Origin of the sequence: Micromonospora sp. DH14, assembly GCF_029809455.1 — a bacterium.
GTDB classification, from domain to species: domain Bacteria; phylum Actinomycetota; class Actinomycetes; order Mycobacteriales; family Micromonosporaceae; genus Micromonospora; species Micromonospora parva.
This window is the reverse complement of sequence record NZ_JARVKT010000006.1, coordinates 1-57,671: the sequence shown is the minus strand read 5'-3', so window position 1 is coordinate 57,671 and position 57,671 is coordinate 1. Positions and strand designations below refer to the sequence as shown.

Sequence of the window (57,671 nt, the reverse complement as noted above, 5' to 3'; positions counted from 1 at the left end):
AGCCGCGACGGCGTGTGCACCTGAGCGCGTCGCAGCCTCGACCAACTCACCGAGCGCCCACTGTTGAACGGCAAGGTCGTCCTGCTCGGTCGCCCATCGAACGGCGTCCAACGCCGCCGGGTAGTTGCCGAGCCCGTTGAACAGCACCGCCTTGCTGTAACCGGCGACGCTGAGCAACCAACCCATGCCGCCGGCCTCTGCCTCCTTGGTCAAGGCATCGATCAGCTCGATGGCCGGCTCCTCGCGGCCCCGGTGCGCGGCCAGGATCACTGCGGTGGCCGGGTGTGGCGACAGCCCTGCCGCGTACGCGAGAGCCCCGGCCTCGTCGAGCAGATCGGACGCGTCGGCGAACTGTCCGGCGAAGATCAGCGCGGTGGCCCGGAACGTCAACGCGGTGGGCAGCAGTGAGAGCCGCCCGGTCTCCCGGGCGAAGTTCACGGCCTGTCCGGTAAGCGTGTGAAAGGCGACGTCGTTCCACACCTCGTGCAGAACCAGACCGACCAGCCAGGCCAGGTCCACATCGGTCTCCACGGTGACCGCGTGCAGCGCCCGGGAGAAGAGCGGCACTGCTGCGGCCTGCCCATCCAGGCTCCACGCGGTGAAGGCCGCCAGAAGCAGACCGGCCGGGTCCGAACCCTCGGGTACTCGTCGGGCGGCCCGGGCGACGAGCCGCAGGTCGTCGCCGCCGAACCGTCCGGCGTTCAAGGCCGCGCCGACCGCCGAGAGGTACGTCTCCCGGGCTGCGGCCGGGTCCAGCGCCTCGAGCCGGCGGGCGGCCTCGAGGATCGGCGGAACCGCCGCCCGGCCGGAGTTGAGAGCGAACGCGACCCGGGCCCGCAACCGCTCCATCTCGGCGCGCTGCGCCGGGTCCAGGTGACTCAGCTCGGCGGCGGCGAGCAGGCCGGCCACCTGTTCGGTGGCGCCGGCGGCGAATCGGGCCTGCGCCGCGGCCAGGATCCGGCGGGCGCGGGCCGTCGAATCGGCGGTGAGTTCGGCAGCCCGCTCGAGGAAGGCGGCAGCCGCAGCCCGGCCGCCGCGGGCGAACGCTCGACCGGCCGAGCGTTCCAGCTCACCGGCGACCTCCTCGTCCGGCCCCACGGCAGCGTGTGCCCGGTGCCAGGCACGCCGGTCCGGATCCTGCCGTGGGTCGGTGACGTCGGCCAAAGCCCCATGCACCGCGCGCAGTTCGGCGGGTTCGGCCGAGCGGCGGATCGCCGAGCGCACCAGCGGGTGACGCAGTCGTACCCGGGTGCCCAGTTCGACCAGACCGGCCGCCTCCGCCGACACCGCCGCGCCGGGACCCACACCAAGCCGGCTCAGGGCACGCCAGAGCAGCGACACGTCTCCAATCGGCTCTACCGCGGCGGTCAGTAGCAGCCGCCGGCTGTCGGCCGGCAGCGCCGCGATACGGTGCTGGAAGCCTTCCTCGACCCGGCCGGCCAGCGGCGTCGCGGTGTGTCCGCCGAATCCGAACGCCAGCTCCGCCGGGGACAGACCACGGGGCAGCTCGATCAGCGCGAGTGGGTTGCCGCGGGTCTCAGCGATGATCCGATCTCGAACCTGGGTGTCGACCAGTCCCGGTATCGCCCTGTCCAGGAGCGTTCGCGCGTCCGCCTCGGGCAGGCCGTCGATCCGCAGCTCGGGCAGGCCGCCGAGTAGCTGCTCGTCGGTGGCGCTCCGCACAGCGAGGAGCAACGCGACCGATTCCGCGTCGAGGCGGCGGGCGACGAAGGTGAGGATGATCTCGGACATGCGATCCAGCCACTGCGCGTCGTCGACGACGCAGACCAGCGGTTGTTCGGCCGCCGCCTCGGCGAGCAGGCCGAGCACCGCGAGACCGACGAGCAACCCGTCCGGCGGACGACCTACCTGGAGACCGAACGCGGTGGCAAGCGCGTCGCGCTGCGGTTCGGGGAGCCGATCCAGGTGCCTCAGCAGCGGAACGCAGAGCATCTGCAGCGCCGCGTACGCCAGGTCGGTCTCCGCTTCGACGCCCGCGACCCGCACCACGCGATCGGGCTCTGCCCGCTCGGTCACGTAGTCCAGCAGCGCGGTCTTGCCGACGCCGGCCTCGCCGCGCAGCACCAGCACCCGGCTCTGGCCGGCCCGGACGTCACGCATCAGCCGATCGAGCAGGTCGCGCTCACGGTGTCGGCCGAGCAGCTCAGAACCAATGTTGTCACTCGGCACGTTTTCCCCCAGTCGAAACTACTACGCGGCGGTTCGCCCGTCGCGGGCGGGCCGCGAGCCCCGGGTAGGGACTACACCAGCAACAGGCCGGTGATCGTGACGAGCAGCGCACGGCTGAGCCGGTCGGCGAAGATGACGCGGGAGTGGGCGAGCAGCGGGTCCTGCACCGCCTCCGCGACGGCCGGCGACGGATTGGCGAACGGCCAGAGGCCGGCGATCAGCAGGATCGACAGGGCCACGAGTTCCCGGGATGCCGGTACGGTCAACGCGGGGATGCGTTGTCTGAGCAGCCCGGCGAGCCGGACCTGCAGGTCCGTGTGGGTGAGTTTGAACGCCCGGACGGCGTCGGCGGAGATGTTGCGTTCGAGTTCGGTACCGAGCGAACTCCAGAGTTCACAGATCAGCGGGCGGCTGGCTACCGACCGCGCCAGGGCGTCCACCACGGCGGCGGGAGACGGTGGGGTGCCCGTCGCGGGTGGCAGTTCGGCCGGAAGGTCGTCGAGCCACTCGTCGATGGACTGGTTGAGCAGGGCGAAGAAGACCGCCTCGCGGGTCTCGAAGTAGCGGACGACGTTCGTTTTCGACAACCCGACCCGCCGGGCGAGTTCGCGAAGGCTGATGTCGCTGACCGGCATCTCGGTCAAGAGCTGCGCCGCCACCTCGAGGATCGCGCGTCTGCGCGCCTCGCGCTGTTCGGGGTTGCGGGCACGTTGAAAGCTCGGTGGCTGACCGTTGGTACCCATGGCTCTACCCCTGAGGTTCCCCGACACCGCCCGCTACTGGCGGCTACCCTACGCGCCTCCCGATCGCTCCTCGCACGTTGTCCAGCGAGCAGCAGCGGGCCGCGCGACGCCACTCAGCTGTCGTAGCTGACGGACTCGCTCACCGTGCGCCACTTGGCGTCCGAGGCGGCGAGGGCTGTCGCGGCAGCCTGTGCCACTGCCACCGCATCGGCGCCCAGCAGCAGATGGACCGGCGGATCGGGAACCTCGGTGAGGTTCAGGATCACCTGGGAGACCCGCGCCGGGTCGCCCGGCTGATTGCCGTCGGCGGCACGCAGGCGGGCGAGCACCGGCTCGATGACCGGCTTGTAGGGGTCACTGATTGCCAGCATCCTCATCGAGGAGCCGGCCCAGTTGGTGCGCATGCCACCTGGCTCGGCGACGGTGACCTTGATTCCGAACGACGCCACCTCCTTGGCAAGCACCTCGGAGAATCCGCCGACCGCCCACTTCGCCGCCTGGTACGCGCCCAAGCCGGGGCCACCCACCCTGCCGCCGACGGAGGAGATCTGGATGATGTGACCGCTGCCCTGCTCACGCATTGTCGGCAACGCGGCTCGGGTCACGTTGACCACCCCGTGGAAGTTCGCGTCGATCTGCGCCCGGAACTCGTCCTCGGGCATGTCCTCGATCGAGGCCACATCGGCGTACCCGGCGTTGTTCACCACGACATCCAACCGGCCGAACGCTTGCACCGCTGTCGCGACAGCGGCGCGGGCAGCGCCAGGGTCGGTCACGTCCAGCGCGATCGCGCGAACCCGGTCGCCATAGCTGTCGACGAGATCGTCGAGCTGGTCGGGACGCCGGGCGGTGGCCACCAGGTTGTGACCGGCCTCCAGGACGGCTGCGGCGAGGTGCCGGCCCAGCCCGCGCGAACTTCCGGTGATCAACCAGGTCTTGTTCATCTCGACCCCATCCGGTGTGTGGTGGCGGGAGTGACCGATCCGTCCCCGCCGACGTGGCTTGTCGTCAATATTAGAGGCCAGTGGCCTCTTACGAGCCTAGCACGGCAGCGACGTGCCCGTTGTGAGTCGCTGATCGGAACCTCATGGCAGCTCAGGGGCGAGTCGGGCGGGTCACCAGGGAGTCGGGTCGGGGGACCAGGGTGTGCCACGGGGTCGCCAGGGTCCGCGGTCGGAAAGTCTGGGAGGACACCAGCCAGGAGAACCAGAAGGGCCAACTACCCGTGATTCACTTTGTGGAGAAGACCACCGCGACGCCGGAGCAGGTTCTCGCCGCGCTCACCGATTTCGGACCGGGCCGTTCGGAGGTGTTCGGCAACAGCGCCGACGAGTATCTGACGGTGCATGGCCAGGGTGCTGCCTGGGCTGACGTCACGGAAGGCTCGGGCGGCATCTGGGAGCGGCTGCGCTATGACTGGTCGAATCCCCGCCGCGTGGTCATGACGACGACCGATTCCAACATCTGGGGCGGCCGGTCGGGTCACACCTACACCCTGCGGGCGCAGCCGGACGGGACAACGGTCCTGGACGTCGTCGTGGTCCGCGAGGGCAAGAACCTCAAGGGCCGTCTGACCGGCATCGTGCTGGGCTCGGTCGGCAAGAGCGTGCTGCGTAAAGCCTTGAAGAACACGCTCAGAGCCATCGAAGCCCGCAACACCGTCACCGGTTGATCGGACGCTCCAAGTTCGGCGTGTGTCTGCGGACCGCGCCCTTCAGTGCCTAGTGAAAGGACAGACGCGGTGACAACGGCGCAGCACCCTATCGGTTCACAATTCGATGCGGCCTCCACGACGCGTGACGTTCTGGCCACGGTCGACCTGACCGGCAAGACCGCGATCGTGACCGGCGCGAACTCCGGCCTGGGACTACAGACCGCGCTGGCGATGAGCGCCGCGGGCGCCCACGTCGTGGTCCTCGACCGCGACGTGACCAAAGCCCGCAACGCGCTGGTCGGCGCGTCCGCGGAGTACGCGGTCCTGGACCTCAGCGACGCGACCTCGATCGACCGGGTGGCGGCGGAGTTCGTCGACTCCAACCGGCCCGCGCACATCCTGGTCGCATCGGCGGGGATCATGGCCGCCCCGTTCGGACGCGACCCGCGCGGCAACGAACTCCAACTGTCGATCAACTATCTCGGTCACTTCCAGCTCGTGGCCCGGTTGTGGCCGGCTCTACGAGCGGCTGGCGGTGCCCGTGTCGTCACCCTCACGTCGCTCGGGCACCGCCACTCGCCCGTCGTGTTCGACGACCCGAACTTCACACACCGCACATACGACCCCTGGGCCGCGTACGGCCAGTCCAAGACAGCCATGTCGCTGTTCGCGGTCGAGCTCGACCGCCGCGGACAGGCGGATTGTGTACGCGCCTTCGCCGCTCATCCCGGCAGCATCGTCGCCACCGGGCTGAAGCAGTATCTGACGACCGAGCAGCTCGCCGCGGCCGGCATGGCCAACCCGGACGGCAGCCCGATCCTCGACCCGAGCAAGCAGCTCAAGACACCCGAGCAGGGCGCCGCGACTCCGGTGTGGTGCGCCACGAGCCCGCAGCTTGCCGGCCTGGGCGGCGTCTACTGCGAGAACTGCGACATCGCTGAACTCGCCCAGGACACCGATGCCGACACCGCGAACCTCGGCGGTTTCAACGACCTCTCGGGCGTCGCGCCACACGCGGTCGACCCGGACCAGGCCAAGCGCCTGTGGACGCTCAGCGAGGAACTGACCGGCGTCCACCTTCTGTAGAGGGTGACACCCCGGACGTCTCTCGATCGAGCGGTCCGGGTCCTGGCCCCAGGGTGCAGACCAGTGCCTCACCCTGGGGCCAGGCCGCTGCGGCCGGGTGAGGGTAGTGGACATGAAGCAACGCTTGATGATCCTGACGGCCGCGGCAGTCCCGCTGGCGGCCTCCCTCCTGCCCGTGGCCGTCCACGCCGCCACGCGCGACGGCGGCCCGACCGCCGCCACCACCTGCACCGCCGTTCCCGTCTCCACCCCGTCCGGCACTAGGGTGATGTCGGTCACGGCGACCTCCAGAGCCGGAGGCGACTTCACGTTCCCCTCCACCCCGGGGCTTCCGCAGAATCCGCCGATCACGGCAGTGCCGGACTGGTGTGACATCAGCGTCGTCGTGACCCATCCGGGCGCGAACGACACCGTCACCATCAAGATCTCGCTCCCTCAGGATGCGAAGGACTGGAACGGACGCTTCCAGGCCACCGGCGGCAGCGGTTACTCCGCCGGCGACCTCAGTGAGCTGAGCGTTCCGCTGATCAGCGCGGTGAAGGGCGGATACGTCGGCGCGGCCACCGACGCCGGCGTCACGACCGGCCTGGACGCCAGTTGGGGTCTCACCGCCGACGGAAAGACAAACATCGGTTTGCTCACCAACTTCGCCTCCCGCTCGGTGCACGATATGGCGGTCATCGGCAAGGACGTGGCCAAGAGGTTCTACCGGCGCGCGGTGACGTACTCGTACTTCACCGGCTGCTCGACCGGCGGCCGCCAGGGCTACGCGGAGGCGCAGAACCACCCGACGGACTTCCAGGGCATCCTGGCGAACGCGCCGGCGATCGAGTGGAACCGGTTCGAGATCGCTACACTGTGGTCACAGGCGGTCTACAACGAGGAGAAGGTCGCCCCCTCGCAGTGCGAACTGGCCGCCTTCAACACCGCGGCGGTCGCGGCCTGCGACACCCTCGATGGCGTCCGGGACGGCGTCATCGACAACCCGCAGGACTGCACGTGGGACGCCCGTCGGCTGGTCGGCAGGAAAGTCGCCTGCGAAGGCAAGGAGATCACTATCACCAGGGCGGTCGCCGACGCGGTGAACAAGATCTGGGCCGGCCCGGTCTCGCCGATCGGCAAGAAGCTCTGGTACGGCCAGAACAAGGGTTCCGCGTTCAATTTCATCGCCAATCCTGGCGCACCTTTCCAGGTACCCGACCAGTGGGCCAAGTACTTCGTGACGAAAGACCCGTCATTCGACAGCACCAAGCTGACCTACCAGACGTTCACGCGACTCTTCACCTCAGCGACCAGGCAGTACGACGACATCATCGGCAACAATGACCCGAACCTGTCGGCGTTCGCCAAGGCCGGCGGCAAGCTGCTCACGTGGCACGGTCAGTCGGACCAGCTGATCCCGACCCAGGGCACAGTCGACTACCGCAAGCACGTCAACGCTTTCTTCGGCGGGAACAAGCGAGTCGACGACTTCTACCGCCTCTTCCTGCTGCCCGGCGTGGACCACTGCGGAACGCCGCTGTTCAGCACCGGCCCGCTGGTCAACCCGGGCGCCGACCTCGACGCCCTGGTCAACTGGGTGGAGAAGGGGAAGGCCCCGGCGACTCTCCCCGCCACGTCGGTGGACGGCAAGTTCACCGGCAACATCCCCCGCTACCCGCGGTGACCCACCAGAGCAGTCTCATCGCTGCCTGACCCGAGCCCCAGCTACAGCGACGGCCCCGGATTGGTATCCGGGGCCGTCGTTTTGCCACATTGTGGATGTTGCGGCTTCATCAGCCACCGCAGCGGGTCATCCCTCGGCGGTGGGTCGGGCCCACGTCCTGAACCACCGACTGCCCGGCCGCCGCATCCGCGTCAAACCCCGCTAGATCAAACGCTCCAACAGGAGGGACCATCGACGCAGCCGCCCCTCCTCCTCAGGTCGTAGGCGCAGTGCCGTCCTGCGCCAGATGGCGGGGGCCGATCCCTCGAACAGGCTTGTTCCATGGCCTCGGGTGACGCCGTACGGACCTGCTCCGGACACCCGTTCGCCAGGAAAGGCACTGGCAGACGATGCGATCACTTCCTCTTCCCGCCCCCGGCTCACCCCGGTCGGGGCGATCTTTCGTCCGGCTCGGCGCGGTGGTGGCGGCCACCGTCGTCATCGCCGTGAGCGTCGCCGGCTGCGGCGCACCGCAGCACAACCCCGCACCGCCCATCGCCGCTCCGGCGGCACCCGCGGCCGGCGGCGGGGCGGGTTCGGCTCTGACCGACACCGACGTCAACGCCTGGCTCGACGGCCTGCTGCCGGCGGCGCTGGACCGTACCGGCATCGCCGGCGCCACGGTCGCCGTCGTACACGACGGCAGGATCGTCACAACCCGGGGGTACGGGTACGCCGACACCGGTGCCGACGGTGACCCGGCCGTGCCGGTGGACCCGGGCCGGCACCTGTTCCGGATGGGATCGGTGTCGAAGCTGGTCACCGCCACCGCCGTGCTGCAACTCGTACAGGGCGGGAAGCTCGACCTCGACGCCGACGTCGAGACGTACCTCGATTTCGACCTGCCGCGCCACTACGAGCGGGCCGTCACCCTGCGGCACCTGCTGACGCACACCGCCGGCTTCGAGGAGCGGATCGCCGGCCTCATCGGCACCGAGGGCGGCACCGTCGACCTGCGCAGGGCCCTGGTGACCGACCCACCCGAGCAGATCTACCAGCCGGGCACCGTCCCCGCCTACTCCAACTACAGCAACGCCCTCGCCGGCTACATCGTCGAACGGGTCAGCGGGACGCGCTTCGAGGAGTACGTCCAGCGCAACATCCTGGACCGCGCGGGCATGCCGTCGTCGACCTTCGAGCAGCCCCTCCCGGCAGCGCTGCGCGACCGGATGTCCAACGGGTACGACACCTCCGCCGGGCCGGCAGCGCCGTTCGAGATCGTCGGCACGCCCCCGCCCGGTGCGCTGAGCGCCCCGGCGACGGACATGGCGCGATTCATGATCGCCCAGCTCGGCGAGCCGGTGGGCTTCGCGCCCCTGCTGGACAAACCCACCCGCGACCTGATGCAGCGGCCGGCACTCGACTCGACCTCGCTGGGCACGCTGGCCGACGGACCCCGGATGACCCTCGGCTTCTTCACCGAGGACCGCAACGGCCACCGGATCCTCGGCCACGGCGGCGACACCAAGTACTTCCACTCCCACCTGCAGATCTACCCCGACGACCGGGCCGGCATCTTCCTCTCCCTCAACAGCAACGGCTCCGGCGCGCTCGACAGCCAGGAGCTTCGCGAGTCGATCGTGAACGGCTTCGCCGACCGCTACTTCCCCGCCGGTGACGACCAGCCGGGCACCACTGTGGACCCGCCGACCACCGCCGCGCACGCCGCGCTGGCGGCCGGCACGTACGAGTCCTCACGAGCGATCCGGAGCAACTTCCTGACGGTGATCGGCCTGGTCGGTCGGACGACGGTCAGCGTCACCGACGGTAACCGGTTGCTGATGGTGCCGGGTCCACTCTCCGACTCCCCCGCCCACTACGAGGAGGTGGCGCCCTGGGTCTGGCGTGAGGTCGGTGGGCAGCGCACGATCGCCATGCGGGCGAGCGACGACCGGGTCGAGGCGATCAGTTTCGACTCCGCGTTCACGTTGCTGCCCGTCGAGCCCGCCCGCGCCTCCGCGTTGGCTGTCCCGGTGCTGGCCGTGTCGACAGTCGTGCTCCTGCTCACCGTGCTGTCCTGGCCGGTCGGCGCGATCGTCCGCCGTCGACTGGGTCGCGCGCCCCGGGACCGGGCGGGGCGTACCGCGCGGATCCTGAGCCGCCTCGCCGTCGCCGGCACGCTGCTCGCGTTTGCCGGCTGGGTGCTGAGCATCATCACCATCATGAGCCTGCAGGACGTCCCCGGGGCCGTCCTGCGCGCCATCCAGGTGCTGCAGCTGATCGGCCTGCTCGGAGTGCTGCCCGCCACGGTCCGGCTGGTCGACGACGTGCGACGCCACGTCGGCTGGCGGCGGATCGCCGGTAGCGGCCTGACAGTGCTCGCTCTCGCCGGCGCGGGCTGGTTCGCCGTGGAGTTCCACCTGCTCGCGCCTAGCATCTCCTACTGACCCGCCCGACCCGGGACGATCCGGAGCAAGGATGCGCACCGCATGAGGGATCACACCGACACCGAACCCGGCACCCGACTGACGAAATGGCTCGACGGACGGCTCAACCGGCTCGGGTTGACCGGAGTGTTCCCCCGCGACTGCCTGCTGGCGGCGACGCTGACCGTCTCGACGTTCGTCCTGCTGACGGTGCTGTTCCGGTTCGTCGCACCGGCGGAGGGGGTGACGTTCGACCCGGCGCGGGCCTGGCTGCTCATCGCCGTGTGCAGCGCGCAGGCGATGCTGCTGTGCCTGCGTCGGGTCCGACCACTGCTCTGCCTCGGGCTCATCGTCGGCCTTCAACTGCCCATCATCGGCGTATCCCTGCCCGAGGAGGCGACGATCCGGGGCATCGCCCCGTTCATCGCGGCGTACACCGTCGGGTCGTTGCTGCCGGTTCGGCGTGCGCTGCTGGCCGTCGGGGCGGCCGTGGCGGTGGAGTCGGTCGGGGCGGCGGTCGTGCTGATCCCGGATGGGCTGACGGCACTCGCGTACGTCTCGGCGAGCGCCCTGACCTACGCCAGCGCGACCTTCGTCGGCGGTTACGTGGCCACCCACCGGCGCTACGTCGAGCTGGTCCGGGTACGCGCGGACGAGGCGATCCGGGAGCAGCACACGAAGGTCCAGGCGGCGATCGGCGCGGAGCGCTCCCGGATGGCCCGGGAGTTGCACGACGTGGCGGCCCACCACCTCTCCGGCATGGTCGTGCAGGCCGCCGCAGTCGAGCGGCTGATCGACCGGGACCCGGCGGCCGCGAAGGCCGGCGTGGCCTGGATCCGCAGTCAGGGCAAGGAGACCCTGGACAACCTGCGGCTGGTCGTCGGTGTGCTGCGCGGCAGACCGGGGCACGAGGGCGCCGACGGTGCCGCGCCGGTCCCGGGGCTGGGCATGCTCGACGACCTGGTACGCACCGCTGGCAACCTCGCCGGCGCGGTGGAGTTCGTCCGGGAGGGCGAACACCGCGAGGTGCCGCCGATCGCCGACGTCGCGCTCTACCGGATCGCGCAGGAGTCGCTCAGCAACGCCCGCCAGCACGCTCCGGGCGCCGCGGCACGGGTGGTGCTCCGCTTCGCGCCCCGCTCGGTGTCGCTGGAGGTGGTGAACGACCCGGCCGCGCCGCGGCGCGTGCCGGCGGCGCGAGCCGGTGGTGTCGGCCTGGTGGGCATGCGCGAACGCGCCCAGCTGATCGGGGCGACGTTCACCGCCGGGCCGACGGCTGCCGGTGGCTGGTCAGTCACCGCGACACTCCCGACGAACGGTGCCGCCACCTCACGGCCGACGGAAGAGGCCCCAGCATGATCAGAGTGATGCTCGTCGACGACCAGGCCGTCGTCCGCGCCGGCTTCCGCGTCATCCTGGAACAGGACGGTGGGATCGAGGTCGTGGCGGAGGCGTCGAACGGGTCCGCCGCTGTGGAACTGGCCCGCCGGCTGCAACCGGACGTCATCTGCATGGACGTCCGGATGCCGCACGGCGACGGGCTCACCGCTACCCGGCGGATCGTCGCCGAGGCGACCGGGACGCCACCGGCGGTGCTCGTCGTGACGACCTTCGACCTCGACGAGTACGTCTTCGGCGCGTTGGAGTCCGGTGCCAGCGGATTCATCCTCAAGGACTGTGAGCCCGAGGACCTGATCGAGGCGATCCGTCGCCTGGCCAGCGGCTACGGACTCGTCGACCAGGCCGTCACCCGTCGGGTGATCTCGGAGTTCGCCAGGCGCACGCCCGCTCCCCGCTCCGACGCCGCGGCGGCGCACCAGTTGACCGCGCGGGAGACCGAGATCGTGGAGTTGCTGGCGCAGGGCCTGTCGAACGTCGAGATCGCCGAGCAGCTCTTCATCGAGACCAGCACCGTCAAGTCACACCTCGGGCGGGCGATGGCGAAGATCGGCGCCCGGGACCGGCTGCAGACCGTCGTGTGGGCGTACGAGAACGGGGTGGTCCACCGGTGACAGCGGCCCCGATTCGCAGGCCGGCGGTGCGTCCACCGCCGGTCGAGTGTGGACACCCCCGGAGTACGATCCCGGTCGTACCGCCGTGGTGACCTCCAGCTGACGACCCCTCGATAGGAGCCAGGCATGGCCGGCCCGGACCCCGAACTCGCCGCGAAACTTCAGCCCGACGTGCCGCACGCGGCACGGATCTGGAACTACTGGATGGGTGGCAAGGACAACTTCCAGTCCGACCGGGCGGCCGGCGACGCCGTCGCCGAGGTCTACCCGGAGATCGTCCTCATGGCACAGCAGTCCCGCGTGTTCCTGGTGCGGGCGGTCCACCACCTCGCGGCCGAGGCGGGCATCCGGCAGTTCCTGGACATCGGCACCGGCCTGCCCACCATGCAGAACACGCACGCGGTCGCCCAGGCCGTCGCGCCCGACTCGCGCATCGTCTACGTGGACAACGACCCGATGGTGCTGGTGCACGCGCGGGCGCTGCTGGCCAGCACGACGTCGGAGGGGGTCACCACCTACGTTCCGGCCGACTACCACGACCCGGAGAAGATCCTCGCCGAGGCGGCGCAGACGCTCGACTTCAACCAGCCCATCGCCGTGATGTACATGGGTGTGATGGGCTACGAGCCCGACCTGGACGTGGTGCGCTCGATCGTCGGGCGCACGATGGACGCGGTGCCGTCCGGCTCGCACCTGGTGCTCTGGGACGGCACCAACACCAGCCCGGCGGTGGTCTCCGGTGCCGAGCGGCTGGCGCAGAGCGGCGGGGTCCCGTACATCCTGCGCAGCCCGGAGGAGCTCGAAAGCTGCTTCGACGGGTTGATGATGGTGGAGCCGGGCCTGGTGCCGATCCCGCTGTGGCGGCCGGAGACTCCCGACGCCGTGGGGATCGACGCCTACGGCGCGGTGGCCCGCAAGCCCTGACCGGCACGACGTCCGCCCCGCTCCCGCCGTCGACGCGGAGCGGGGCGGACGTCGTTCACCGCTCACACGTCAGGGTCAGGCCGTCGGGCACCGCACTGGTCGCCACGAGCAGACCGAAGGTCGTCGCCGCGTCCAGCGCCAACGCCCCGTTGTACGACGCGTTGCGCACCATGACGTCGATGCCGGCCGTCTCGGCCACCCCGCCCCAGGCCGCCTGGACCCGCTCGTCACCGGACCACCGCCAGGAGACGCGCCACCGGTCCAGCGGCAGCGTCCCGGTGTTGCGGACGGTGACCGTCGCGACGAAACCGCCGCCCCAGTGGGTGTCGATCGTGGCCGTCGCACGGCACGAGGTCAGCGCGGCGGTGCGCCCCGAGGCGACCACGTACGGGTCCCGCCGGCCCTCCACGTCGGTGAACCGGTACCAGTACTCGGTGCCGGGCGTCAGCCGGTCGATGGTCACCGAGCCGTTGCGCTCCGGCCCGGAGACACTCTCGGCGACGACGGCCCGCCACTGTTGGGCGTCCTCGCGACTGGTGAAGAGGCTGACGGTCATCGGCGGGTCGTAGCCGCAGGGTGGGCGGAAGAAGATGGAGTACGAGATGGTCAGGCTCGTGGTGGTGGCCCCGGCCACGCTCGCGCTGATCGGCAACGCCGGTGGGCAGGTCGGCGTCGGTGTCGCCGACGGTGTCGGGGTGGAAGACGGCGTGGGTGTCGCCTCGGCGGCGGTGGTCGTTCCGGTCCAGGCGGCCAGCGCCATGGTCGTGACAGCGAGGAACATGCGGAGCATCGGTACCTCCGTGGTTGCCGGGCACCGATGACCGAGGGGGTGGCCGGTGCCGCGCTCGGGCTTCCGGTCGCCGACGAGGCTGCCCGGCACGGGTGACGTGGCCACCTCGTGCGCCCTGTGGACCGGAGGAGAACTGGTGCGCGCTGGCTCCCCGAGCACTACCGAACCACAGCATGGCAGTCGACAGGCATCGATACAACCCGATCCCGCCGTCCGTCGTCAGGGAGACGGATCGACCCGGACCCGGTCGCTCTCGTGCTCGGAGAGGAAGGACGCGAGTGCCTGCCCCTGCTCCCCCACGGCCTCCCGCTCGGCCGGGGAGAGCCCCCGCAGTGGGCTGACGGTCACCGTGCCCGACTCGACGGTCCAGGTCGCCGCGACCCGGCCGTCGACGAGCACCACGCGCTCGCCGGCCACCGAGAGGAGACGGTGCGCGTCGTCGATGATCCGGCTGCGGTCGTCGTAGCCGAGGATCGCGTTGTCGAACGCCGGCAGGAACCGCACCGGTGCGGGCGTCTCCGGGTCGGGGCGCGGCGCGTCGGGGAGGTCGATCAGCTTCCGGCCGCGCTCGTCGCGGAAGGTGACCAGCTCGTCGCGCATCGCGGTCACCGCAGCCGGCAGCCCGGCGAGACCGCACCAGGCGCGCAGGTCGGCCGAGGCAGCCGGGCCGAAGGCGGCCAGATAGCGGCGTACGAGCACCTGACCGACCGGATCGGCGCTCTGCGCGCTCGACGGGTCGAGCTCCCGGTCGAGCCACGCGGTGAGCAGGGCGTAGCGCACGCCCGCCTTCGCCCGCCACACCCCGCGCGGCGGCAGCTGTGCCATCGGGAGCAGTGCGACAGCCATCTCGCCCAACGCCCGTGGCTCCGACGTCGGCCAGTGCTCGCCGAGCGCCCGCCCGATCTCCGGCATCGAGCGCGGCTCGCCGTCGGCCATCAACGCCCGGGCGGCAGCGGTGAGGTCGTCGAGATCCACCCCGTCGAGCGCGCCGCGATAGACAGCGAGCACCCGCTGTCTCAGCATGGTGTCGTGGCGGGGGCGCCAGGCCACGGCGTCGTCGGCGGTGAGCAGGTGGACGGTGCGGCGCATGAGGTGCGTCCGCACCACGTGGCGCTCGGTCAGCAGCGTCGACAGCACCGTCGGGTCGAACGCGCGCAGCCGCGACCAGAGCCCGATGAACGGCTCCTGCGGCTCCTGGGCCTGGAGACCACCGAGGTGGGCGACGGCGTCGAGGGCCGGCAGGTCGGCGCGGTCGAGCAGCAGCTGCCGGGCGAGCGTCGCGCGGTTGAGCGCCCGGGTGTCGAGAACTGTCATCGGGTCCCTTCGGTCGACCTGATTGTCCGACCGGGGGTGACAGTTCCAGGTGCGCCGCCGGCGCGTGGCCGCCGCTGCGCCCATGGCGGGTACCGTGGCGGTCCCGGCCGGGGTGGGTCGGTGGAGGTCGACGCCCTCCCCGGGGACGCCAAAAAGTTTTGTGCACTTCCTACAACTGAGCGACTGTCGGTTCGGTGGTTGCGCCATAGCGCTGGCCGCCGCCACGCGGAAAGGTGATCACTGCGGGGAGCCGTCGTCTCGCTGCATGCAGGTCGAGGTCTAGCTAAGGGGTCTTTCGGGTGTTCAACCGTGTCGCCATCGTCAACCGTGGTGAAGCCGCCATGCGGCTCATCCACGCGGTCCGCGAGTTGGCCGCGGAGACCGGCATCCAGCTCGAAACGGTGGCTCTCTACACCGACGTCGACCGCAACGCCACATTCGTCCGCGAAGCGGACATCGCCTACGATCTCGGCCCGGCGTCAGCCCGTCCGTACCTCAACCTGGCGGTGCTGGAGCGCGCCCTGACCGAGACCGGGGCCGACGCCGCCTGGGTCGGCTGGGGCTTCGTCGCCGAGGACCCGGCGTTCGCCGAGCTGTGCGAGAAGATCGGCGTCACCTTCGTCGGGCCGAGCGCGGACGCCATGCGCCAGCTCGGCGACAAGATCGGCTCGAAGCTGATCGCCGAGAAGGTCGGCGTGCCGGTCGCGCCCTGGAGCCGTGGCGCTGTCGAGACCCTTGCCGCCGCCCGGTCCGCGGCGGCCGAGATCGGCTACCCGCTGATGCTGAAGGCGACCGCCGGGGGTGGTGGGCGCGGCATCCGCGTGATCAGGAACGAGGCCGAGCTGGTCGACGCGTACGAGCGCACCAGCCAGGAGGCGGCACGGGCGTTCGGCAGCGGCATCGTCTTCCTGGAGCGCCTGGTCACCGGGGCCCGGCACGTCGAGGTCCAGGTGATCGCCGACGGGCAGGGCACCGCGTGGGCGCTCGGTGTCCGCGACTGCTCGGTGCAGCGACGCAACCAGAAGGTCATCGAGGAGTCGGCGTCGCCGGTGCTCGACCCGGCGCAGGCCGCCGAGCTGAAGACGTCGGCCGAGCGGCTGGCCGTGGCGGTCGGTTACCGCGGCGCGGCGACCGTCGAGTTCCTCTACCACCCCGGTGACCGGCTGTTCGCGTTCCTCGAGGTCAACACCCGCCTGCAGGTCGAACACCCGATCACCGAGCTGACCACCGGGTTCGACCTGGTCAAGGCACAGCTGCACGTCGCTACCGGTGGACGCCTCGTCGGTGCGCCGCCGGCCGAGCGCGGGCACGCCATCGAGGCGCGGCTCAACGCCGAGGACCCCGACCGTGACTTCGCGCCGTCGCCCGGCCGCATCGCCCGGTTGGACCTGCCCAGCGGCCCCGGCATCCGGGTGGACACCGGTGTCAGCGAGGGCGACACCATCCCGGCCGACTTCGACTCGATGATCGCGAAGATCATCGCGTACGGCCGCGACCGTGACGAGGCGCTCGGCAAGCTGCGCCGGGCCATGGCGAACACCACGGTGATCATCGAAGGTGGGGCGACGAACAAGAGCTTCGTGCTCGACCTGCTCGACCAGCCCGAGGTGATCGACGCCAGCGCGGACACCGGCTGGATCGACCGGGTCCGCGGCGAGGGCCGGCTCGTCACGCACCGGCACTCCGCTGTCGCCCTGGCGGCCGCCGCCATCGAGGCGTACGAGGAGGAGGAGCGCGTCGAGCGGCAGCGGCTGCTGTCGACGGCGGCCGGTGGACGTCCGCAGGTGCAGCACGCCAGCGGCCGACCGTTGGACCTCAAGCTGCGCGGCGTCTCCTACCGCACCCGGGTGGCCCGCGTCGGCGCGCACCGCTTCCGGGTCGGCATCGAGACCGGTCCGGTCGTGCGGACCGCCGACGTCGAACTCGACCGCTTCGACCGGCACACCGGTCAGATCGTCGTCAACGGCGTCCGCTACCGGCTGCTCACCGGCACGTACGGGCCGACCCACCTGGTCGAGGTGGACGGCGTGACGCACCGGGTCAGCCGGGACGAGGGCGGTGTCCTGCGCTCCCCGATGCCCGCGCTGGTCGTCGCCACGCCACTGGAGATCGGCGCCGAGGTCGAGGCGGGCGCGCCGGTGCTGGTGCTGGAAGCGATGAAGATGGAGACGGTGCTGCGGGCGCCGTTCAAGGCGCGGCTGAAGGAGTGCGCCGTCTCGGTGGGCAGCCAGGTGGAGGCGGGCGCGCCGCTGCTGCGCCTGGAGCCGCTCGCGGACGACGCCGAGGAGACCGCCGGCGACCCGACCGCCGACACCGTCGAACTGGACCTGCCCAGCGCCGCCACGGACGTTCCGGCGTCCGAGCGCAGCAGGCGCGGTCAGGAGGACCTGCGCGGTCTGCTGCTCGGCTTCGACGTCGACCCGCACGACGACAGCCGGGTGCTCGACGGCTACCTCACCGCGCGGCGGACGGCCATCGAGGCCGGCCAGTCCACGTTGGCCGCCGAACTCGACCTCATCGAGGTGTTCGCCGATCTCGCCGAGCTGAGCCGCAACCGGCCGACGGGCGAGGACGGCGGCGCCGCGCACGTCCACTCCGCCCGGGAGTACTTCCACACCTACCTGCAGAGCCTCGACGTCGAGCGGGCCGGGCTGCCGGACGCCTTCCAGACCAGGCTCGGCAAGGCGCTCAGCCGCTACGGCGTCACCGACCTGGACCGCACCCCCGCCCTTGAGGCCGCCGTCTTCCGGATCTTCCTCGCCCAGCAACGCGCGTCCGCGGACGCGCGGGTCATCGCGGCGCTGCTGCGCGCCTGGCTGCGGGAGACTCCGCCGGACGAGACGCTGCGCGAGCCGGCGGGCCTCGCCCTGGAGCGGCTGATCGCCGCGACGCAGGTCCGTTTCCCGGTGGTCGCGGACCTCGCGCGTGGCGTGGTGTTCGCCTGGTTCGCCCAGCCGCTGCTGCGCCGCAACCGCGCCCGCGTCTACGCCGAGGTCCGTGGCCACCTGCGGCACCTGGACGCGCAGCCGGACGCGCCGGACCGCGCCGAGCGCATCGCCGAGATGGTACGCAGCACCGAGCCGCTGGTCCGGTTGCTCGGCCAGCGACTCGTCCGGGACCACCTCGACAATGCGGTCATGTTGGAGGTGCTGACCCGGCGGTACTACGGCAACCGGTCGCTCACCAGCGTGCGTACCCGCGCCGTCGCGGACTGCACGTTCGTCGTCGCCGAACGCGCCGACTCGAGCGTGGTCTCCGCCGCGGTGCGCTTCGACGCGCTGGGCAGCGCCCTGCGCGGGCTGGCCGAGCTGGCCGCCGGCGAGGACGCCGTGGACGCCGACATCTACCTCGGCTGGGAGAACCAGCCGGAGGACTTCGACGCGATGGCGGCGGCGCTGGCCGAGGTCGTCGCCGCGCACCCGCTGCCGCCCCAGGTCCGGCGGGTGACCACCACCGTCGCGGGTCGCGGCGGTGCGGTGATGCACCACCACTTCACCTTCCGCCCGTCGGGTGACCAGCTGACCGAGGACCGGCTGATCCGTGGGCTGCACCCGTACATCGCGCAGCGGATGCAGTTGGAGCGGCTGCACAAGTTCGACCTGACCCGCCTGCCGTCGTCGGACGAGGAGGTCTACCTCTTCCAGTGCGTGGCGCGGGAGAACCGGGCCGACGAGCGCCTCGTCGCGTTCGCGCAGGTGCGCGACCTCACCGAGCTGCGGGAGCAGGACGGCCGCCTGGTCGCGCTGCCGACCACCGAGGACGCGATCGCCGCCTGCCTCGACTCGATCCGCCGCGCCCAGTCGCGTCGGCCGTCGAAGACGCGCTTCAACACCAACCGCATCGTGGTCTACGTGTGGCCGCCGAGCGAGCTGACCCGCGAGGAGATGGAGATGATCGCCGGGCGGGTCCGCCCGACGACAGCGGGCGCCGGCCTGGAGGAGATCCTGTTCATCGCGCGGCAGCGCGACCGCCGCACCGGCGAGCTGACCAGGATCGCCGTACGGATCTCGTTCGACGCCGCGGGCGGGGCCGAGCTGGCCGTCGGGGAGCCGCCGGTCGAGCCGATCGAGCCGCTCGACGAGTACCGGCTCAAGGTGCTGCGGGCCAGCAGCCGCAACACCGTGTACCCGTACGAGCTGACCGGCCGGCTCGGTGACTTCGTCGAGTACGACCTCGACGATGACCACGTGCTGACGCCGGTGGACCGGCCGAAGGGGCGCAACGCCGCCGCCATCGTGGCCGGGGTGGTCACCACGCCGACCGAGCGGCACCCACAGGGCGTCACCCGGGTGGTGCTGCTGGGCGACCCGACGAAGTCGCTGGGCGCCCTGTCGGAGCCGGAGTGCCGGCGCGTGATCGCCGCACTCGACCTGGCCGAGCGGATGCGGGTGCCACTGGAGTGGTGGGCGCTGTCCGCCGGGGCGCGGATCTCGATGACCTCCGGTACGGAGAACATGGACTGGGTGGCGGCCGCCCTCAAGCGGATCGTCGAGTTCACCCAGGCCGGCGGTGAGATCAACATCGTGGTCGCGGGCATCAACGTCGGCGCGCAGCCGTACTGGAACGCCGAGGCGACGATGCTCATGCACACCAAGGGCATCCTGGTGATGACGCCCGACTCGGCGATGGTGCTCACCGGCAAGCAGTCGCTCGACTTCTCCGGTGGGGTGTCGGCCGAAGACAACTTCGGCATCGGCGGCTACGACCGGGTGATGGGGCCGAACGGGCAGGCGCAGTACTGGGCGCCGAACCTGACCGCCGCACGGGACGTGGTGATGGCGCACTACGACCACACGTACGTCGCGCCCGGCGAGGACGCGCCCCGGCGGGCGGTCACCGCCGACCCGGCCGACCGGGACATCTCCGACTTCCCGCACGACGTGCCCGGCAGCGCCTTCGCCACCGTCGGGGAGATCTTCTCCGCCGAGGCCAACCCGGACCGCAAGAAGCCGTTCGACATCCGGACGGTGATGCGGGCCCTCGCCGACCAGGACCACCCGGTGCTGGAGCGCTGGGCCGGCATGGCCGACGCGGACACCGCCGTCGTGCAGGACGTCCACCTCGGCGGTATCCCGGTCTGCCTGCTCGGCATCGAGTCCCGGTCGGTGCCACGGCACGGCTTCCCGCCCACCGACGGCCCGGACACCTACACGGCGGGCACGCTGTTCCCGCGCTCGTCGAAGAAGGCCGCACGGGCGATCAACGCGGCCAGCGGCAACCGGCCGCTCGTCGTGCTGGCGAACCTGTCCGGCTTCGACGGCTCACCGGAGTCGATGCGCAAGCTGCAACTGGAGTACGGCGCCGAGATCGGCAGGGCGATCGTGAACTTCCGGGGTCCCATCGTCTTCTGCGTGATCTCGCGCTACCACGGCGGCGCGTTCGTGGTGTTCTCGAAGGCGTTGAACCCGAACATGACGGTGCTGGCGCTGGAGGGCTCGTTCGCCTCCGTGCTCGGTGGCGCACCCGCCGCCGCGGTGGTGTTCTCCGCCGACGTCAACGCCCGTACGTCGGCCGACCCGCGGGTGCGGGACCTGGAGGCCCGCGCCGGCGCCGCGGCCGGCACCGAACGCGCCGCGCTGACCGCGGAACTCGACGAGCTGCGTTCGTCGGTACGCGCGGAGAAGCTCAGCGAGGTGGCCGCCGAGTTCGATCGGGTGCACAACATCCACCGCGCCGTCGAGGTCGGCTCGGTGGACGCCGTCATCCGCGCCGCCGAGCTGCGGCCACGCATCATCGAGGCCATCGAGGTTCGCCTGGGGTGACCCAGCGAGACCGGGCGGGGCGGGTCCGGTTCCTGGTCGACCAGGAACCGGGCCCGCCCCGTTTCAGCTGGCGTGGCGCAGCAGGTCGTGGAGGAACCCGACGACCTCGTCGGGGGTGAGGTCCAGGGCGTTCTCGCCGACGCTGACCTCGAACGAGCACCGGTCCGGTGCCGGCGCCGAGCGTACGCGGCCGAACAACTCCACCCCGTCGGCGGCGAGCAGCGCGTCGGCGGCCCGCGTCGCGGCGTCCGGCCCGACCGGGAGATGGACGTGGAACAGGGGCGTCTGCGGTGGGTCCGGGTAGGCGCGGGCCGCCCCGTCGGCGTTGATGGCCGCCGCGATCGCCACCGCGTGCTCCCGGTGCGCCGGTAGCCGGGGCAGCAGGGTGTCCAGGCCGTGCAGCGCGGTGAGGGCCAGCGGCCACGCGTCGTAGACGTCGCCGCCGAGGCGGCGACGCCACACCCGGGCCTCGGCCACCAGTGCGGTGTCCCCGGCGAGCGCGGCGCCGCCGACACCCTGAAGTCCCTTGTAGAACGAGACGTAAGCGGTGTCGAACAGCGCGGCGATCTCGGCGAACGGCCGCTGGTAGTACGTCTGCGCCTCCCACAGGCGGGCGCCGTCAAGATGGATGGCGGCTCCGCGCGCACGCATCGCCTCGGTCTGCGCGACGAGGTCGTCCCACTGCGGCAGCACTCCGCCGATGTCGCGTTGCGGCAGCTCCCAGAGCACCGCCGCGAGTGGTTCGGCGACGGCGGTGAGATCGGCCAGTGTCATCAGTCGGTTGCGGTCGCCGACCGGCTGGAAGCGCAGCCCGTGCACGACGGCGTACCCCTGCTGTTTCCAGACCTCCAGGTGACACTGCGGGTGGGCGGCGAAGGCCCGCCTGCCGCGCCGGTCGGCGTGGATGCGCAGGGCCACCTGCTGGGCCATCGTCCCGGTGGGGAAGAACAGGGCTTCGTCGGTGCCGAGCAGGGAGGCCACCCGCCGTTCGAGGGTGGCCACCGGCCCGTCCGGTCCGTGCGGCGGCGTGGCCGGGTCGACCTGGGCCAGCATCGACCGCAGGATGTCGTGCGGTCGACGGCGCAGCTCCGAGTGCAGAAACAGGGAACGCCGAACAGTCATCGCGGCAGTATCCATCCACCCTCAGCCGGTTCGTCGCTCCGGGCCCGGGTCGGTGTCGGCTTGCCAGGCCGCGACGAGGTCCTCGCGGGCGCGGGCGACCCGGGAGCGGATCGTGCCGACCGGGCACTGGCAGACGTCCGCGGCCTCGGCGTAGGACAGGCCGAGCACCTGGGTGGCGACGAACGCCTCACGCCGCTCCCGGGTCAGGCCGGCGATCAGCTGGTGCAGCGTCACTTCCTCGTCGGCGCCGGTGGTGATCGCACCGGCGGCCTCGGCCGCCGCCTGCCAGTCCGGCACCGACGCCGTCCTCGGTCGGGCCACCGCCGTCCGGACGTGATCCACGGCGACGCGCCGGGCGATGGTGAACACCCAGGTGCGGGCCGACGAGCGGCCGGCGAAGCCGGGCAGGTTGCGAAATGCCCGCAGGAACGTCTCCTGGGTCAGGTCGTCGGCCTCCCCCGGCCCGGCCAGGTGCGACAGGAACCGCCAGACCTGGTCCTGCAGTGCCCGGATGAACGCCGTGGCGGCCTGCCCGTCGCCCTGACCCGCCTGCCGCGCCCACCTGGTCACCTGGTCGTCGTCAACGACACCGTTGCGCACCGACCACCGTCCTGTGTGCCACCGGGCGCTCCTTCATGCCGAGATGCCGTCGTCGGAACGCCGCCGGTCGGCCGCGCACTCTGGTGGTCGCCGCCGGGGCCGGAAAAGTTCCCGGGCGTCCCACCTTCGACTGATCTGGCGGATGTCCGACGCGACGAGCGCCAGCGGGCCGCTCAGCGCGGAACGGGCTGGTCCGCGCTCTCGCGTTCTCTCGGCACCGCGAGGTCGGGCATGCGCCACGACCGCCACAGCTGGCTGTATCCGCCCCCGGCGCTGAGCAGCTCGCCGTGCGTCCCGTGCTCCGCGACGCGCCCGTGGTCCAGGACGACGATGCGGTCCGCGGTGGCCGCCTGGCTGAGACGGTGGGCGACGACCAGCGTGGTACGGCCCTCGGTGGCGGCCACCGCGGCGCGGTCGAGGTCGCGGGCGCCCGCGCTGCCCGCCTCGGCGGTGGCCTCGTCGAGGACCGCCACCGCCGGATCGGCGAGGACGAGGCGGGCCAGCGCGAGCTGCTGGGCCTGGGCCGAGGTGAGCTGTCTGCCGCCCTCCCCCACCGGGGTGTTGAGGCCGTCCGGCAGGCCCCGCACCCACTCGGTGGCGCCGACCCGGTCGAGCGCGGTGGCGATCTCGGCGTCGGTGGCGTCCGGGGCGGCCAGGCGCAGGTCGTCGGCGAGCGGACCGGCGAAGACGTGCACCTCCTGGCTGATCAGGGCGATCTCGCGACGGAGGTGGTGCTCGTCGAGCTCAGCCAGCGGCACGCCGCGCAGGGTGACCGCACCGTGGGTGGGCGCGATGATGCCGGCGATGATGCCGGCCAGGGTGCTCTTGCCCGCGCCGCTCGCGCCGACGAGAGCGACGCGCTCCCCGGGGTTGAGCCGCAGGGTGATGTCACGCAGCACGACCGGCCCGTCGTCGTAGCGGTGCTCCGCGACGGTCACCTCCAGTGCCGCCGGTTCGGCCCGATCGCGGCGGGTGGGCTCGGCGTCGCTGGGGGCCGCGGTGTCCGGCAGGGTGGTGACCCCGACGAGTCGGGCCAGGCTGGCCCCGGCCTGCAACACCGAGTCCGACTCGAACAGCAGCAGGCCGATGGGGTTGAAGAGGCGGTGGAAGTAGAGCGCGGCGGTGGTGGCGGCACCGACGGTGGCCAGGTCGCCGCGGACCAGCAGGAAGCCGGCGAGCAGCACGGCGGCGAGCCCCACGAACTCCGAGCGGTTGATGCGCAGCCCGAAGCGGGTGTAGAGGCCGAAGATCTCCAGGGACAGGTCGCGGGCGACGCCGGAGCGGTCCGCGATCCGGGCGACGTGGGCGTCCTCCATCCGGTAGGCGCGCACTGTCGCCGCGCCCCGCAGCGCCTCGGCGGTCGCCTGCGCCCGCTCGCCCGTCGCCACCCGCTCCCGGGCGTAGTACGGCACGGAACGCCGGAGGTACCAGCGCAGCGCCAGCGCGTACGCCGGGGCCGCGACCAACCCGGCGATGCCCAGCCGCCAGTCGAGGGCGAAGAGCCCGGCCGCGGTCAGCACCACGGACAGCAGCGCGCCGAGGAAGGCGGGGCCGCTGGTGGCGATCACGTTCGTCACCACTGCCACGTCGTCGCCGGCACGGGCCACCAGGTCCCCGGTGCCGGCCCGTTCCAGGGTGGCCGACGGCAGGTGCAGGGCGCGGTCGAGGACCCGTTCCCGGAGTCGGGCCAGCACGGTCTCGCCGAGGCGCGCGGCGACCGCGGCGCCGGCCGCGGTGAGGAGCCCCGCGAGCACTGCGGCGCCCGCGATCACACCGGCCCAGGCCAGCACCGTCGGCGTGTCGGTGCCGGCGATGACGTCGTCGACGAGGCGGCCGAGCACCCAGGGGGCGACGAGCCCGGTCGCGGCTGCGGCGACCAGCAACGTGCCGGCGACGGCGCTGAGCCCCGGCAGGAGGGCCAGCTCGGTACGCAGGGCGGCCCAGGTCTGCCGGCCGGTGGCCGTCGGCAGCAGGTGCCGGCTGGTCGGCTCGGCCGTCATCGCAGGGTCTCCTCGCGGTAGCGGGCGTCGCTGGCGAGCAACAGCTCGTGCGGGCCCTCGGCGACGACCCGTCCCCGGTCGATCACCGCGACCCGGTCGGTGATCCGTAGCAGCGCCGGACTGGTGGTGATCAGCACCGTGCCCCGGGTTCCCGTCCCCCGAGCCGTGGCCAGTCGCGCGGCGAGCAGCCCTTCGGTCACCGCGTCGACCGCCGTGGTGGGGTTGTGCAGCACCAGCACCGGCGGGTCGGCGACGAGGGCCCGGGCCAGCCCGATCCGCTGCCGCTGCCCGCCGGAGAGGTTCGCGCCGCGTTCGGTGAGCAGGCGGTCCAGTCCGTGCGGGTGCGCGGCGAGCACGTCCTCGGCGGCGGCGGCGCGGACGGCGGCACGCAGGACCTCGTCGTCGACGGAGGTCCCGGCGCACAGGTTGGCGCGCAGCGTCCCCTCGAACAGCGCCACGTCGTGCTGCTCGACGAGGACCGTGGCGCGCGCGGCGTCGATGTGCAGCTCGTCGGCGGGCATGCCGTCGACGCGGAGCGTGCCCCGGTGCTCTGCGCGGGGCACCCGGCCGGCCAGCAACGCGACCAGCGCCTCGGCGTCGCTCGGGTCGTAGGCGAGCACGCCCAGGATCTCGCCGGCCCGGACGTGCAGGGTGACGTCGTCGAGGCCCGCGTAGCTGACCGCGTCGAGGGCGAGCCGAGACGGGCCCGGGGCGGGCGGTCCGGCGTCACCCGGCTGGACGACCGGCGGGGCACCGAGGACCCGGGCGACCCGCCCCGCGGAGGCGCGGGCCATGGCGAACAGCTGGACGCAGTACCCGAGCGTCTGCACCGGCTCGGCGATGAACTGGGCCAGCCCGACCACCGCCACCAGCTCGCCGATGGTGAGTCGGCCCTGCAACGCGAGCCAGCCCGCGACTGCGGCGACCGTCGCGAGGAAGAGGCCGTTGACGGTGGTGGTGAGCCCGAGGTGCAGGCCCTTGGTGGTGGCGGCGCGCAGGGTGACGTCGAGCGCGTGGCGGCTGGCCCCCGCGTACCGGCGGGCGGCGTGGTCCTGTGCGCCGATGCCGCGCAGCACGCGCAGGCCGGTGACGAGGTCGACGGCGAGGGCGGTGGTGGCGGCGAGCGCCTCCTGCTGCGACGTGCTGCGCCGGGTGAGCAGCGGCGCCATCCGCTGCAGGGCGACGACGAGCAGAGGTACGCCGATGAGCACCCCGAGGCCGAGCGGGACGTCGACGACGAGCAGGGCGACGGCGGCGACCACGATGGCGGTGAGCGCGGCGGCGGTGAGCCCGGCGACACGCACGACGAGCGCGGACAGCTCCGCGTCGGAGGCCGTCACGGACAGCAGTTCGCCGTCGCGCAGGCCCGAGCGGCGTCCCCGCGGATCGAGGGCGCTGCGGACGATCTCGACCCGGGTGGCGTGCGCCTCGTGTTCGACGGCGGCGAACGCCAGTCGCGCGCCGGCCCGGTACGCGAAGGCGAGCACCGTGAACAGGGCGGCCAGCCCGGCCAGCGAGAGCAGCAGGGCGCGGACGTCCCCGGTGGCCACCGCGCGGTCGATGACCACGCCGATGGCCACCGGGACGAGGGCTTCGGTGGCCTGGTGGGTGCAGAGCAGCGCGATGCCCGCTGCCACCCGGGCGCGCTGTCGACGCAGCGCGCGACGCAGCACCGCACCGCCGGTGGTCTCGGCGACTGTCATGCGCGAATCGATGAGGGCACGGCGGCGGACTCCACAGATGATTAGGGCAGGCTAACCTAACATCTCGGGCGTGGGGTCGGAGGCGCGGGCCCGGTGCTCACCACCCGACACCGGACCGGGCAGGCCGAGACCCTTGACGGCCGCCGCGACCAGGACCTCCGGGGCCGACGAGAGATCGAGGACGAGCACCGACTCGTCCGGCCCAGCCGGTTCCAACGTGGCCAGCTGCGACTCCAGCAGACTGGCCGGCATGTAGTGCCCCTCGCGCCGGGTCAGCCGCGCCCTGATGACCTCCGCCGGCCCGTCCAGGTGCACGAAGTCCACAGGGAGCGGGCCCTGACGGAGCACGTCGCGGTACGACCGCTTCAACGCCGAGCAGGCGAGCACCGTCGAACGACCCTCCGCGCCACGGTCGGCGATCCACGCGGCGATGTCCCGCAGCCAGGGCGCCCGGGTGGCGTCGTCCAGCGGCACGCCGGACCGCATCCGCGCCACGTTCTCCGGGGAGTGGAACTCGTCCGCCTCGGCGAACGTCAGCCCGGTCACCGCGCTGATCCCGCGTGCCACGGTGGTCTTGCCGGCTCCGGAGACGCCCATCACCACGACGTGCCGGGTGGGCCGGGCGCCGCGCAGCTCACCAGTCATGGACCGTGCCGTCCTTGAGCCGGTTGAACGGCAGGTACGCCGGCTCGTACGGGAACCGGGCCGCCGCCTCCTCGTCGAGCTCCACCCCGAGCCCCGGTTGGTCGCCCGGGTGCAGGTAGCCGTCGGTGAAGGTGAACGACTGCCGGAACACCTCGTTGGCCAGCGGGGTGTGCTTCATGTACTCCTGGATCCCGAAGTTGTGGATGGCCAGGTCCAGGTGCAGCGCCGCCGCCATACCCACCGGGGAGATGTCGGTGGGGCCGTGGATGCCGGACTTGATCTGGTACTGGGCGGCGAAGTCGAGCAGCTTGCGCATGGCGGTGATGCCACCGGTGTGGGTGACGGCGGACCGGACGTAGTCGATCAGCTGCTCGCGGATCAGGGTCTGGTAGTCCCACACCGTGTTGAAGACCTCGCCGATGGCCAGCGGGGTGGTGGTGTGCTGGCGGACCAACCGCAGCGCCTCCTGGTTCTCGGCCGGGGTGCAGTCCTCCAGCCAGAACAGGTCGTACGGTTCGAGGGCCTTGCCGAGCTTGGCGGCCTGGATCGGCGTCATCCGGTGGTGCCCGTCGTGCAGCAGCGGCAACTCCGGGCCGAACTCGTTGCGTACCGCCTCGAAGACCGACGGCAGGTGGCGCAGGTACGCGCGGGTGTCCCAGTCCTCCTCGGCGGGCAGCGGGGTGCGCTGGGCGGGTTCGTAGTCGTAGCGCTGGCCGGTGGCGCTGGGCTGCGCGGCCACGCCGTAGACCGCGTTGATGCCCGGCACCGAGGTCTGCACCCGGATCGACCGGAAACCCTCGTCGAGGTGGCGGCGGATCGAGTCGAACAGCTCGGGAAGGTCGCGACCCGAGGCGTGCCCGTACGCCATGATGCCGGTGCGGGACGCGCCGCCCAGCAGCTGGTACAGCGGCATGCCGGCGGCCTTGGCCAAGATGTCCCAGAGCGCGACGTCCACCGCGGCGATGGCGGCCATGGTGACCGGGCCCCGCCGCCAGTACGCCGACCGGTACAGGAACTGCCAGGTGTCCTCGATGCGGTGCGCGTCGCGCCCCATCAGCAGCGGGGCGACGTGGTCGCGCAGGTACGAGGCGACGGAGAGTTCACGGCCGTTGAGCGTGGCGTCGCCCAGACCGGTGATCCCCTCGTCGGTGGTGATCTTCAGGGTGACGAAGTTCCGGTCGGGGCTGGACACGATGACGTCTGCTGCGACGATCTTCACTGGGGGCCTTTCCGTTAGTGCCGGTCGGGGTCTCACCACTCCGCGTAGGAGCCGTCGGGGTGCCGCCAGGTGGGGCTGCGCCAGGCGTGCCCGCGCTTGTCCGCGGTCCGCACCGCGTGTTCGTCGATCTCGATGCCGAGGCCGGGGGCGGTCAGTCGGGACACGTACCCGTCGACGAAGGTCAGCGGAGTCTGGTCGAGGCAGTAGTCGAGCACCTCGGCGCCCTGGTTGTAGTGGATGCCGATGCTCTGTTCCTGAATGAGGAAGTTGGGGGTGGCGAAGCCGACCTGCAGGCAGGCGGCGAGGGCGATCGGCCCGAGCGGGCAGTGCGGGGCGAGCTGCACGTCGTACGCCTCGGCCAGCGTGGCGATCTTGCGAACCTCGGTGATGCCGCCGGCGTGCGCGAGGTCCGGCTGGGCCACGGCGATGCCGGCCTGCAACACGGGCAGGAACTCCTGCCGGCTGTAGAGCCGCTCCCCCGTCGAAATGGGGGTGGTGGTGCAGCGGACGACCTCACCGATCAGGTGCGAGTTCTCCGGCACCACCGGCTCTTCCAGGAAGAACGGCCGGTACGGCTCCAGCAGCGGAGCCACCCGCCGGACGTTGGCGAGGGTGAACCGGCCGTGGAAGTCGACGGCGACGTCGCGGTCGTCGCCGAGAACCTCACGGGCGACGGCCACCCGCCGCACCACCGCGTCGAGGTCGGCGACCGAGGCGAGCGCGCCCATCGGCCCGGACGCGTTCATCTTCACCGCGGTCAGGCCCGCCTCGACCCGGGCGCTGACCTGGTCCCGGATCTCGGCGGGCTCGTCGCCGCCGATCCAGCCGTAGACCCGGATCCGGTCCCGGACCGGCCCGCCGAGCAGTTGGTGCACCGGGGCGCCGTAGTGCTTGCCGGCGATGTCCCAGAGCGCCTGGTCCAGACCGGACACCGCGCTGGCCAGGATCGGGCCGCCGCGGTAGAAGGACCCCTTGGTCAACACCTGCCAGTGGTCCTCGATACGCAGCGCGTCGCGACCCGTGAGCAGTTCGCTGAGCTGGTCGACGGCCGTGCGTACGGTCTCGGACCGGCCCTCGCAGGTCGCCTCACCCCAGCCGACGATGCCGGACTCGGTCTCGATCCGGACGAACAGCCAACGCGGCGCGACCAGGAAGGTCTCCACCTTCGCGATCCTCGTCATGACCCGGTCAGCCCTTCGTGGCACCGGCGGTCAGGCCGGAGACGACGTACTTCTGCACGAACAGGGCGATCAGCATGATCGGCAGGGTGACCACCGTCGCGGCGGCCATCAGGCCGCCCCAGTCGATGCTGGCGTAACCGACGAAGTCGAAGATCGCGACGGGGAGCGTCTTCGTGTCGGAGCCGGAGAGCACCAGGGCGAACATGAAGTTGTTCCAGGAGAAGATGAAGGAGAGGATGCCGGCGGTCGCGACGCCGGGCACCGACAACGGGAGGGTGATCCGCCGGAACGCGCCGATGTGGGTCAGCCCGTCGACCAGGGCGGCCTCTTCCAACTCGGCCGGCAGCCCGTCGAAGTAGCCCATCATGATGTAGACGATCAGCGGCAGCGACACGAACATGTGGCTCAGGATCAGCACGCTGAACCCGCCGACCATCTTCAGGTTCGAGAAGACGTAGTACCAGGGCACCAGCAGCGAGACGCCGGGGATCACCCGGGCCATGAGCACGACGAGCGCGGACTTCTTCATGGTGAACCGGCTCATCGAGTACGCGGCGGGCACGCCGAGCAGGAGCGAGAGCGCGGTGGCCGCGAACGCCACCCAGAGGCTGTTGCCGATGAACTGGAGATAGTTGGCCTGCTGAAGAACTGTCTCGTAGTTCTTCAGGCTGGGCGAGAAGACGAACGCCTTGGCGGTGTCGTAGATGTCCACGTTGGTCTTGAACGACGCGGCGATCATCCAGAGCAGCGGCGCCATCAGCGCGAACACCACGACCACCAGCGCCGAGGTGCGGAACACCCGGTACGGCTTGCTCGGCTTCATCGGCCCAGCCCCTTCTTGCGATAGGTGAGGGCCCACATCACCCCGATGATGATCAGGAAGAAGATGATGAGGACTGTCGACGAGACGCCGTAGTCGTTGTAGTCGAAGCTGAGGCCGTACGCGTACACGTTGAGGGTCTCGACCTCGTGGAACGACCCGCCGCCGCGGCCCTTGGTGGCGTAGAGGATGTCGAAGGTCTTCAGCGCGTCGATGCCGCGCAGCAGGATGGCGACGATCACCGTCGGCATCAGCAGCGGGAGGGTGACGTGCCGGAACCGCTGCCAACTGCTGGCACCGTCGATCCGGGCCGCCTCCTGGGGCTCGTCGGAGAGCGAGGTGAGCCCGGCGAGGAGAATCAGCACGACCATCGGGGTCCACTGCCAGATGTCGATGAACATCGTGGTCGGCAGGGCCGAGTGCTGCCCGGCCAGCCAGGGCTGCGGGCCGATCCCGATCCAGCCGAGCAGTTGGTTCGCCATCCCGATGTTGGGATCGAAGATCAGCCGCCACATCATGCCGACCGCCACCGGGGTGGCCACCAGTGGCAGGAGGATCGCGACCCGGACCCACTTCTCACCGCGGAAGGGTCGCCACAGCAGCAGGGCGATCGCCATGCCGAGGATGACCTCGAAGAACAGCACGACGCCGGTGAACAGGACGGTACGCCAGACCGCCGGCCAGAACCGGTCGGTGTCGGTGAGCACGTCGAGGTAGTTCTGGACGCCGATGAACTCCGACTCGGCGCGCACCGAGCCCTCGGCGTCGGTCAGGCTCAGGTACCCGGTCCACGCCACCGGGAAGATGATCAGCACGGCGACGAACGTCATGGCGGGCGCCGCGAAGAGCCACTTGCGGTGCTCGTTCGTCCACCGTGACCAGGCGGAGTCTTCCTGGACCGCCGCAGGGGCCTCGGGCGTGTCGGTGCGGGGGGTGATGACGGCTGACATGAGGGGTCTCCGGGTTCGCGGGTCAGGTCCCGGCGGGGCGGCGGAGCCCGTCGGCTCCGCCGCCCGGCGGTCGGGCTACTTCGCCTCGTCGTCGAGGAACTTCTGGAACGCCGCGTTGGCCGTCTCCGCCGAGGCGGCGGCGTCCTTGCCGGTGATCGCGTCCACGATCGGCTGGCCGACGATCTCCCGCGCCTCGGCCACCTTGACCACCAGCGGACGGTCGTGGCCGACACCGTTGGCGGTGCTCGCGGTGTTCGCCTCGGCCAGGTCCTTCGGGTAGGAGGCGGTACCCGCCGGGTTCGCCCAGACCGAGGTGCGGGCACCGGGTACGCCGGCGGTCTGCTGTGCCAGCGCCTGCTCCTTGCCGGCGGCCCACTGGATGAACTTCCAGGCGTTGTCCTTGTTCTCCGAGCTGTCGTTCACCCCGAGCGCCCAGGACGGAATGTTGTACGGCTTCGAGCCGGCCGGGCCGGCCGGGAAGGCCGCGAAGCCGACCGTGTCGACGACCTTGGACTTGGTCGGGTCGGTGGCGTTCTTGTAGAGCGAGTTGGCCTCGGTGTAGAAGGCGGCCTTGCCCTGCGTGAAGATGGCCATCGCCTCGGACCAGCTCATGTCGGTGCTGATGTTCTCCGGGCCGTGGTCGCGCAGCAGCCCGCCGTAGTACGCGTAGGCCTGCTTGGCCTGCTCGGTGTTGACGGTGGCCTTCCCGCTGGAGTCCACGAAGTCGCCGCCGAAGCTGAAGAGGAAGCTGGAGAACTGGGTGACAGCCGCGGCCTTGCCGGTACGCGCGACGAAGCCGGCGACGCCCGGGTTGTCGGCCTCGATCTTCGCGGCCTGCGCCTTGAGCTCGTCGAGAGTCTTCGGTGGCGCGGTGAAGCCGGACTTCGTCAGGAGGTCCTTGCGGTAGTAGAGGACCTCCTGCTCGGTGATGATCGGCAGCCCGACCACCTTGTCCTCGTAGGTCGTCGCCTGCATCGGCCCGGCCTGGAAGTCGCCGACCTCGAAGGCGCTGTCGGACTTGACCCTCTCGCTCAGGTCGGCGAGGTACTTGTTCTTGGCGAACAGCTTCCCCTCCTGCAGGGGCCGGTACATCATCACGTCGATGTCGTCGGAGCCGGCGTTCAGCTTGACGTTGTACTGGTCGGAGAGCTGGTCCTCACCGAGCTGGGTGACGTCGACAGTGAGGCCGGACTGCTTCTCGAACTCCGGCAGGGCCTTCCTGATGTTCTCCGTCCACACGTGGTTGACGAGTGTCACGCGAACGGTCTTGGAGTCTTCGCCGCCGCCGTCGCCACCGCAGGCGGTCAGGCTCATGGCGGCGACCACGGCCAGAGAAGTGCCGATTACCAGTCGACGTCGCACGCTGTCTCTCTTTCTGTCGTGGCCGCCGCCCCGAGAGAGCCGCTACCTCGGCGTTACATCCGCTTAACATCGGGATGCTAGGCCGAAAAAGCTGATTACCTCAAGAGGTAGATGCAAATGATATGATCTTTGGGTGGAACCGTCCTCACCAGAGGTTGCAGCCGCTCCGCCCCTCCCCGCCGAGTCCGGGCTGCACGCGCGCGTCCTCGACCACCTCGGCACCGCCATCTGCGGCGGTGAACTGCCCCCCGGGTCGGTCCTCAACATCGACGAGCTGGTCGAGCGGTACGCGGTGTCCCGCTCGGTCGTCCGCGAGGTGCTGCGGGTGCTGGCCTCGATCGGCTTCATCGAGGCGCGTCGACGGGTGGGCGTGCTGATCCGGCCGGCGAGCGCGTGGAACGTCTTCGACCCGCAGGTGATCCGCTGGCGTCTCGCCTCGGCGGGTCGGATGGCCCAGCTCCGGTCGATCACCGAACTGCGCACCGCCGTCGAGCCGCACGCGGCGTTCCTGGCCGCCAGCCGGATCGGCCGTGACGAGGCGAGCGACCTGGTCGGGTTGGCGGCGAAGATGTGGGCGGCCGGCGAGGCCGGCGACGAGGAACGCTTCCTGCACCTCGACATCGAGTTTCACCGGCGGGTCCTGCTCGCCTCCGGCAACGAGATGTTCGTCCGGCTCCAGGAGCTGGTCGCGGAGGTGCTCACCGGCCGGCACAAGCACCACCTCATGCCGCACCACCCGCACGAGCAGGCCCTCCAGATGCACGCCGATGTCGCCCAGGCGATCCAGCGGCGCGACGGTGAGCGCGCCCGGCAGGCGATGGTGCAGCTGATGGAGCAGGCCTTCGACGAGATGAAGTCGCTGTGGGAGCAGACCGGCAGGCCCGAGCACGGCACCGGGTAGCGACCAGCGCGTGCGTCAGTCGGTACGGAGGCTGCGGGTCAGGACCGGGATCATCACCGTCGCGGCGACGAGGTGCAGCCCGAGCAGAGCGGCGATGGTGGCCGCGTTCGCCCCCGAGACGAACGGTGGGATCAGCGAGAGCGCGGTCAGCGACACCGCCGTCCACACGAAACGGTCGGCGGGGCGCGCACTCCACCACAGGAGAGCGCCGGCGATGACGACGCCCACCACCGAGAAGAAGACCGTCACCACGGCGAACCCGGCCAACGGGATCGCCTCGCCGCCGCCATCGGGGATCGCGAAGTCGACGCCGACGGCCCGGGCCAGCGCGGCGGCGAGGGTGGTGGCCACCATCGCCGCGAGCGTGGCGACCAGGCCGGTGCCGGCAAGCCGCCGCAGCCGGTGACCCCGGCGGGATTGGCCCGGTGCCGCGGCGATCTGGGTGTCCTCTGTGCTGGTCATGGCGTCTCCATCGACGGTGAGCTGGCGTACCGGACCGGTTGACTGGCGTGGGACGTCCCGTGGCGTACAGACGCGCACCGTCGCCGTGCGGCGGCCGGGGTTGCGCAGGGCGCGGACGCCGGTGCCGCGCAGCCAGAACCCGGCGTCGCGTCCGAGGACCGGCCCCGGTTGGCCGTCGCGCAGCTCCAACTGGATCCGGCCGCTGGTGACGACGGCGAACGCGTCGGACCACTGCGCCCCGACCACCGCCGCGCGGGCGCCACCGGGCAGGGTCAGCGTCCGCATCGGGACTACTCCGTGCCGTCGGCCGGCAGTCGCGGCGGCAGACCGAGCCGCGGGAACTGGTCGGCGTGGAAGATGAAGACCTCGGTGATCGCGCCGCCGGTGACGCGCAGGACGTCGATCGTCAGCGGCAGGTACGCGCCCTCCTGCTCGCGCCAGTGGTAGAAGGCGACAGCGGGTTGCCGGTTCACCGAGGTGGGCACCGCGCGCAGGCCCGTCATGGCGTCGAAGCCGTCCTCGACCCAGCTGCTCAGCACCGCGTCGCGGCCGACGGACAGGCCCGGCGTGGGCGGCATCGAGGAGCGGACGTCGTCGCGCAGCATGGTGGCGAGCGCGTCGACGTCGGTGGCCACGCTGGCGTCGGTGAAGCGGCGCACCAGCTCGCGTGTCCCGGCGTCCTCGTCGCCGCCGACCCAGTCCTGCCGCTCGGCGGGCAGGTGCTCCCGCATGCCGGCACGGGCCCGCTGCAGCGCGCTGTTCACCGAGTTGACCGAGTCCCCGAGCAGCTCCGCGACGTCCTTCGCCGGCCAGCCGAGCACGTCGCGCAGGATCAGCACGGCCCGTGGACGCGGCGCCAGGTGCTGGACCGCGACCAGGTACGCCAGCTCGATCGTCTCCCGCGCGACGGCGACGCTCTCCGGCTCGTCCCCGTCGCCAGCGGGCAGCTCGTCGAGCAACCGGTCCGGGTAGGGCTGCAACCACAGCACCTCACCGCCGGTCGCCGGCTCCGGGCGGCGCTTGGCGAGCAGGTCCAGGCAGGCGTTGGTGGCGATCCGGTACAGCCACGCCCGGAACGTCGACCGCCCCTCGAAGGTCTCCCGCCGCCGCCAGGCCCGCAGGAACGTTTCCTGCACCGTGTCCTCGGCGTCCTCGAACGAGCCGAGCATCCGGTAGCAGTGCACGTGCAGCTCCCGCCGGTGCCGCTGCGCCAGCCCCGAGAACGCCGGCTCGTCGACCTCGCCCAGACCGCTCACGCCCCGCTCCTCCAGCCGCGTGTCCGCACTCATCACGTCATCCTTCCGCCTCGTCATGTCCTGTCGGAGGTATGACGGGCGCGGACCCGACAACTCATCACCGGGGTGCGCCCCCGAAAACAGACCAGGGCCCGGTCAGGGGCCCTGGTCTGCTCGGATTGGCTGAGTCGGCGGGTCACCGGACCGGCGGCCCTCGATATGGAGTACGCCTCAGCGAACCAGCCGAGGCCGGTGACGGACCTGTGGTACTCGGTGAACGACTGCTTGGTGTGCGGGGCGTAGGTCCAGGTGCGCAGCGAGTTGGCGGCGGTGTCGTCGATGTAGCCGTGGGTGACGACGATGACGCTGTGCCGGGGGTTGGTGGCGACGACGCTCCTGGCCCAGTTCACGGCCTCGACCCGGGGCCAGAGTGCCAGGGTGAGGACCAGCCGCCGGACCCCACCGGCCTCGAACATCGAGTACGAGTTGTCGACCTTGCCGGCCTCGAACTGTCCCTGCACCGCGCCGTACTGGCCGGCGGTGAAGTACCGGTTGAAGACGGTGGTGTCACGGACGAGTTCCCGGGTGTGGGCGGGGTCCCGGGCGGAGCCGCCCTCGCCGTTCGCCTGGGTGCGCTCCGGCGACGCCGTGCTCCTGCGGACCGGAGGCGTGCACGGCAACGGCCGCCGAACTCGGCCAGTGGGACTTCCGGCTGGCGGTCGCGCCGGTCCGCTTCGCCGGCACGTCCGGCAGCCCCCGGTCAACCCGATCGCCACTTTCCGATACTTCAACGTCACTTAGTGTCAGCGTTGGACGTGGCGTGGGCATGAAGACGGCCACCGCGTGTCCTCCGCGCTCAGCACCTCCCGATGCTTCCGGAGGGCGTCAATTCAGCCGGAACCACGGGGTTGGTTCTCAAGCGGAGTATTCCAGACTGGCGGAAATCGTCTCGAACGGTGTCTTGGTCGATCGCTCCACGATTGTCCTTCGGGTCAGCACCGAGATCACCGCTGCACTATGGTCAGCCCACCCCGGCCACGAGCGACGGCGATTGCCTTCGGTTCCGCACCGCGGCAACAGCAGTTGACCTGCCCAATGGCCAGTAGCCAGTGCGCGCAGCCGAGGGGCGAGTGTTCGTCAGCAATGAACCGTTCCTGAGATTCCCGCCTGTATCGAGGAGCCGTAATGCCCGAAGTGCCCTCCGCTTATCCCGGGGAGAGTCCGGTTAGCCTGCATCCCGGGCGCTCTGGTCGTGGCAGGGCCCGCCGGTCCATCTGGCGGCAGATGGCCAGCCTTGGTCTGGGGGTCCTGCTCGCGGTGACGGTGGGACCGCCGACCCTCGCCGAGGCAGCCTCCCTTCAGGCGGTCGGCCAGATGTCAGCAACCGACCTCAACACCATGTGGACCGGGTACGGAAATGCGGGTGGCCACTGGACAGGCGGTGATCGCACGGTCTCGGTTCCTCTGCCGGACGGGCGGATGGCGTGGCTCTTCTCAGATACTTTTCTTGGTACCGTCAACAGTGATGGCTCACGCCCGGCAAGCAGCCCGATGGTCCACAACACAATGGTTATTCAGGACCAAAACGGTCTGCGAGAAACACTGCATGGCGGCACAGCCTCCGCGCCTAAGTCGTTCATGTGCGACGACAGCGTCGGGCTGGGGTGCTGGGTCGCCGGCGCCATCGTGGACGGTTCGACGCTGAGGGTCGTCGTCAACAAGTACGAGGCGACCGGCCCCGGGTCCCTGGATGTCAAGCCGACCGGGAATGCACTGGTGTCGCTGACTCTGCCCGACCTCGCCGTTGCAGAGGTGCGAGACCTTCCGCTCGGCAGGACGATTACCTGGGGCCAGGAGTTGCTCAACGAGGCCGGATACACCTACATCTATGGATCCGAGCACACCTCCGACATGAAGTTCGCGCACCTCGCGCGCGTCCCGCAGGGCGGCTTGGCTGGGCCGTGGCAGTTCTGGACGGGAAGCGGCTGGTCGGCTCAGGAGGGGGATTCGTCTCGCATCGCCAGCGGTGTGGGTACGGCTTTCGCCGTGCAGAAGATCGATGGGCGATATGTGCTCGTGACGGTTGAGGGTCACCTAGTCTTCAACTCCGCCATAGTGGCTTACACGGCGGCTTCATTGACTGGGCCCTTCGGTGATCCGATCGAACTGGCCCGTGTGCCGGAGGGCACAGGCGGCCGGCAGATGATCGTCTATGACACGTCACTCCATCAACATATGGCGGCGGATGGCAAGCTTCTTCTCTCCTATAACGTCAACAGTCTGAACAGGCAGGTCACGCTGGATGACGTGACCGTGTATCGCCCGCGATTCGTCGAGGTCGCCTGGCCGCAACCGCAACCGGACCCCTCCTTGGTGCCGGGCAGTCCCACCAACCTCACGGCAAGTGCGGACACCGACGGAGGCGTCCACCTCTCGTGGACCGCGCCGCCCGGCGAGAATCTGCGGTACTGGGTGTACCAGAAGGACATGACGGCTGGGCAGATCGAATGGGTGCGGCTGCCTCAGTCCATCGAGCAGACGTCAACGGTTCTGGCATTCCTGAAGGATGGGCACACCTACCAGTACCACGTCCGGGCAGCGAACACGGCCGGCGAAGGGCCGCCCTCGACGACGGCTTCGGCGGAGGTGTCCGTGCGGCCGCCGACGGCCCCGGCCGCCCTCGTCGCGGCTGCCGGGCCGGACGGCAGCATCTTGCTCAATTGGGGCACCTCCGACCGGGCCTGGTACTACGAGGTCGAAAAGCGGGACGCCACCGCTGAGGAGAGCGAGTTTTCCCCGGTCACGCACCCGGATGGGAGCGCGACGACGCTCGTGGTGAACGGGCTTGAACACCATCACGAGTACGAGTTTCGGGTACGGGGCGTGGGGGGCTCAGGTGCGGGCCAGTATTCGAACCCGGCTCGGGCAACGGCCTCCTACAGGCCGCCGGCGGCGCCCTCGGCGCTGACCGCCGCAGCCCAAAGTGACGGCACGATAAAGCTGTCGTGGACCGCCCCGCCTGGCGAGAGTTGGCACTCGATCTACCAACGAGATGTCACGGCCGGGGAGACCACATTCACAGCGTGGCCCATCCCAGTCATTGAAGGAACCACTGCGACAGCACAGTATCTGGCTCACGGGCACGAGTACGAGTTCAAGGTTGTCGCCACCAACAGGGGTGGCGAATCCGCGCCGTCCAACCTGGCCCGTGCCGTCTCCTCATTCGCCCTGCCCGCCGCGCCGGTTGGGCTTACGGCCGACGCGCAGGCCGATGGCGCGATCAAGTTGGCTTGGACCGCGTCGCCAGGTGACGTGTGGTACCGCATCTACCAGCGAGATGTCACCGCCGGGGAGACCGAGCTGACGGCCTGGCCGCTACCGGTCGCCAACGGCACCACCGCTACCGCTCAGTACCTGAGCCACGATCACGAATACGAGTTCGTGATCGCAAGCACCAATCAGGCAGGCGAGTCCGGTCGATCAAGCCCTGCCCGCGCGACCGCCAAATATCCATCGCCTGCAGCGCCGTCGGAGCTGATAGCGGTGGCCGGCGACGGCAAGGCCGAGCTCAGCTGGACGGCTACTCAACCCGACGTCTGGTACAACGTCTACCAGCGGGACGTTACGGCTGGCGAGTCCCAGTTCACGAAGTGGCCGTTGCCGGTTTCCGAGGGCACCACCGCAATCGCCCAGTACCTGACGAACGGGCACGTCTACGAGTTCAAAGTCGCGGGGACCAGCGCCGCGGGTGAGGGTCCTGCGGGCAATATTGTCCGCGTCACGCCCCAGCCGCCACTGCCTGCCACGCCCACCGGGCTCACCGCGTCCGCGCAACCGAACGGCACTGTCACCCTCGCCTGGCAGGCTCCCGCTCCGAACCTGTGGTACGACGTCTACCAGCGGGACGTTACGGCTGGCGAATCCCAGTTCACCAAGTGGCCGTTGCCGGTTTCCGAGGGCACCACCGCAATCGCCCAGTACCTGACGAACGGGCACGTCTACGAGTTCAAAGTCGCCGCGACAAACACCGCTGGTCCGAGCCCAGCGACAACACCGGTTCAAGTCACCGCGCGCTACGCCGCGCCTCCCGCACCGACCAACCTCCGCGGCTCGACGGCGGGCGACGGCAAGATCCAGCTGACCTGGGACGCCTCGGCTGACGATGCCTACTCCGTGATCTACTGGCGCGACGTCACCGCTGGCCAGAGCAACTTCACGCGGCTCGAGTACCTGACAAGTCAGACCTCGATCACGATGGAGTACCTGCAGAACACGCACGTCTACGAGTACAAGGTCGCGGCGACCACCGCGGGAGGTGAAGGTCCCAGCTCCACGACGATCCAGGTGACCGCCCGGTACAGCCTTCCGTCTCCGCCAAGTAACCTCACCGCAACGGCTGGTGATGGCAAGGTCAGTCTTACGTGGGTCGCGAGTTCCACGGCCAATGCTGACTACCTCGTGTATTTCCGTGACAGCACCGCCGGCCAGTCCTGGCAGCGTCTCATCTATCCGACCAAGGCCACGTCTCAAGTAGTGGATCTGCTTGTCAACAATCACACCTACGATTTCCGGGTTACGGCGAGCAACTCCGCCGGTCAGAGCGCTCCCACGAACACCGTCTCCGTTAAGCCGATGCCGCCTATACCTCAGCCACCGTCGGGGCTGACCGGCACCCCTGCCGACGGCAAGGTCAGCCTCAGGTGGACTCCCAGTTCCACGGCGAACGTGTGGTACTGGATCGAGATGCGTGACATCAGCACGGGGCAGGCGTGGATCAGGTTGAAGGACCCGGTCGACGCCACCGCCATCACCCTCGACTACCTCACCAACGGGCACGTGTACGAGTTTCGTGTCCGCGCCAACAACGTGACGGGTGACAGCACGCCTTCCAACGTGGTCTCGGCAAAGCCCATGCCACCCGTGCCGCAGGCGCCCAGTGGCCTGACTGCCGTGGCGGGCGACGGCAAAGTGAGCCTGCGCTGGACCGCCAGCCCCACCCCGAATGCTTGGTACTGGATCGAATCTCGCGACACGACCACCGGTGGCACGTGGACCAGAGCCAAGTATCCGATCGACGGCACCTCGATCACGATGAACTTCCTGACGAATGGTCACGTATACGAGTTCCGGGTCCGTGCCTACAACCTCAGTGGCGAGGCGGTCTCGAATGTGGCCAGTGTGCGGCCGATGCCCCCGTTCCCGTCAAACGCCTCTGGTCTTCGAGCTACCGCCGGCGACGTGAAGGTGACCCTGAACTGGGTGGCGAGCCCGACGACCGGCGCGTGGTACTACATCGAAATGCGCTCCAACGGCGGCAGCTGGCAACGGCTGCCATACGCGGTCGAATGCTGCTCCTTCACCCTCAATCTTCTCCAGAACGGCACGACCTACGAGTTTCGGGTCCGTGCCACGAATCTTGCCGGCACCGCTTCGGGGAGTAACATCGCTTCTGCCAAGCCGATGCCGCCGATACCAAAGCCGCCGTCCAAACTGGTGGCAGATGGCTGGGAAAGCGAAGCGTATATCGCTTGGACGGACTCGCCGACCCCGTACGTCGCCTATAACGCGTACCTGAGGAACCTTACTCGCGGCAGCGGGTCCTGGCAGCAGGTGACCTTGTACGGGACGCTCAATCCCGTGCATCTTGAGTATTTGATTCCAGGCGACGAGTATGAGTTCAAGGTCACGGCATGGAATGCCTCCGGGGAAAGTATCCCTTCCAACATTGTTCGCCTGCGCATGGGCTACATCAGGGCGAATATGCAATGCTTTGACAACTACGTGAAACGCACCTGGCCGATTCCGATCATCTGGGGCGGGACCGCTCTCATGGGCTCAACCTGGGGTGTAGTGCCGGAAAGCAGCACGGTGGTGCGCCTCGACTATGTGCTGAACTTCGACGGCAAGCTGTTCAAGAACTTGGATAATCAGCCTGTCTGGGCGGACAGTTCCGGCTATTGGCAGTTTTTCCGGCAGACGGACGTGATTGCCGACCCTCTCGGTGCCAAAACCACGTGGGAACTTCGTACCACCATAAGAGGGACTAGTGGCAGGAATTGGGCCTCGGCCTCCGACAGTTGCATCTCCGAGATGTGGTGACCGGAACGGTTGGGTCGGAGAGCAACTCAGACAGCTGAGGTGTCACTGGTTCGTTCTCGTGTCGCCCACTGCAGGAATGCGATGACTACTCGTGGTGAAGGCCTGGCTCGTCGAGCCGGGCCTTCCCCCGGGCTCCGCGGGTCATCTCTGCGGCGCATGCGGACCCAATCGAGGCAGCGCCTCGACATCGCAGGGTGAGGGCCACTGCGCGCGCCGCGTCCTCAGCTGTGCTGCTGCCAGTTGCGGGTGGGGATCCGGTCGGTGAGGTTGTCGACGCGGTGGAACCGGGCTTCACCAAGACCGATCTGAACGGCAACACGGGTGTGCAGACCGTGGAGCAGGGGGCCGAGATCATCGTTCGGATGGCGAAGGTGTGCCCGGACGGCCCGGCCGGTGGTTACTTCGACCGCAACGGCCCGCTCCCCTGGTGATGCCGTCGCGGCCTCGTCCTACTTGGAGGTTCCTCCGCCCGATCGGCCCGCGCCGGCCTTCGAGGGCCGGTGCGCGATGCGGGGCGCCCGCACGGCGGAGGCGTTGCCGGCTCCGGGGCGGTGGTCGCGCGCCGCGCTGGCCACCATCTCGTCGGCGTCGCGACTGAGCGCCTGCCGGATGTGCGGCGGAACGACGTCGGACGTGGCCATCGCCAGTCGGACCTGCACCGCGCGGTCGTCGACCAGCCGCGCCAGATCCGCCTCGCTCAGCTCGACGGCCCGCACCAGCGCGGCACGGACGTCGGCCACCGGGTCCGCGGCGAGCGCGCTGCGCTGCTCGGCGGTGGTCCGTGGATTGCGGGCGACCCCCTTGCGTACGCGTGCGGTGCGGTCGGCCAACAGGGCGGTGATCACGTCGGGGTCGTGGGTGTGGGTGGCGAGTCGTTCCCGTACCTCGGGTGACACGTCGTCGATCAACCTGGCGGCCAGGGCCGGCTCCAGCTCCCGACTCTCCGCAAGCAGACCGCGAAGCTCCTTGTCCGAGGTCTGCGCCATGACCTGGCGGATCGACTCGTCGCACGCCGGGTTGCCGGCGACCGCCCAGCGGACCCACCGGTCGGCGTCCTTGACCAGGCGCATGAGGTTGGCGATCGAGGTGGAGGGGTTCCTCGCCACCGCCTCCCGGACCTGACGATCATGGTCGCGGGTGAGCGGTCGCAGGGCCTGTGCGGGAGCGTCGGCCCGAGCGGCGACCGCCTTGCGGACCACTACCGACGGGTCGGACGCCAGGTCGATAAGAGTCATTTGTGGCGTTGTGGGGTCCTGGGCGAGCGCGAGTCGAGCGTCAGCGCTCCCACCGATCGGACGGTGGGCGGTGGTGCCGGACCCGCTGTGACGGTCGGGCTCGCCGACGTCCTGCTGTTTCCCCATCGCGCAATCATGTCACGCGCCCGATCTGGCCATCGGCAGCCGCAGGCCCGACACACGCGCGAACGACACCTACTCTCTTCGGTTGTGATCTCGACTGTGTGGCGGCTGCTCACCCGCCAGATCGACACCAACCCGGCTCAGGACGATGCTGTGCTGCGCGAGGCATGCACGCAGGCGCGGTACGGCTCTGACATCGAGCCGGCCCGCAAGGCCATGGCTGCCACCCGTGGTGATCACGATCGTCGGGCGCGATACGTCCGCGTGCTGGCCGAATCGACCGCTGGTGGGCTGGGATCCCGAGTCGACCGTACGACCGGCCGGGTCGACACGGCGGCCGCTTGGACCGACAAGTGGGCGGCACGCTCGCCCACCTGTCCGGACGCTCAGCTCGTACGTGCTCATTCCCTGATGGCACGAGCCTGGGAGGTACGCGGCGGGGACTGGGCCGCTGCCGTCCGTCCAGAGCAGTGGGTTGAGTTCAGCCGCCTACAGCGACTGGCCGCAGAGGTGAACGACCTGGCCAGGCAACTGGCACCCGAGGACCCCACGCCGTGGGCGAACCAGTTGAAGCTCATGATCGACCAGAGCGCGTCGACGGAGGACGTCGAGGAGACGTGGCGTGAGCTGACCCGGCTGGACCCCCGGCATCAGCGAGGGCACACCCTCAAGCTGACCTACCACTGCAGGAAGTGGAGCGGCTCCCACGAGGCCATGTTCGACTTCGCCAGGTCAGTCGCCGCCGCAGCGCCCGCCGGCTCGCCGTTGCACGTGCTGCCCGTGCGGGCCGCCGCCGAGTGGGCACTGTGGGAGCAGGATCGCGAGTCGCCGGGCAGCACCGCCGACGAGATCGGCCAGCGATGGCGGCAGGATCCGATCATGCGATCCGATCTCGACAACGCGTTGTCCCTGTGGTTCCACCAGCCAGCCACCCGGCACGCCGACTGGCTCAACGACGTGAATTTCTTGGCGTACGGGCTGGCGCGCACCGGCCGCGACGCCGACGCCGCGCCGGTCTTCGCGTCGATCGGCCGGTACGTGACAAGCGTTCCGTGGTCCTGGTGGGGTGACCGTACGCGCGGCGACGTCGCCTTCATCCGCGCACGCCGCCGCGCCCGCCGCGCTGCCTGACGCGCAGCGCCACGATCACCGCTGGGCCGGCAGTCGCAGGCCGGACATGCCTCCGTCGACAGGCAGCGAGGAACCGGTCACCGACCCGGTCGCGGGCGACGCCAGGTAGACGACGGCGGCGGCGACCTCGTCGGCGGTCACCAGGCGGCCGGTCGGCTGCCGGGAGGCCAGCTGCCGCTTCTCCGCCGTCGGGTCGGCGGCGCCGGCGAGCAGGCGGGCCACCCAGGGCGTGTCGACGGTGCCGGGGGCGACACAGTTGACCCGGACGCCCTCCGTCACCAGGTCGGCGGCCATGGCGAGGGTGAGGGCGTGCACGGCACCCTTCGACGCCGAGTACAGGGCGCGGCGGGGCAGGCCGACGGTCGCCGCGATCGAGGAGATGTTGACGATCGCCGCGGACGACGACCGGCGCAGGTACGGCAGGGCGACGGCGCTGGTGCGGGCCACGCCGGAGACGTTGACGTCGAGCACCCGACTCCACCGCTCGTCGTCGTCGTCCTCGACAGTGCCCACCGCCGAGATGCCGGCGTTGTTCACCAGGATGTCGACGCCGCCGAACGCCGCCGCGACCGCTGCGACGGCCGTGCTCAGCGAGTCGCGGTCGGCCACGTCCGCCCGGACGCCGAGGACGCCGGGATCCTCCGGCAGACCGGACAGCTCCAGGTCCAGGACACCCACCCGGGCGCCGGCGGCGGTGAACGCCCGCACACACGCGAGCCCGATCCCCGAGCCGCCTCCGGTCACCACTGCCACCAGACCGTCACACCGCATACTGCTCTCTCCTACCGGGTCGTCCGCTGAGGTGACGCATCGCCATCAGGCGTCCCGGAGCGGGTTGCGCTGCCGGCCGAGGCCGTCGATCTCGACCTCCATCACGTCGCCGGCGGCCAGGTACGGGAACCGGCCGGAGAGCGCCACTCCCTGCGGGGTGCCGGTGTTGATGACGTCGCCCGGCTCCAGCACCGTGTACTGGGACAGGTGCCAGACCAGGTATGCCACATCAAAGATCATGTCCTTGGTGCTGGAGTCCTGGCGGGGCTCACCGTTGACCCAGGAGCGCAGCCGCAGCGTCTGCGGGTCGCCGACCTCGTCGGCGGTGACCAGCCACGGGCCGAGCGGTTGGAACGTCTCACAGGACTTGCCCTTCGACCACTGGCCTCCGGAGACGGCGAGCTGGAAGTCCCGCTCGGAGACGTCGTTGGAGAGCACGTAGCCGGCGATGTGCCCGAGCGCGTCGGCGGGCGAGGCGAGGTAACGGGCCGGTCGGCCGACCACCACCGCCAGCTCCACCTCCCAGTCGGTCTTCGTCGATCCGCGCGGGATCAGGACCTCGTCGTACGGGCCGACGACGGTGTTGGGAGCCTTGTAGAAGATGATCGGGTCGGTCGGTGGCGCGGCACCCGATTCGGCGGCGTGCGCGGCGTAGTTCTGCCCCACGCACAGCACCACCCCGGGCCGGGCGATCGGCGCGCCGACCCGCTGACCGGTGATGTCGATCTCGGGCAGGTCGGTGGCCTCGCGGACCCGGCGCACGCCGTCGCTGGCGAAAAACTCGCCGTCGATGTCGGCGGTGACCGACGAGAGGTCGAGGTGCCGCCCGTCGACGTGCAGCACGGGACGTTCCCGCCCCACCGGCCCGACACGCATGAATCTCACGAACCAACCTCCAGCCGCGCCGAAAACGCCCTATTTCCTATAGGATGTTGCCTTGCTAGTGTGTACTCGCTCACACCGGAACAGTCAAGGGGTTGTTGAGGAGACGAGATGGCCCAGCAGGAACCTCGCGAGGGTCGACTCCGTCCCGCCCGTCGACTCACCCTCGCCGAGGACGTCTACGAGACGATCAAGACGCTGGTCATGGACCACATCCTGCCCCCCGGCGAGCGGGTCAACATCGACGCGCTGGCCCGGGAGCTGGACGTCTCCCCCACCCCCGTGCGGGAGGCACTCGCCCGGCTGGAGGCCGACGGCCTGGTCCGGAAACGCCCCCTCTCCGGCTACACCACCACCCCGCTGTTGAGCCGCGCCGAGTTCGACGACCTGTTCGACGTCCGCCAACTGCTGGAGGGTGCCACCGCCGGGCGGGCCGCCACGCACGCCTCCGCCGAAGCCCGCGAACGGATCAGCGTCGAGGCGGCCGCGAGCATCGACGTGGAGGCCGGCGACGGATATCGCCGGCACGCCGCCTTCACCGCGCTGGACGCGAAGTTCCACGACCTGATCGCCGAGGTCTCCGGCAGCCCACTGCTGCGCGACATCATCACCCGGCTGCACTCACACCTGCACCTGCACCGGCTCTACTTCCCGGTCACCGGCGCACCGGACACCAACACCGAGCACCAGCGCATCGCCGCCGCCATCGTCGCCGGCGACGCGGCAGCCGCCACCGAGGCGATGCGCGCCCACCTCAGCGCCGCCCGCGAACGCCACCTGCCCGCCTTCGACCGGCTTCCCGCCCCCGGGTCACCGGGCGACCCGGCGTGACCCACCCCCACCCACCCGAGGAGCCGCCATGCGGATCGCCCTCTTCATCACCTGCGTCAACGACCTCGCGTTCCCGGCCACCGGCATCGCGGTCACCCGCATCCTGCGGCGGCTCGGCCACACCGTCGACTTCCCCACCGACCAGACCTGTTGCGGGCAGATGCACGCCAACACGGGTTACCGGGCCGGGGCCCTGCCGATGGCGCGTTCCTACGTCGACGTCTTCGACTCCTACGACGCCATCGTCGCGCCGTCCGGGTCGTGCACCGCGATGATCCGCGACCAGTACCCACGCCTGCACCCGCCCGCCACCTCGGTGGCCGCGCGCACCTACGAGCTGTCCGAGCTGCTCGTCGACGTTCTCGGCGTCACCGACGTCGGCGCCGAGTTCCCGGAGACGGTCACCTACCACCCGACCTGTCACGGCCTGCGGATGCTGCGCCTGGGCGACCGGCCGTTGACCCTGCTCCGCCAGGTCCGCGCGATCACGCTGGTCGAGCTGGGCGACGCCGAGGAGTGCTGCGGTTTCGGCGGCACCTTCGCCCTGAAGAACCCGGACGTCTCCACCGCGATGCTCACCGACAAGTGCGCCCGGATCCGTGACACCGGCGCACGGGTGCTGGCCGCCGCCGACAACTCCTGCCTGGCGCACATCGGCGGCGGCCTCGACCGCCACCGCTCGGGCGTACGGGCCATGCACTACGCCGAGATTCTCGCCGGGGCCAGCTCATGAGCCAGCCGGTCGCACCCGCCACCGGGAGCGGACGGATCCGCACGCCGCTCCCCTTCCCCACCGCCGCCAAACCGGCCGTCGCCGACCCGCAACTGCGGGCCAACCTGCACCGGGCCACCCGCACCATCCGCGCCAAGCGCGCCCGGGTCGTCGACGAGGTACCCGACTGGGAGGCGCTACGGGCCGCCGGTGCCGCGATCAAGGCGGACGTCCAACGCCGGTTGCCGGAGCTGCTGGAGCAGTTCGAGGCGTCCGTCACCGCCGCCGGCGCCACCGTGCACTGGGCCCGCGACGCGGCCGAGGCCTGCCGGATAGTGGTCGCGTTGACCCGGGCCGCCGGGGCCGACGAGGTCGTGAAGGTCAAGTCGATGGCGACCCAGGAGATCGAGCTCAACGAGGCGCTGGAGGCCGCCGGGATCGCCGCGTACGAGACCGACCTCGCCGAGTTGATCGTGCAGCTCGGCGAGGACACCCCCTCACACATCCTGGTGCCGGCGATCCACTACAACCGGGCGCAGATCCGGGAGATCTTCCAGCGCCGCATGCCCGACGTGCCGGCCGACCTGAGCGACGAACCGGCCGCGCTGGCCGAGGCGGCCCGCGCCCACCTGCGACGACGGTTCCTCTCGGCCCGGGTCGCCGTCTCCGGTGCCAACTTCGCCGTGGCGGACACCGGCACCCTCGTGGTGGTGGAGTCCGAGGGCAACGGGCGGATGTGCCTCACCCTCCCCGAGACGCTGATCAGCGTCGTCGGCGTCGAGAAGCTGCTGCCGACCTTCACCGACCTTGAGGTCTTCCTGCAACTGCTGCCCCGGTCCTCGACCGGCGAGCGGATGAACCCGTACACCTCGATGTGGACCGGCGTCACCCCCGGCGACGGCCCGCAGGACGTGCACGTCGTCCTTGTCGACAATGGCCGCTCCGCGGTGCTCGCCGACCCGGTGGGGCGGCCGGCGCTGTCCTGCATCCGCTGCTCCGCCTGCCTCAACGTCTGCCCGGTGTACGAGCGGGCCGGCGGGCACGCGTACGGCTCGGTGTATCCGGGGCCGATCGGGGCGATCCTGTCGCCGCAGCTGACCGGGGTGGCCGACAACGCCTCGCTGCCGTACGCGTCGACCCTCTGCGGCGCCTGCTACGACGTCTGCCCGGTGAAGATCAACATCCCGGAGATCCTGATCCACCTCCGCCAGCAGGCGCCGCATCCGCCGGCCGAACGGGCCGCCATGGGTGTCCTGTCCTGGGTGATGCGCATCCCTCGGCGCTGGGCCGCCGCCCTGCGCCTGGCCCGGGCGGGTGCGGGGCCGCTCGGGGCGTACCGGATGCGCCGCACCGGCGCCCGTACGCTGCGCCGACTACCCTGGCCCGGGTCGGCGTGGACCCGGTCGCGCGACCTGCCGCTGCCCGGGCCGCAGACCTTCCGGGAATGGTGGGGGAAGCAGTGAGCGCACGTGACGAGATCCTGGCGCGGCTGCGGACGGCCCTGGCCGACAGCCCGCCGCCGGTGCAGGTGCCCCGCCGCTACCGTCGGGTCGCTGACCGCCCGGACCTGATCGCCACCCTGGTCGACCGCCTGGAGGACTACCGGGCGGTGGTCCACCACGGCATCGACGCCCTACCCCGGCTGCTCAGCGAGGTCGACCGGCTCGCCGTCCCCGCCGACCTGCCCGCCGACTGGCTGGCCGGTTACGCCGGGCAGCTGCACCGCGACGCGCCCGCGCTGTCACCGGCCGCACTCGACGACCTGGACGCGGTGCTGACCGGCTGCGCGGTCGCGATCGCCGACACGGGCACCATCATCCTCGACGCCGGCCCGACGCAGGGGCGGCGGGCGCTCACCCTGGTGCCCGATCGGCACATCTGCGTCGTCCGCGCCGACCAGGTGGTCGGCCTGCTGCCCGAGGCGCTCACCCGGCTGAACCCGCACGCGCCGCAGACCTGGATCTCCGGCCCGTCCGCCACCAGCGACATCGAGCTGAACCGGGTCGAGGGAGTGCACGGCCCGCGCCGGCTGGAGGTCGTCCTGGTCGGCTCAGGAGTCTGACGACACCTGCTCGCGGGCCTCGCCCGCCGGCGCCCGCAGCGGAATGCCGCGCACGTTGAGCAGCATCACGATGCCCACGCCGACCACCAGGGCGATGTCGGCGACGTTGCCGACGAAGAACCCGGCGTAGTCGATGAAGTCCACGACGTGCCCGCGAGCGAACCCCGGCTCGCGGAAGAGGCGGTCGAGCAGGTGCGTCGTCGCGCCGCCGAGCACCAGGCCCAACGCCACCGCCCAGGCCCGCGAGGTGACCCGCAGCGCCACGACCGTCACCGCGACCACCGCCGCCGCCGCGAACACCGCGAAGATCCAGGTGTACGCGGAGCCGATCGAGAAGGCGGCACCCGGGTTGTACACGAGTCGCAGTTGCAGCAGGTCACCGAGAACGGTGATGGTCTGCCCGCCGGACAGCGCGGACTCGGCCCAGTACTTGCTGAGTTGATCCGCGGCGAGCACCACGGCAGCGATCAACACGACGACGCGGAACACCCCGGAACCCTAGCCGGTCGGCGGCGACAGTCACCACCGGCGGTGAACGCGAGCCCGTACGCCGGCGGCCTCGTTGATCAACAGCATGACGCACAGCCTTGGTAATTGCCAAAGACTGGCAATTATGCCACCGTGATGATCAACGGTTGCGGCGTTGCGCCCACCCGACCAACGACTCCCCCACACCACAGGAGCCCTCCGTGACCCGGATGCGTCCGACCGTCCGACGCCTCGCGGCGTCGACCGCGGCGGCGGGAATGCTCGTCCTCGCCGGCTGTTCGGCCCCGGCCACGCCCGACGGCGCAGCGGGCGGGACCACGCTGGTCGTGGCCACCTCCGACGAACCGGACGCGTTGAACCCGGTGCTCAACTACGGCGTCGACGGCGCCGCGCTGATCTTCGACGGCCTCGTCGCCCGCGACGCTGACAACCGCCTCGTCGCCGCTCTGGCCACCGCATTGCCGGAGCTGTCGCCCGACGGGCGCACCGTGACCGCGAAGCTCCGCGACGGCGTGCGCTTCCACGACGGGAGCACGCTGACCGCCACGGACGTCGCCTTCACCTACCAGGCGGTGCTGGACCCGAAAGTGGACTCCACGCTCCGCTCCGACCTGGACATGGTGGAGTCGGTGACCGCGCCCGACGCGGCCACCGTCGTGTTCCGGCTGCGCTACCCGTACGCGCCGTTCCTGCAACGGCTCACCCTCGGCATCGTGCCGTCGAAGCTGCTCAGCGGGCAGGACATCAACACCGCCGGGTTCAACCGCAAGCCGGTCGGGACCGGGCCGTACAAGGTCGAGTCGTGGACGCCGGGCGACCGCCTGGTGCTCACCGCGAACGAGAGCTACTTCGCGGGCCGACCGACGAACAACCGGGTGGTGGTCGCGTTCGTCGCCGACGACAACGTCCGCGCCCAGCGGATGCGCGCCGGCGAATTCGACGCCGCCGAGCTGCCACCCAAGCTGGCCTCCGGGTTCGACGCCGACAGCGCGTACCGGGTGCAGCGGGTGCCGACCGCCGACTACCGGGGCGTGATGCTGCCGACGGGCAACCCGGTCCTCGCCGACCCGGCGGTCCGCCGGGCGCTCAACCTCGCCGTCGACCGGGCCGCGATGGTCTCCGGAATCCTCGGTGGCGCCGGCGAACCGGCGTTCGGCCCGATCCCGCCGACCTCCGAGTTCGCCGACCCCTCGATCGTCGGGCCGACCGTCGACCCGACGGCGGCGGGCGCGCTGCTCGACGCGGCCGGCTGGACCCCCGGCCCCGGCGGGGTCCGCGTCAAGGACGGTCAACCGGCCCGGTTCACGCTGATGTACCCGGCCAGCGACACGCTGCGCAAGGACCTGGCGCTCGCCGTCACCGCCGACGCGAAGAAGATCGGCATCCAGGTGACCCCGGCCGGGCTCACCTGGGACGCCATCGACCCACGGATGAAATCCGACGCGCTGCTGATGGGCTACGGCACGCCCTACGACCCGGATTTCGTCTCATACAAGCTGTTCAGCTCCCAGTTCGCCGGGCAGGGCTACTTCAACCCCGGCTTCTACCGCTCCGAGGTGACCGACCGGGCCCTCCAGCAGGGCCGCGACCAGATCGACCCGACCCTGCGCAGGGCCGCGTACGCGCAGTTCCAGAAGCAGTTGGCCGCCGACGTGCCGTGGCTGTTCCTCACCTACCTACGGCACACCTACGTGCTGAAGTCCTCGGTACGCGGGGTCGCTCCTCGGGTCGAGGCGCACGAGCACGGGGTGGCGAACAGCCTCTGGTGGAACATCGACACCTGGACCCGGTCGTGACCCGCTCCGGTCGACTGGCCGGGGCGAGGGCGGTGCTCCGGCGTCGGCTGCTCGTCGCCGTACCGGTGCTCACCGCGACCAGCGTCGGGATGTTCGCCCTCGGCGCCGCCTCGCCGGTCGACCCCGCGAAGCAGTACGCGGGCGCGGCGGCCTTCACCGCCAGCGAGGAGAACCTGGCCCAGCTGCGCGCGAACTGGGGCGTCGACGACCCGGTGTCGGTGCAGTACCTGCGCTGGATCGGCAACCTCGTGCGGGGCGACCTGGGCTGGTCGACCAGCCGGCACGAGCCGGTCGCCTCGGTGCTCGCCGCCCGGGCCGGCTGGACGCTGCTGCTGATCGGCGTGGCCCTGGCCCTGGCCCTGGTCGGGAGCCTGCTGCTGGGCTCGTTGGCCGCGTACCGCCGGGGTGGGCTGTTCGACCGCGCACTGCGCACCAGCGCGTACGCGGTGCAGTCGATGCCGGTCTTCTGGCTGGGCCTGGCCGCGATCGCCGTGTTCGCGCTGACCCTGGGCTGGTTGCCGGCCGGCGGGCTCACCGACGTCACGGCGACCGGCACGTCCTGGGGCGACGTGGCGCACCACCTGATCCTGCCGGTCGGGGTGTTGGCCGTGTCCCAGGCGCCGTGGTTCGTGCTGTTCGTCCGGGACGCCGTCGCGGAGAGCATGCGCGACGACCACGTGCTCGCGGCGCGGGCGCGCGGGTTGCCCGGCCGGACGGTGCTGTTCGGGCACGCGCTGCGAACCGCGCTGCTGCCGTTCCTCACCCTGGTCGGCACCCACCTGCCCGAGCTGGTCGGCGGGGCGGTGCTGGTCGAGACGGTCTTCTCCCTGCCGGGCCTCGGCGCGGTCACCGTCGCCGCCGCGCTGGGCAGCGACTTCCCGCTGCTGGCGGCGATCACGCTGGCCACCACCGCGGTGGTGCTGGCCGCGAACCTCGCGACCGACCTGGCCTACGCCGCCGCCGACCCGAGGGTACGACTCGATGGCTGACCTTGCTACCCGACCGCCACTGCTCCACGTGGCCCGGTCCCGGCTGCGGCTGCGCCCCGGCCAGACCGGTGTCGTCATCGCCGGTCTGGTCCTGCTGACGACCGTCGCCGGTTCGCTGCTCGCACCGCTCCTCTGGCCCCTCGACCAGAGCGCTGTCGCGCTGGAGCAGACCCGGTTGGCACCGTCCTGGGCCCACCTCGCCGGCACCGACGACCTGGGCCGCGACGTGGCGCACCGGGCCGTCTACGGGCTGCGGGTCTCGCTGCTCGTCGGGGCGGTCGCCGCGCTCGTCGCCACGGTCCTCGGGGGCGTGATCGGCGGGATCGCCGGCACGCTCGGCGGCCGGGTCGACCGGATCCTGATGCGGATCGTGGACACCATCGCCGCGATGCCGCACCTGCTGCTGGGCATCTTCATCGTGGCCATGCTGCGTCCGAGCCTGGGTGCCGTGATCGCCTCCGTCGGGCTCACCCACTGGCTGTCCACCGCCCGCATCGTGCGATCCGAGGTGCTCAGTCTGCGGACCCGACCGTTCATCGACGCCGCGATCAGTGGCGGAGCCGGCCGGTTCCGGGTCCTCACCCGGCACCTGCTGCCGCACGTGCTGCCCCGGTTGGCGCTGGCCACCACGCTGATGATCCCGCACGCGGTGTGGCACGAGACCGCCCTGTCGTTTCTCGGTCTCGGTCTGCCGCCCCACCTCGCCTCGCTGGGCAACATGATCAACGACGGCCAGGGGTCACTGCTGACCGGCGCCTGGTGGGCCAGCCTGGCACCGGGCGCGGTCATCGTCGTCGTCACTCTCGCCATCGCGGTCCTCGCCGCCCGTTGGCGTGACCGCTTCGATCCCCGGGTCCGAGCGGAGCTGCACCTGTGACCACCACCGAATCCGTTCCCGCCCCGGCATCGCCCCGCGCCGCCGCGAGTCGGCCGCTGCTCGCCGTGGACGGCCTCGGCGTCGACTTCCGGCTGCGCGACGCGCGGGTGCGCGCGGTCAGCGATCTTCACCTCACCGTCCGGGCCGGCGAACTGCTGGCCGTCGTCGGCGAGTCCGGCTGCGGCAAGTCCGTCCTGGCCCACGCCCTGCTCGGCCTGCTGCCGGCCAACGCCACGACCACCGGCCACGCCGTCCTGCACGAGCCGGACGGCGAACCGGTCGACCTGGTCACCTGCGGTCAACGCCAGCTGGCCCGGCGGGTACGGGGGCGCCTGGTGGGCCTGGTTCCACAGAGCCCGGCCACCGCCCTGAACCCGGTCCGCACCGGACGGCGCCTGCTCGCCGAGACGCTGCGGGCGCACGGCCGCGACCGCGCCGACGCCGACCGACTCGCTGTCGACGTCGGGCTCGACCCGGCGGACCTGGACCGCTACCCCCACGAGCTGTCCGGCGGGATGGCACAGCGGCTGGTCACCGCGCTCGCGCTGGCACCCGACCCGGCGCTGCTCATCGCCGACGAGCCCACCACCGGGCTGGACCGGCCGCTGGTCGACCACACCCTCGATCTGCTGCGCCGCCGCTGCGACAACGGCGCCGCCGTCGTGCTCATCACGCACGACCTGGCCGCCGCGCGCCGGGTCGCCGACACCGTCGCCGTGATGTACGCCAGCCGCCTCGTGGAACACCGCGACACCGACGAACTCTTCACCGCGCCGACCCACCCGTACGCCTCGGCGCTGCTCGACGCCCTGCCGGACCGGGCCTTCCGGCCGGTGCCCGGCGACCCGCCGATGCTCACCGCGCTGCCCCCCGGTTGCGCGTTCGCGCCCCGCTGCCCGCACCGCACCGACACCTGCGCCGACCGACCAGAGCCGACACCGGTCGCCGGTGGCGGCACCGTGGCCTGCCACCACCCGATCCGCACCGGAGCCACCCCGTGACCAGCACACCACACCTGCTCGCCGACGAGGTGACCGTCGGGTACGGCCGCCAGGTCGTCCTCGACCGCGTCACGGTGCGGATCGACCGGGGTGAGACAGTCGGACTGCGCGGGCCGTCCGGCTGCGGAAAGTCGACACTGGTACGGGTCCTGGCCCTGCTGCACCAACCCGACCAGGGCCGGGTCAGCATCGACGGCACCGCCGTGAACGCCGTCCGGTACGCCGTGCCGGTGGCCCTACGGACCCGCGTCGCCGCCCTCTTCCAGAGCCCGCGCGCCGCCGCCGATCCCCGGCTGAGCCTCACCGACCTGATCGCCGAACCGCTACGCGCCACCCGGACACCCGAGGCGACGATCCGGGAACGGGTGGCCGAGCTCGCCGACCTGGTCGGCCTCACCGCGGATCTGCGCGGCCGGCGTCCGCACGCGGTCTCCGACGGGCAACTGCAACGCGCCTGCCTCGCCCGGGCCCTCGTGCACCGTCCCGACTACCTGCTCTGCGACGAGGCCACCGCGATGCTCGACGCGTCGACGCAGGCGCACGTCGCCGCCGTCATCAGCGACTACCAGCGGACCCGGCGCGCCGGGGTTCTGGTCATCAGCCACGACCAGACGCTGTTGGAGCGCTGGAGCGACCGGATCGTCGACCTCGCCGCCGCGACGAGGGCACGCGCCTGATCCCCGCTCGGGGATTGCCGGCGCCTAGTCGATCAAGGCGGACGACTTGGCTCCTGCGCGGCGACCTCTTCGGTGTGAACTCTCGGCGAGTCGGCCGGGTCGGGCTCGATGCGAGGTCAGACGGTCCGCTGACGCGCCTCTCGGGCCGGTTCGGCTGGCACGGTTGCTGTACTTCGCTGCTGTACTTCTCTGCCGCATGGAATGCCGCTCAGCCCACCCCGAGCGTGGCGGCGAGCTGGGCGATCGTGGCCGGGGCGCGCGGGTGACGGGCAACCTCGGCGACGACGTCCCGGGCGGCGGGCCGGCACCTGATCTCGGCTGGTGCGGTGCGCTCGACCTCGGTCAGCACGCGGGCGGCGCTGCCCGTATCCCCGGCCTGCAGGTAGGCACGCGCGACGTCGAGCAGGTGCGCGGCGCGGTGTTCGGCAGGTAGCCACCGCCAGCCGCCCCGCGCGGTGGCCTTCTCGTGCCAGGTGATCGCCTCCTGGGTGTCGCCGACTTCGACGGCTGCGGTGGCGCGGGCCAGGTCGACGGCGGTGGGACCGAACGCGGTGCGGTGGTGGTCGTGCCCGTCGCCGACCCGCTCCGCCATACCGGCGGCCTCGTCGAGCAGCTCGCCGGCGGAGGCCTCGTTCCCGTCTTGCGCCGCCGCCAGGCCGGCTTGGATGAGCAAGGCTCCGCACAGGGACAACTCCGCAGGCGTGCCGTACTCGATCACAGGCGGAGCGATCCGATACGCGGCACCGAGCGTCACCGACTTCGCCTCCCGCACCCGGCCAAGCGCGCGCAACACCTGCCCGAGCTGCACGCCTGCGGCGGCCACCAACTCCCGGTCACCGGTGGCGGCGAGCATCGCCCGATCCACGGCCAACCAGGCCAGCTCGGCGTCGCCGAGCTTGACCAACAGAGAAGCGATGATCCGGTACGCCTCGACGAGCGGCACCCGACCCGCCACCGGCACCTCAGCATGGGCGCGCTGCGCACCGGTGAGCAGGTCCGGCGCCAGGTCGACCACCTGCGGATAGCGGGCGTACTGGAACGTCGACCACGCGTACCCCACATCCCGCAGCATCCGGTCCACCGGCAATATCGGGCTGCCCGCCGGCCTGCCCAACGGGATCTCGTAGCGGGACAGCGCTGCTCTGATCCGCTCGACGCCGTCATCGCGACCCGTTGCCTGGACCGGCGCGGCATCCCGGTCGACAAGAGCGGCGGTGTCGATGCGAAGTACGCGAGCGATCTCCTGAAGTGTTGACAGCTTGTCCAGCCGCCGAACTCCGCGCTCGACCTTGTCGACCCAGCTCTTTGACTTGCCGAGCCGGTCGGCGAACACCTGCTGCGACAGCTTCCGCCGACCCCGCCAGTACGCCACCCGCCGCCCGACCGGCAACAGCTCAACGCTACCCACGACGCCACCGCCGATCCGGAACGGCCCGAGTCGTCTCCTCTACCGGGATGCGATCCGCCTCCGCCTCGGCGAGAAGCCGCCGCCTCGCCGCCTCCCGCTCGGCCGCCTGGATCTGCTCGCCCCGACTCACCGCCGATTCGTCGCCCTTACGCGGCATCCCCACACCTCCGCCAGTAGAAGCGGCGGCACGTCGACCGTCGCGGGTCAACAGTGACGTCGGAATGTCATCTGCTGCGACGGCACAAGGGCCGACAATCAGGTCACTTAGCCGGCGACATTAAGGCGACATGGCGCTATGGTGGCAGTCATGGTCGCCCCCAACACCGCCCTGCGGGCCGTCCGCACCGGAATGCGCATGAGCCAGGACGACTTCGCTCGCGCTCTGCAGGCCGCCGGCCACCGCGTCGGCGAGCCCAACGACGCCAACAAGAGACTCGTCCAGCGATGGGAGTCCGGCGCGATCGCCGCGCCCCGCCCCGTCTACGCCCGCGCCTTGGAGGTCGTCACCGGTCTACCCATTTCACTGCTCGGCTTCGACGCGGTGCCAGGCGGGCATGTTGCCGACGACGAACACGGCGGCCACGATCTGACCTCGCCCGTGTCCAGCCTGGCCACACCGACGCCGACGTCCAAGCCCACCACGGCCCACCAGTCCTACGAAGGCGTGTGGCTCAGCCGCTACCAGTACTACTCCAGCGGGCGGGGAGACTCCTTTGCTGGACAACACTTCGTGGTGCTGCTCCAGCACGGCGATCGGCTCACGGCGCGCAGCCTTCCTGGCTCGGCGTCATCGTCTCTCTCGCTGGACCTGACAGTGGACGGTGCCGTCGTCACCGGCACCTGGGTGGAGCAGACCGACCCCACCGGCTACTACCGGGGCGCCCGATACCACGGGGCAATTCAACTCATCGCCGAGCCGACAGGTCGACGTATGGCCGGAAAGTGGATCGGCTTCGGCAAGGACATGGACGTGAACACCGGCCCGTGGGAACTCGTCTTCCGCGACGCCTCGACGTCTAAGACGACACTTGATCGCTACAACACGTCCGCGACGTAGGTCGCTGCTGGTCCGGGAGCCCTTGACCCCTCGCTTGTAAGTTCTAGGCGCTTCGTCCGGCAGGGTCCATCCGCGTCCGTGACCTCGGGCGACCGTCCGCGCACGGCGGCCGGCGTCTCTCCTCGACCCGGCCGGCTGCTGTCACCGTTGCTGTCGACAGCAACCCGTTGACACAGCAAGCTATCCAGGGAGCATGACGAAGCGCGAAGCAGCACGACAGCTTGCGGCCCGGACCGCCATCGAGGTCGGAACCGTGGGCGTTGGTCTGGCTGTCGCTGGTCCGGCGGGCGCGCTAGGGGCCGCTTTCATCAAACCCGCGCTTGAGCTTGTCGCCGTTCGGGACCGGCGCGGACTTCGTAACGTCGAGCGCCCTGTTGAAGCCATTACAGAGTCCACCGGCCTGTCGGCGGGGGAGATCGAGGCTTGGGCCAAGAGCAAGGACGGCCGGCTCATGTTGACCACAGGTGCCATTCAAGCCGCGTACGGCACCATGTACGACCACAAGGTCGCGGCACTCGCTGCTGTGCTGACCGAGAACCTCCAGGACGATGCACGTCTAGATCCAACGCCGTTCAGTTAAGGCGTGGTGGTGGCTGTCAAGGGTCGGGGCTGATGATGTCGATGCTGGTGGTGGCTCGGTAGCTGCGTCGGTCGATGTTGGGGCCTCGGGCCTGGTATTTGCTGTTCGAGCGTTTGATCATGCGGGTTTTGGTGCGGGTTCGGCGGTCGGGTAGCAGGTTGTCCAGGACGGCGGCGCCGATGGCGCCGATCAGGTCGATGACGGT

General features: G+C 70.7%; 47 protein-coding genes and 1 pseudogene (1 of these 48 running past the window's edge). 23 read left to right on the top strand and 25 right to left on the bottom strand.

The annotated features are described in order from the left end of the window. The 3 genes from QCZ28_RS10620 to QCZ28_RS10610 all read right to left on the bottom strand — a co-directional run. Positions 1-2,190 carry the 5' portion of a LuxR family transcriptional regulator gene (locus QCZ28_RS10620; RefSeq protein WP_279516450.1) on the bottom strand. Its footprint begins 546 nt before the window's first position, so the window shows 2,190 of its 2,736 coding nt (coding positions 1-2,190); it begins with the start codon at positions 2,188-2,190; the stop codon falls past the left edge of the window. Positions 2,191-2,261: 71 nt separating this feature from the next. After that, positions 2,262-2,933, bottom strand: coding sequence for a TetR family transcriptional regulator (locus QCZ28_RS10615; protein WP_279516449.1), 672 nt, complete (start codon positions 2,931-2,933; stop codon positions 2,262-2,264). A gap of 113 nt (positions 2,934-3,046) precedes the next feature. Beyond that, a complete protein-coding gene (locus QCZ28_RS10610) occupies positions 3,047-3,877 on the bottom strand; it encodes an oxidoreductase (RefSeq protein WP_279516448.1) in 831 nt (276 codons plus the stop codon). A gap of 293 nt (positions 3,878-4,170) precedes the next feature. Here QCZ28_RS10610 and QCZ28_RS10605 point away from each other — a divergent pair, with 293 nt between their 5' ends. The 7 genes from QCZ28_RS10605 (at position 4,171) to QCZ28_RS10575 (ending at position 12,680) form a co-directional block, all read left to right on the top strand. After that, positions 4,171-4,605, top strand: coding sequence for a hypothetical protein (locus QCZ28_RS10605; RefSeq protein WP_279516447.1), 435 nt, complete (start codon positions 4,171-4,173; stop codon positions 4,603-4,605). A gap of 69 nt (positions 4,606-4,674) precedes the next feature. Next, positions 4,675-5,673, top strand: a complete 999-nt coding sequence (locus tag QCZ28_RS10600; protein ID WP_279516446.1) for an SDR family NAD(P)-dependent oxidoreductase — start codon at positions 4,675-4,677, stop codon at positions 5,671-5,673. Between the two features lie 112 nt (positions 5,674-5,785). Further along, positions 5,786-7,339, top strand: coding sequence for a tannase/feruloyl esterase family alpha/beta hydrolase (locus tag QCZ28_RS10595; protein WP_279516445.1), 1,554 nt, complete (start codon positions 5,786-5,788; stop codon positions 7,337-7,339). Between the two features lie 389 nt (positions 7,340-7,728). Then, entirely contained in the window at positions 7,729-9,765 is a 2,037-nt protein-coding gene (locus QCZ28_RS10590) for a serine hydrolase (RefSeq protein WP_279516444.1), read from the top strand. A 42-nt stretch (positions 9,766-9,807) separates the two neighbouring features. Beyond that, entirely contained in the window at positions 9,808-11,103 is a 1,296-nt protein-coding gene (locus QCZ28_RS10585) for a histidine kinase (protein WP_279516443.1), read from the top strand. Further along, entirely contained in the window at positions 11,100-11,756 is a 657-nt protein-coding gene (locus QCZ28_RS10580; RefSeq protein ID WP_279516442.1) for a response regulator transcription factor, read from the top strand. The genes QCZ28_RS10585 and QCZ28_RS10580 overlap by 4 nt, the downstream gene beginning before the upstream one ends. Before the next feature lie 126 nt (positions 11,757-11,882). After that, entirely contained in the window at positions 11,883-12,680 is a 798-nt protein-coding gene (locus tag QCZ28_RS10575; RefSeq protein ID WP_279516441.1) for an SAM-dependent methyltransferase, read from the top strand. A 55-nt stretch (positions 12,681-12,735) separates the two neighbouring features. Here QCZ28_RS10575 and QCZ28_RS10570 read toward each other — a convergent pair whose 3' ends face one another. Both QCZ28_RS10570 and QCZ28_RS10565 read right to left on the bottom strand, forming a co-directional pair. Continuing rightward, positions 12,736-13,470, bottom strand: coding sequence for a cellulose binding domain-containing protein (locus tag QCZ28_RS10570; protein ID WP_279516440.1), 735 nt, complete (start codon positions 13,468-13,470; stop codon positions 12,736-12,738). A 219-nt stretch (positions 13,471-13,689) separates the two neighbouring features. Next, positions 13,690-14,784, bottom strand: a complete 1,095-nt coding sequence (locus tag QCZ28_RS10565; protein ID WP_279516439.1) for a winged helix DNA-binding domain-containing protein — start codon at positions 14,782-14,784, stop codon at positions 13,690-13,692. A 299-nt stretch (positions 14,785-15,083) separates the two neighbouring features. Here QCZ28_RS10565 and QCZ28_RS10560 point away from each other — a divergent pair, with 299 nt between their 5' ends. Continuing rightward, positions 15,084-20,546 (top strand): carboxyl transferase domain-containing protein, encoded by a 5,463-nt coding sequence (locus tag QCZ28_RS10560; RefSeq protein ID WP_279516438.1) that lies wholly within the window; start codon positions 15,084-15,086, stop codon positions 20,544-20,546. A 63-nt stretch (positions 20,547-20,609) separates the two neighbouring features. Here QCZ28_RS10560 and QCZ28_RS10555 read toward each other — a convergent pair whose 3' ends face one another. The 10 genes from QCZ28_RS10555 to QCZ28_RS10510 form a co-directional block, all read right to left on the bottom strand. Next, positions 20,610-21,668, bottom strand: coding sequence for a beta-eliminating lyase-related protein (locus QCZ28_RS10555; protein WP_279516437.1), 1,059 nt, complete (start codon positions 21,666-21,668; stop codon positions 20,610-20,612). A gap of 21 nt (positions 21,669-21,689) precedes the next feature. After that, complete coding sequence (locus QCZ28_RS10550; protein ID WP_279516436.1) at positions 21,690-22,268, bottom strand: sigma-70 family RNA polymerase sigma factor; 579 nt, start codon at positions 22,266-22,268, stop codon at positions 21,690-21,692. A gap of 173 nt (positions 22,269-22,441) precedes the next feature. Further along, positions 22,442-24,268 carry an ABC transporter ATP-binding protein gene (locus QCZ28_RS10545; RefSeq protein WP_279516435.1) on the bottom strand — a complete coding sequence of 609 codons (1,827 nt, stop codon included), beginning with the start codon at positions 24,266-24,268 and terminating at the stop codon, positions 22,442-22,444. Continuing rightward, on the bottom strand, positions 24,265-25,971 hold the full coding sequence (locus QCZ28_RS10540) for an ABC transporter ATP-binding protein (RefSeq protein ID WP_279516434.1): 1,707 nt from the start codon (positions 25,969-25,971) through the stop codon (positions 24,265-24,267). The genes QCZ28_RS10545 and QCZ28_RS10540 overlap by 4 nt, the downstream gene beginning before the upstream one ends. Before the next feature lie 51 nt (positions 25,972-26,022). After that, positions 26,023-26,616 (bottom strand): gluconokinase, encoded by a 594-nt coding sequence (locus QCZ28_RS10535; protein ID WP_279516433.1) that lies wholly within the window; start codon positions 26,614-26,616, stop codon positions 26,023-26,025. Then, positions 26,606-27,835: a D-mannonate dehydratase ManD gene (gene manD, locus QCZ28_RS10530; RefSeq protein ID WP_279516432.1), complete on the bottom strand. Its 1,230-nt coding sequence runs from the start codon at positions 27,833-27,835 to the stop codon at positions 26,606-26,608. The genes QCZ28_RS10535 and manD overlap by 11 nt, the downstream gene beginning before the upstream one ends. A 32-nt stretch (positions 27,836-27,867) precedes the next feature. Continuing rightward, positions 27,868-29,016: a galactonate dehydratase gene (gene dgoD / locus QCZ28_RS10525; RefSeq protein ID WP_279516431.1), complete on the bottom strand. Its 1,149-nt coding sequence runs from the start codon at positions 29,014-29,016 to the stop codon at positions 27,868-27,870. 7 nt (positions 29,017-29,023) lie between these two features. After that, positions 29,024-29,839, bottom strand: a complete 816-nt coding sequence (locus tag QCZ28_RS10520) for a carbohydrate ABC transporter permease (RefSeq protein WP_279516430.1) — start codon at positions 29,837-29,839, stop codon at positions 29,024-29,026. Further along, complete coding sequence (locus tag QCZ28_RS10515) at positions 29,836-30,786, bottom strand: sugar ABC transporter permease (RefSeq protein WP_279516429.1); 951 nt, start codon at positions 30,784-30,786, stop codon at positions 29,836-29,838. The genes QCZ28_RS10520 and QCZ28_RS10515 overlap by 4 nt, the downstream gene beginning before the upstream one ends. 75 nt (positions 30,787-30,861) lie before the next feature. Then, the gene (locus QCZ28_RS10510) at positions 30,862-32,148 is read right to left on the bottom strand and encodes a sugar ABC transporter substrate-binding protein (RefSeq protein ID WP_279516428.1); all 1,287 of its coding nucleotides are present in this window, start codon (positions 32,146-32,148) and stop codon (positions 30,862-30,864) included. Positions 32,149-32,281: 133 nt separating this feature from the next. Between QCZ28_RS10510 and QCZ28_RS10505 the strand changes: the two genes are divergently transcribed. After that, a complete protein-coding gene (locus QCZ28_RS10505) occupies positions 32,282-33,049 on the top strand; it encodes an FCD domain-containing protein (RefSeq protein ID WP_279516427.1) in 768 nt (255 codons plus the stop codon). A 15-nt stretch (positions 33,050-33,064) separates the two neighbouring features. Here QCZ28_RS10505 and QCZ28_RS10500 read toward each other — a convergent pair whose 3' ends face one another. Genes QCZ28_RS10500 through QCZ28_RS10490 form a run of 3 tightly spaced genes read right to left on the bottom strand, consistent with a single transcriptional unit; the run spans position 33,065 to position 35,426 of the window. Next, entirely contained in the window at positions 33,065-33,796 is a 732-nt protein-coding gene (locus QCZ28_RS10500) for a DUF6069 family protein (RefSeq protein WP_279516426.1), read from the bottom strand. A gap of 5 nt (positions 33,797-33,801) precedes the next feature. Further along, positions 33,802-34,800 (bottom strand): RNA polymerase subunit sigma-70, encoded by a 999-nt coding sequence (locus tag QCZ28_RS10495; protein ID WP_279516425.1) that lies wholly within the window; start codon positions 34,798-34,800, stop codon positions 33,802-33,804. Positions 34,801-34,820: 20 nt separating this feature from the next. After that, positions 34,821-35,426: a hypothetical protein gene (locus QCZ28_RS10490; RefSeq protein ID WP_279516424.1), complete on the bottom strand. Its 606-nt coding sequence runs from the start codon at positions 35,424-35,426 to the stop codon at positions 34,821-34,823. Positions 35,427-36,030: 604 nt separating this feature from the next. Between QCZ28_RS10490 and QCZ28_RS10485 the strand changes: the two genes are divergently transcribed. Together QCZ28_RS10485 and QCZ28_RS10480 are read left to right on the top strand one after the other, a co-directional pair. Next, entirely contained in the window at positions 36,031-40,845 is a 4,815-nt protein-coding gene (locus tag QCZ28_RS10485; RefSeq protein WP_279516423.1) for a fibronectin type III domain-containing protein, read from the top strand. A gap of 227 nt (positions 40,846-41,072) precedes the next feature. Beyond that, positions 41,073-41,276, top strand: coding sequence for a hypothetical protein (locus QCZ28_RS10480; RefSeq protein WP_279516422.1), 204 nt, complete (start codon positions 41,073-41,075; stop codon positions 41,274-41,276). A gap of 18 nt (positions 41,277-41,294) precedes the next feature. Here the strand turns inward: QCZ28_RS10480 and QCZ28_RS10475 are convergent, their stop codons facing one another. Next, entirely contained in the window at positions 41,295-42,080 is a 786-nt protein-coding gene (locus tag QCZ28_RS10475) for a hypothetical protein (RefSeq protein WP_279516421.1), read from the bottom strand. Positions 42,081-42,290: 210 nt separating this feature from the next. On the opposite strand from QCZ28_RS10475, the gene QCZ28_RS10470 reads away from it, so the two are divergent. Then, complete coding sequence (locus QCZ28_RS10470; protein WP_279516420.1) at positions 42,291-43,334, top strand: DUF4034 domain-containing protein; 1,044 nt, start codon at positions 42,291-42,293, stop codon at positions 43,332-43,334. A 15-nt stretch (positions 43,335-43,349) separates the two neighbouring features. On the opposite strand, the gene QCZ28_RS10465 is transcribed toward QCZ28_RS10470, so the two are convergent. Further along, on the bottom strand, positions 43,350-44,105 hold the full coding sequence (locus QCZ28_RS10465; protein ID WP_279516419.1) for an SDR family NAD(P)-dependent oxidoreductase: 756 nt from the start codon (positions 44,103-44,105) through the stop codon (positions 43,350-43,352). A gap of 45 nt (positions 44,106-44,150) precedes the next feature. Next, positions 44,151-44,990, bottom strand: coding sequence for a fumarylacetoacetate hydrolase family protein (locus QCZ28_RS10460; protein ID WP_279516418.1), 840 nt, complete (start codon positions 44,988-44,990; stop codon positions 44,151-44,153). Between the two features lie 108 nt (positions 44,991-45,098). Between QCZ28_RS10460 and QCZ28_RS10455 the strand changes: the two genes are divergently transcribed. From QCZ28_RS10455 to QCZ28_RS10440, 4 genes are read left to right on the top strand one after another with little or no spacing between them, the layout of a single operon-like run. Continuing rightward, positions 45,099-45,818, top strand: coding sequence for a GntR family transcriptional regulator (locus QCZ28_RS10455; RefSeq protein ID WP_279516417.1), 720 nt, complete (start codon positions 45,099-45,101; stop codon positions 45,816-45,818). Between the two features lie 28 nt (positions 45,819-45,846). Continuing rightward, positions 45,847-46,551, top strand: a complete 705-nt coding sequence (locus QCZ28_RS10450; protein WP_279516416.1) for a (Fe-S)-binding protein — start codon at positions 45,847-45,849, stop codon at positions 46,549-46,551. Then, positions 46,548-47,993 carry a lactate utilization protein B gene (locus QCZ28_RS10445; RefSeq protein WP_279516415.1) on the top strand — a complete coding sequence of 482 codons (1,446 nt, stop codon included), beginning with the start codon at positions 46,548-46,550 and terminating at the stop codon, positions 47,991-47,993. The genes QCZ28_RS10450 and QCZ28_RS10445 overlap by 4 nt, the downstream gene beginning before the upstream one ends. After that, a complete protein-coding gene (locus QCZ28_RS10440; RefSeq protein ID WP_279516414.1) occupies positions 47,990-48,592 on the top strand; it encodes an LUD domain-containing protein in 603 nt (200 codons plus the stop codon). Before QCZ28_RS10445 ends, QCZ28_RS10440 begins: the two co-directional genes overlap by 4 nt. On the opposite strand, the gene QCZ28_RS10435 is transcribed toward QCZ28_RS10440, so the two are convergent. After that, entirely contained in the window at positions 48,581-49,081 is a 501-nt protein-coding gene (locus QCZ28_RS10435; RefSeq protein ID WP_279516413.1) for a signal peptidase II, read from the bottom strand. The genes QCZ28_RS10440 and QCZ28_RS10435 overlap by 12 nt on opposite strands. Positions 49,082-49,290: 209 nt before the next feature. Here QCZ28_RS10435 and QCZ28_RS10430 point away from each other — a divergent pair, with 209 nt between their 5' ends. The 5 genes from QCZ28_RS10430 to QCZ28_RS10410 are packed head-to-tail and all read left to right on the top strand — an operon-like array spanning position 49,291 to position 54,421. After that, on the top strand, positions 49,291-50,877 hold the full coding sequence (locus QCZ28_RS10430; protein ID WP_279516629.1) for an ABC transporter substrate-binding protein: 1,587 nt from the start codon (positions 49,291-49,293) through the stop codon (positions 50,875-50,877). Beyond that, positions 50,847-51,866 (top strand): ABC transporter permease, encoded by a 1,020-nt coding sequence (locus tag QCZ28_RS10425; protein ID WP_279516412.1) that lies wholly within the window; start codon positions 50,847-50,849, stop codon positions 51,864-51,866. The genes QCZ28_RS10430 and QCZ28_RS10425 overlap by 31 nt, the downstream gene beginning before the upstream one ends. Then, a complete protein-coding gene (locus QCZ28_RS10420) occupies positions 51,859-52,743 on the top strand; it encodes an ABC transporter permease (RefSeq protein WP_279516411.1) in 885 nt (294 codons plus the stop codon). The genes QCZ28_RS10425 and QCZ28_RS10420 overlap by 8 nt, the downstream gene beginning before the upstream one ends. Further along, on the top strand, positions 52,740-53,744 hold the full coding sequence (locus QCZ28_RS10415; RefSeq protein ID WP_279516410.1) for an ABC transporter ATP-binding protein: 1,005 nt from the start codon (positions 52,740-52,742) through the stop codon (positions 53,742-53,744). The genes QCZ28_RS10420 and QCZ28_RS10415 overlap by 4 nt, the downstream gene beginning before the upstream one ends. After that, a complete protein-coding gene (locus tag QCZ28_RS10410; protein ID WP_279516409.1) occupies positions 53,741-54,421 on the top strand; it encodes an ATP-binding cassette domain-containing protein in 681 nt (226 codons plus the stop codon). Before QCZ28_RS10415 ends, QCZ28_RS10410 begins: the two co-directional genes overlap by 4 nt. 208 nt (positions 54,422-54,629) lie before the next feature. Here the strand turns inward: QCZ28_RS10410 and QCZ28_RS10405 are convergent, their stop codons facing one another. Both QCZ28_RS10405 and QCZ28_RS10400 read right to left on the bottom strand, forming a co-directional pair. Next, entirely contained in the window at positions 54,630-55,829 is a 1,200-nt protein-coding gene (locus QCZ28_RS10405; protein WP_279516408.1) for a helix-turn-helix domain-containing protein, read from the bottom strand. Beyond that, positions 55,822-55,986: a hypothetical protein gene (locus QCZ28_RS10400; protein WP_203148687.1), complete on the bottom strand. Its 165-nt coding sequence runs from the start codon at positions 55,984-55,986 to the stop codon at positions 55,822-55,824. The genes QCZ28_RS10405 and QCZ28_RS10400 overlap by 8 nt, the downstream gene beginning before the upstream one ends. Positions 55,987-56,136: 150 nt before the next feature. On the opposite strand from QCZ28_RS10400, the gene QCZ28_RS10395 reads away from it, so the two are divergent. Continuing rightward, positions 56,137-56,886, top strand: coding sequence for an XRE family transcriptional regulator (locus QCZ28_RS10395; RefSeq protein WP_279516407.1), 750 nt, complete (start codon positions 56,137-56,139; stop codon positions 56,884-56,886). A gap of 193 nt (positions 56,887-57,079) precedes the next feature. Next, complete coding sequence (locus QCZ28_RS10390) at positions 57,080-57,466, top strand: hypothetical protein (RefSeq protein ID WP_279516406.1); 387 nt, start codon at positions 57,080-57,082, stop codon at positions 57,464-57,466. Positions 57,467-57,482: 16 nt separating this feature from the next. Here QCZ28_RS10390 and QCZ28_RS10385 read toward each other — a convergent pair. Beyond that, positions 57,483-57,671: pseudogene (locus QCZ28_RS10385) on the bottom strand (transposase); the annotation flags it as partial.

Excerpts from the sequence above, each read along its gene's own strand:
- QCZ28_RS10615 (WP_279516449.1), bottom strand. The coding sequence starts at position 2,933 with ATGGGTACCAACGGTCAGCCACCGAGCTTTCAACGTGCCCGCAACCCC.
- QCZ28_RS10610 (WP_279516448.1), bottom strand. The coding sequence starts at position 3,877 with ATGAACAAGACCTGGTTGATCACCGGAAGTTCGCGCGGGCTGGGCCGG.
- QCZ28_RS10595 (WP_279516445.1), top strand. The coding sequence starts at position 5,786 with ATGAAGCAACGCTTGATGATCCTGACGGCCGCGGCAGTCCCGCTGGCG.
- QCZ28_RS10590 (WP_279516444.1), top strand. The coding sequence starts at position 7,729 with ATGCGATCACTTCCTCTTCCCGCCCCCGGCTCACCCCGGTCGGGGCGA.
- QCZ28_RS10585 (WP_279516443.1), top strand. The coding sequence starts at position 9,808 with ATGAGGGATCACACCGACACCGAACCCGGCACCCGACTGACGAAATGG.
- QCZ28_RS10580 (WP_279516442.1), top strand. The coding sequence starts at position 11,100 with ATGATCAGAGTGATGCTCGTCGACGACCAGGCCGTCGTCCGCGCCGGC.
- QCZ28_RS10575 (WP_279516441.1), top strand. The coding sequence starts at position 11,883 with ATGGCCGGCCCGGACCCCGAACTCGCCGCGAAACTTCAGCCCGACGTG.
- QCZ28_RS10570 (WP_279516440.1), bottom strand. The coding sequence starts at position 13,470 with ATGCTCCGCATGTTCCTCGCTGTCACGACCATGGCGCTGGCCGCCTGG.
- QCZ28_RS10565 (WP_279516439.1), bottom strand. The coding sequence starts at position 14,784 with ATGACAGTTCTCGACACCCGGGCGCTCAACCGCGCGACGCTCGCCCGG.
- QCZ28_RS10555 (WP_279516437.1), bottom strand. The coding sequence starts at position 21,668 with ATGACTGTTCGGCGTTCCCTGTTTCTGCACTCGGAGCTGCGCCGTCGA.
- QCZ28_RS10545 (WP_279516435.1), bottom strand. The coding sequence starts at position 24,268 with ATGACGGCCGAGCCGACCAGCCGGCACCTGCTGCCGACGGCCACCGGC.
- QCZ28_RS10540 (WP_279516434.1), bottom strand. The coding sequence starts at position 25,971 with ATGACAGTCGCCGAGACCACCGGCGGTGCGGTGCTGCGTCGCGCGCTG.
- QCZ28_RS10535 (WP_279516433.1), bottom strand. The coding sequence starts at position 26,616 with ATGACTGGTGAGCTGCGCGGCGCCCGGCCCACCCGGCACGTCGTGGTG.
- dgoD (WP_279516431.1), bottom strand. The coding sequence starts at position 29,016 with ATGACGAGGATCGCGAAGGTGGAGACCTTCCTGGTCGCGCCGCGTTGG.
- QCZ28_RS10520 (WP_279516430.1), bottom strand. The coding sequence starts at position 29,839 with ATGAAGCCGAGCAAGCCGTACCGGGTGTTCCGCACCTCGGCGCTGGTG.
- QCZ28_RS10515 (WP_279516429.1), bottom strand. The coding sequence starts at position 30,786 with ATGTCAGCCGTCATCACCCCCCGCACCGACACGCCCGAGGCCCCTGCG.
- QCZ28_RS10500 (WP_279516426.1), bottom strand. The coding sequence starts at position 33,796 with ATGCGGACGCTGACCCTGCCCGGTGGCGCCCGCGCGGCGGTGGTCGGG.
- QCZ28_RS10495 (WP_279516425.1), bottom strand. The coding sequence starts at position 34,800 with ATGAGTGCGGACACGCGGCTGGAGGAGCGGGGCGTGAGCGGTCTGGGC.
- QCZ28_RS10485 (WP_279516423.1), top strand. The coding sequence starts at position 36,031 with ATGGCCAGCCTTGGTCTGGGGGTCCTGCTCGCGGTGACGGTGGGACCG.
- QCZ28_RS10475 (WP_279516421.1), bottom strand. The coding sequence starts at position 42,080 with ATGACTCTTATCGACCTGGCGTCCGACCCGTCGGTAGTGGTCCGCAAG.
- QCZ28_RS10465 (WP_279516419.1), bottom strand. The coding sequence starts at position 44,105 with ATGCGGTGTGACGGTCTGGTGGCAGTGGTGACCGGAGGCGGCTCGGGG.
- QCZ28_RS10455 (WP_279516417.1), top strand. The coding sequence starts at position 45,099 with ATGGCCCAGCAGGAACCTCGCGAGGGTCGACTCCGTCCCGCCCGTCGA.
- QCZ28_RS10450 (WP_279516416.1), top strand. The coding sequence starts at position 45,847 with ATGCGGATCGCCCTCTTCATCACCTGCGTCAACGACCTCGCGTTCCCG.
- QCZ28_RS10445 (WP_279516415.1), top strand. The coding sequence starts at position 46,548 with ATGAGCCAGCCGGTCGCACCCGCCACCGGGAGCGGACGGATCCGCACG.
- QCZ28_RS10430 (WP_279516629.1), top strand. The coding sequence starts at position 49,291 with ATGCGTCCGACCGTCCGACGCCTCGCGGCGTCGACCGCGGCGGCGGGA.
- QCZ28_RS10420 (WP_279516411.1), top strand. The coding sequence starts at position 51,859 with ATGGCTGACCTTGCTACCCGACCGCCACTGCTCCACGTGGCCCGGTCC.
- QCZ28_RS10400 (WP_203148687.1), bottom strand. The coding sequence starts at position 55,986 with ATGCCGCGTAAGGGCGACGAATCGGCGGTGAGTCGGGGCGAGCAGATC.
- QCZ28_RS10395 (WP_279516407.1), top strand. The coding sequence starts at position 56,137 with ATGGTCGCCCCCAACACCGCCCTGCGGGCCGTCCGCACCGGAATGCGC.
- QCZ28_RS10390 (WP_279516406.1), top strand. The coding sequence starts at position 57,080 with ATGACGAAGCGCGAAGCAGCACGACAGCTTGCGGCCCGGACCGCCATC.